At 59.9% G+C, this 57,089-nt stretch carries 54 protein-coding genes and 1 tRNA gene (1 of these 55 running past the window's edge); 40 read left to right on the plus strand and 15 right to left on the minus strand.

Going from position 1 to position 57,089, the window contains the following annotated elements; all coding sequences use genetic code 11:
• Positions 1-313 precede the first annotated feature (313 nt).
• The 9 genes from QZ268_RS03890 to QZ268_RS03930 form a co-directional block, all read right to left on the minus strand.
• Positions 314-388 (minus strand) — tRNA-Phe (locus tag QZ268_RS03890).
• 82 nt (positions 389-470) lie between these two features.
• Positions 471-674 (minus strand): DNA gyrase inhibitor YacG, encoded by a 204-nt coding sequence (gene yacG, locus QZ268_RS03895; protein ID WP_295448282.1) that lies wholly within the window; start codon positions 672-674, stop codon positions 471-473.
• Positions 671-1,693, minus strand: a complete 1,023-nt coding sequence (locus QZ268_RS03900) for a ribonuclease E/G (protein WP_295448285.1) — start codon at positions 1,691-1,693, stop codon at positions 671-673. Before QZ268_RS03900 ends, yacG begins: the two co-directional genes overlap by 4 nt.
• Positions 1,690-2,271, minus strand: coding sequence for a Maf family protein (locus tag QZ268_RS03905; protein WP_295448288.1), 582 nt, complete (start codon positions 2,269-2,271; stop codon positions 1,690-1,692). Before QZ268_RS03905 ends, QZ268_RS03900 begins: the two co-directional genes overlap by 4 nt.
• A 177-nt stretch (positions 2,272-2,448) precedes the next feature.
• Positions 2,449-2,667 (minus strand): translation initiation factor IF-1, encoded by a 219-nt coding sequence (gene infA / locus QZ268_RS03910; protein ID WP_005620785.1) that lies wholly within the window; start codon positions 2,665-2,667, stop codon positions 2,449-2,451.
• Positions 2,668-2,751: 84 nt separating this feature from the next.
• Positions 2,752-3,630 carry a carbon-nitrogen hydrolase family protein gene (locus QZ268_RS03915; protein ID WP_295448322.1) on the minus strand — a complete coding sequence of 293 codons (879 nt, stop codon included), beginning with the start codon at positions 3,628-3,630 and terminating at the stop codon, positions 2,752-2,754.
• Positions 3,631-4,153: 523 nt separating this feature from the next.
• Positions 4,154-4,612, minus strand: coding sequence for a low molecular weight phosphatase family protein (locus QZ268_RS03920; protein WP_295448325.1), 459 nt, complete (start codon positions 4,610-4,612; stop codon positions 4,154-4,156).
• A 3-nt stretch (positions 4,613-4,615) separates the two neighbouring features.
• A complete protein-coding gene (locus QZ268_RS03925) occupies positions 4,616-5,095 on the minus strand; it encodes a UPF0262 family protein (RefSeq protein WP_295448327.1) in 480 nt (159 codons plus the stop codon).
• A 224-nt stretch (positions 5,096-5,319) separates the two neighbouring features.
• Entirely contained in the window at positions 5,320-6,192 is an 873-nt protein-coding gene (locus QZ268_RS03930; RefSeq protein ID WP_295448331.1) for a LysR substrate-binding domain-containing protein, read from the minus strand.
• A gap of 105 nt (positions 6,193-6,297) precedes the next feature.
• On the opposite strand from QZ268_RS03930, the gene QZ268_RS03935 reads away from it, so the two are divergent.
• From QZ268_RS03935 to QZ268_RS03965, 7 genes are read left to right on the plus strand one after another with little or no spacing between them, the layout of a single operon-like run.
• On the plus strand, positions 6,298-7,413 hold the full coding sequence (locus QZ268_RS03935) for a spermidine/putrescine ABC transporter substrate-binding protein (protein WP_295448334.1): 1,116 nt from the start codon (positions 6,298-6,300) through the stop codon (positions 7,411-7,413).
• Positions 7,414-7,470: 57 nt separating this feature from the next.
• The gene (locus tag QZ268_RS03940) at positions 7,471-8,352 is read left to right on the plus strand and encodes an ABC transporter permease (RefSeq protein WP_295448337.1); all 882 of its coding nucleotides are present in this window, start codon (positions 7,471-7,473) and stop codon (positions 8,350-8,352) included.
• A 3-nt stretch (positions 8,353-8,355) separates the two neighbouring features.
• On the plus strand, positions 8,356-9,174 hold the full coding sequence (locus QZ268_RS03945) for an ABC transporter permease (RefSeq protein ID WP_295448340.1): 819 nt from the start codon (positions 8,356-8,358) through the stop codon (positions 9,172-9,174).
• Positions 9,174-10,292, plus strand: coding sequence for an ABC transporter ATP-binding protein (locus tag QZ268_RS03950; protein WP_295448343.1), 1,119 nt, complete (start codon positions 9,174-9,176; stop codon positions 10,290-10,292). Before QZ268_RS03945 ends, QZ268_RS03950 begins: the two co-directional genes overlap by 1 nt.
• Positions 10,289-11,551, plus strand: coding sequence for an amidase family protein (locus tag QZ268_RS03955; RefSeq protein WP_295448346.1), 1,263 nt, complete (start codon positions 10,289-10,291; stop codon positions 11,549-11,551). The genes QZ268_RS03950 and QZ268_RS03955 overlap by 4 nt, the downstream gene beginning before the upstream one ends.
• A gap of 1 nt (position 11,552) precedes the next feature.
• Complete coding sequence (locus QZ268_RS03960) at positions 11,553-12,452, plus strand: polysaccharide deacetylase family protein (RefSeq protein WP_295448349.1); 900 nt, start codon at positions 11,553-11,555, stop codon at positions 12,450-12,452.
• Positions 12,449-13,141: an urea carboxylase-associated family protein gene (locus tag QZ268_RS03965; protein WP_295448352.1), complete on the plus strand. Its 693-nt coding sequence runs from the start codon at positions 12,449-12,451 to the stop codon at positions 13,139-13,141. The genes QZ268_RS03960 and QZ268_RS03965 overlap by 4 nt, the downstream gene beginning before the upstream one ends.
• Before the next feature lie 74 nt (positions 13,142-13,215).
• On the opposite strand, the gene QZ268_RS03970 is transcribed toward QZ268_RS03965, so the two are convergent.
• Positions 13,216-13,884, minus strand: a complete 669-nt coding sequence (locus QZ268_RS03970; RefSeq protein WP_295448355.1) for an NAD(P)H-dependent oxidoreductase — start codon at positions 13,882-13,884, stop codon at positions 13,216-13,218.
• A 134-nt stretch (positions 13,885-14,018) separates the two neighbouring features.
• Between QZ268_RS03970 and QZ268_RS03975 the strand changes: the two genes are divergently transcribed.
• Positions 14,019-14,918 carry a LysR substrate-binding domain-containing protein gene (locus tag QZ268_RS03975; RefSeq protein ID WP_295448358.1) on the plus strand — a complete coding sequence of 300 codons (900 nt, stop codon included), beginning with the start codon at positions 14,019-14,021 and terminating at the stop codon, positions 14,916-14,918.
• A gap of 67 nt (positions 14,919-14,985) precedes the next feature.
• Here QZ268_RS03975 and QZ268_RS03980 read toward each other — a convergent pair whose 3' ends face one another.
• Positions 14,986-15,447: an Rrf2 family transcriptional regulator gene (locus QZ268_RS03980; protein WP_295448361.1), complete on the minus strand. Its 462-nt coding sequence runs from the start codon at positions 15,445-15,447 to the stop codon at positions 14,986-14,988.
• A 123-nt stretch (positions 15,448-15,570) separates the two neighbouring features.
• Between QZ268_RS03980 and QZ268_RS03985 the strand changes: the two genes are divergently transcribed.
• The 7 genes from QZ268_RS03985 to QZ268_RS04015 all read left to right on the plus strand — a co-directional run bounded on the left by QZ268_RS03985 (position 15,571) and on the right by QZ268_RS04015 (position 23,220).
• Positions 15,571-17,190, plus strand: a complete 1,620-nt coding sequence (locus QZ268_RS03985; RefSeq protein WP_295448364.1) for an ATP-binding cassette domain-containing protein — start codon at positions 15,571-15,573, stop codon at positions 17,188-17,190.
• Entirely contained in the window at positions 17,187-18,833 is a 1,647-nt protein-coding gene (locus QZ268_RS03990; RefSeq protein ID WP_295448367.1) for an ATP-binding cassette domain-containing protein, read from the plus strand. Before QZ268_RS03985 ends, QZ268_RS03990 begins: the two co-directional genes overlap by 4 nt.
• Before the next feature lie 132 nt (positions 18,834-18,965).
• Entirely contained in the window at positions 18,966-20,579 is a 1,614-nt protein-coding gene (locus tag QZ268_RS03995) for a cytochrome ubiquinol oxidase subunit I (protein WP_295448370.1), read from the plus strand.
• 5 nt (positions 20,580-20,584) lie between these two features.
• Complete coding sequence (gene cydB / locus QZ268_RS04000) at positions 20,585-21,748, plus strand: cytochrome d ubiquinol oxidase subunit II (RefSeq protein ID WP_295448373.1); 1,164 nt, start codon at positions 20,585-20,587, stop codon at positions 21,746-21,748.
• 11 nt (positions 21,749-21,759) lie between these two features.
• The gene (cydX, locus tag QZ268_RS04005) at positions 21,760-21,897 is read left to right on the plus strand and encodes a cytochrome bd-I oxidase subunit CydX (RefSeq protein ID WP_295448377.1); all 138 of its coding nucleotides are present in this window, start codon (positions 21,760-21,762) and stop codon (positions 21,895-21,897) included.
• Positions 21,898-22,002: 105 nt separating this feature from the next.
• Positions 22,003-22,959 (plus strand): SLAC1 anion channel family protein, encoded by a 957-nt coding sequence (locus tag QZ268_RS04010; RefSeq protein WP_295448381.1) that lies wholly within the window; start codon positions 22,003-22,005, stop codon positions 22,957-22,959.
• 75 nt (positions 22,960-23,034) lie between these two features.
• Positions 23,035-23,220 (plus strand): hypothetical protein, encoded by a 186-nt coding sequence (locus QZ268_RS04015; RefSeq protein ID WP_295448384.1) that lies wholly within the window; start codon positions 23,035-23,037, stop codon positions 23,218-23,220.
• A 74-nt stretch (positions 23,221-23,294) separates the two neighbouring features.
• Here the strand turns inward: QZ268_RS04015 and QZ268_RS04020 are convergent, their stop codons facing one another.
• Positions 23,295-23,786: a MarR family transcriptional regulator gene (locus QZ268_RS04020; RefSeq protein WP_295448387.1), complete on the minus strand. Its 492-nt coding sequence runs from the start codon at positions 23,784-23,786 to the stop codon at positions 23,295-23,297.
• A gap of 218 nt (positions 23,787-24,004) precedes the next feature.
• On the opposite strand from QZ268_RS04020, the gene ectA reads away from it, so the two are divergent.
• The 4 genes from ectA to QZ268_RS04040 all read left to right on the plus strand — a co-directional run bounded on the left by ectA (position 24,005) and on the right by QZ268_RS04040 (position 27,043).
• Positions 24,005-24,535, plus strand: coding sequence for a diaminobutyrate acetyltransferase (gene ectA / locus QZ268_RS04025; protein WP_295448390.1), 531 nt, complete (start codon positions 24,005-24,007; stop codon positions 24,533-24,535).
• A gap of 66 nt (positions 24,536-24,601) precedes the next feature.
• Positions 24,602-25,888, plus strand: coding sequence for a diaminobutyrate--2-oxoglutarate transaminase (ectB, locus tag QZ268_RS04030; RefSeq protein WP_295448393.1), 1,287 nt, complete (start codon positions 24,602-24,604; stop codon positions 25,886-25,888).
• 4 nt (positions 25,889-25,892) lie between these two features.
• Positions 25,893-26,291: an ectoine synthase gene (locus tag QZ268_RS04035; protein ID WP_295448397.1), complete on the plus strand. Its 399-nt coding sequence runs from the start codon at positions 25,893-25,895 to the stop codon at positions 26,289-26,291.
• A 146-nt stretch (positions 26,292-26,437) separates the two neighbouring features.
• Positions 26,438-27,043, plus strand: a complete 606-nt coding sequence (locus QZ268_RS04040; protein WP_295448400.1) for a GntR family transcriptional regulator — start codon at positions 26,438-26,440, stop codon at positions 27,041-27,043.
• Positions 27,044-27,138: 95 nt separating this feature from the next.
• Here the strand turns inward: QZ268_RS04040 and QZ268_RS04045 are convergent, their stop codons facing one another.
• On the minus strand, positions 27,139-28,209 hold the full coding sequence (locus tag QZ268_RS04045; protein ID WP_295448403.1) for a helix-turn-helix domain-containing protein: 1,071 nt from the start codon (positions 28,207-28,209) through the stop codon (positions 27,139-27,141).
• A gap of 148 nt (positions 28,210-28,357) precedes the next feature.
• On the opposite strand from QZ268_RS04045, the gene QZ268_RS04050 reads away from it, so the two are divergent.
• From QZ268_RS04050 to QZ268_RS04135, 18 genes are all read left to right on the plus strand, one after another.
• Positions 28,358-29,419 (plus strand): alpha/beta fold hydrolase, encoded by a 1,062-nt coding sequence (locus tag QZ268_RS04050; RefSeq protein ID WP_295448406.1) that lies wholly within the window; start codon positions 28,358-28,360, stop codon positions 29,417-29,419.
• Between the two features lie 235 nt (positions 29,420-29,654).
• Complete coding sequence (locus QZ268_RS04055) at positions 29,655-30,239, plus strand: ANTAR domain-containing protein (protein ID WP_295448409.1); 585 nt, start codon at positions 29,655-29,657, stop codon at positions 30,237-30,239.
• A gap of 2 nt (positions 30,240-30,241) precedes the next feature.
• The gene (locus tag QZ268_RS04060; RefSeq protein ID WP_349387038.1) at positions 30,242-31,414 is read left to right on the plus strand and encodes a CmpA/NrtA family ABC transporter substrate-binding protein; all 1,173 of its coding nucleotides are present in this window, start codon (positions 30,242-30,244) and stop codon (positions 31,412-31,414) included.
• A gap of 233 nt (positions 31,415-31,647) precedes the next feature.
• Complete coding sequence (locus tag QZ268_RS04065) at positions 31,648-33,015, plus strand: CmpA/NrtA family ABC transporter substrate-binding protein (protein WP_295448416.1); 1,368 nt, start codon at positions 31,648-31,650, stop codon at positions 33,013-33,015.
• A gap of 75 nt (positions 33,016-33,090) precedes the next feature.
• The gene (locus QZ268_RS04070; protein ID WP_295448419.1) at positions 33,091-34,164 is read left to right on the plus strand and encodes an ABC transporter permease; all 1,074 of its coding nucleotides are present in this window, start codon (positions 33,091-33,093) and stop codon (positions 34,162-34,164) included.
• Between the two features lie 5 nt (positions 34,165-34,169).
• Positions 34,170-35,846, plus strand: coding sequence for a nitrate ABC transporter ATP-binding protein (locus QZ268_RS04075; protein ID WP_295448422.1), 1,677 nt, complete (start codon positions 34,170-34,172; stop codon positions 35,844-35,846).
• 3 nt (positions 35,847-35,849) lie between these two features.
• Positions 35,850-38,276: a nitrite reductase large subunit NirB gene (gene nirB / locus QZ268_RS04080; RefSeq protein ID WP_295448425.1), complete on the plus strand. Its 2,427-nt coding sequence runs from the start codon at positions 35,850-35,852 to the stop codon at positions 38,274-38,276.
• Complete coding sequence (gene nirD, locus QZ268_RS04085) at positions 38,273-38,608, plus strand: nitrite reductase small subunit NirD (protein ID WP_295448428.1); 336 nt, start codon at positions 38,273-38,275, stop codon at positions 38,606-38,608. Before nirB ends, nirD begins: the two co-directional genes overlap by 4 nt.
• Complete coding sequence (locus tag QZ268_RS04090) at positions 38,605-41,196, plus strand: nitrate reductase (RefSeq protein WP_295448433.1); 2,592 nt, start codon at positions 38,605-38,607, stop codon at positions 41,194-41,196. Before nirD ends, QZ268_RS04090 begins: the two co-directional genes overlap by 4 nt.
• Positions 41,193-42,149 (plus strand): glycosyl transferase family protein, encoded by a 957-nt coding sequence (locus QZ268_RS04095; RefSeq protein WP_295448435.1) that lies wholly within the window; start codon positions 41,193-41,195, stop codon positions 42,147-42,149. Before QZ268_RS04090 ends, QZ268_RS04095 begins: the two co-directional genes overlap by 4 nt.
• 164 nt (positions 42,150-42,313) lie before the next feature.
• A complete protein-coding gene (gene cobA / locus QZ268_RS04100) occupies positions 42,314-43,123 on the plus strand; it encodes a uroporphyrinogen-III C-methyltransferase (RefSeq protein WP_295448438.1) in 810 nt (269 codons plus the stop codon).
• Positions 43,124-43,467: 344 nt separating this feature from the next.
• Positions 43,468-43,827 (plus strand): polyketide synthase, encoded by a 360-nt coding sequence (locus QZ268_RS04105; RefSeq protein WP_295448441.1) that lies wholly within the window; start codon positions 43,468-43,470, stop codon positions 43,825-43,827.
• Between the two features lie 63 nt (positions 43,828-43,890).
• Complete coding sequence (locus QZ268_RS04110) at positions 43,891-44,730, plus strand: MbnP family copper-binding protein (protein WP_295448443.1); 840 nt, start codon at positions 43,891-43,893, stop codon at positions 44,728-44,730.
• Positions 44,730-45,857: a methanobactin export MATE transporter MbnM gene (locus tag QZ268_RS04115; RefSeq protein ID WP_295448446.1), complete on the plus strand. Its 1,128-nt coding sequence runs from the start codon at positions 44,730-44,732 to the stop codon at positions 45,855-45,857. Before QZ268_RS04110 ends, QZ268_RS04115 begins: the two co-directional genes overlap by 1 nt.
• 9 nt (positions 45,858-45,866) lie before the next feature.
• Positions 45,867-46,334 (plus strand): copper chaperone PCu(A)C, encoded by a 468-nt coding sequence (locus QZ268_RS04120; protein ID WP_295448449.1) that lies wholly within the window; start codon positions 45,867-45,869, stop codon positions 46,332-46,334.
• Between the two features lie 454 nt (positions 46,335-46,788).
• Positions 46,789-47,505: a Crp/Fnr family transcriptional regulator gene (locus tag QZ268_RS04125; RefSeq protein WP_295448452.1), complete on the plus strand. Its 717-nt coding sequence runs from the start codon at positions 46,789-46,791 to the stop codon at positions 47,503-47,505.
• 631 nt (positions 47,506-48,136) lie between these two features.
• Positions 48,137-49,792: an AMP-binding protein gene (locus QZ268_RS04130; RefSeq protein ID WP_295448455.1), complete on the plus strand. Its 1,656-nt coding sequence runs from the start codon at positions 48,137-48,139 to the stop codon at positions 49,790-49,792.
• Positions 49,793-49,873: 81 nt separating this feature from the next.
• Positions 49,874-51,049, plus strand: coding sequence for an iron-containing alcohol dehydrogenase (locus QZ268_RS04135; RefSeq protein WP_295448458.1), 1,176 nt, complete (start codon positions 49,874-49,876; stop codon positions 51,047-51,049).
• 85 nt (positions 51,050-51,134) lie between these two features.
• Here QZ268_RS04135 and QZ268_RS04140 read toward each other — a convergent pair whose 3' ends face one another.
• Positions 51,135-51,800 carry a helix-turn-helix domain-containing protein gene (locus QZ268_RS04140; protein WP_295448461.1) on the minus strand — a complete coding sequence of 222 codons (666 nt, stop codon included), beginning with the start codon at positions 51,798-51,800 and terminating at the stop codon, positions 51,135-51,137.
• 87 nt (positions 51,801-51,887) lie between these two features.
• Complete coding sequence (locus QZ268_RS04145; protein ID WP_295448465.1) at positions 51,888-53,801, minus strand: NAD(P)/FAD-dependent oxidoreductase; 1,914 nt, start codon at positions 53,799-53,801, stop codon at positions 51,888-51,890.
• A gap of 196 nt (positions 53,802-53,997) precedes the next feature.
• Here QZ268_RS04145 and QZ268_RS04150 point away from each other — a divergent pair, with 196 nt between their 5' ends.
• The 3 genes from QZ268_RS04150 to QZ268_RS04160 all read left to right on the plus strand — a co-directional run.
• On the plus strand, positions 53,998-55,233 hold the full coding sequence (locus QZ268_RS04150; protein ID WP_295448468.1) for a serine hydrolase domain-containing protein: 1,236 nt from the start codon (positions 53,998-54,000) through the stop codon (positions 55,231-55,233).
• 424 nt (positions 55,234-55,657) lie between these two features.
• Positions 55,658-56,779 carry an extracellular solute-binding protein gene (locus tag QZ268_RS04155; protein WP_295448471.1) on the plus strand — a complete coding sequence of 374 codons (1,122 nt, stop codon included), beginning with the start codon at positions 55,658-55,660 and terminating at the stop codon, positions 56,777-56,779.
• Positions 56,780-56,854: 75 nt separating this feature from the next.
• Positions 56,855-57,089: the start of an ABC transporter ATP-binding protein gene (locus QZ268_RS04160; RefSeq protein ID WP_295448474.1), read on the plus strand. The gene runs 866 nt beyond the window's last position; the window shows 235 of its 1,101 coding nt (coding positions 1-235); the start codon lies at positions 56,855-56,857; the stop codon falls past the right edge of the window.

Below are 57,089 nucleotides of genomic sequence, written 5' to 3' on the forward strand. Positions count from 1 at the left end.
CGTCTTATGACACTCAAAAATCCCATGTCGATCACTCCATGTCTCCCTGAACAAAACCGTCAGGGCAATGTGTTCACATGGGTCAATTCTCAGTGACAATTTATGAGGCTACCGGGTCAGTTCTCAGTGACATTCAACAGGGGCCTGAAAATCATCACGCCACAGTGTCTCAAATGTGTGTATAGACACTTTTTGGTTTATCTTGCACCACTTACTTGGCACGATAACGCAGTCCCGGTGCAGTCCCGGGCAATTAACCAAAGAGGTGCAACAGCGGCCAAGCCGCCAACGCATTGCTTTTACTTGGTAAAAGTGGTGCCCGGGGGCGGAATCGAACCACCGACACGAGGATTTTCAATCCACTGCTCTACCCCTGAGCTACCCGGGCACGGGAAAGGCTTCAAACCTTGGGTGTGGGCCTTCTATGATGTCCACGCGGTGGTGTCCAGAGGGTTTTTGAAAGAAAAATGCTAATGCTGCGTTGGCGGAGTATTTGCCGTATTGAGTTCCGTATCCTCTGCTTCTTTCATTGCGTTTTCAATGTCTTCTGGATCATTGCTCGGAACGGCATAGCTGCCATTCATCCAGTTGGCCAAATCCAGATTAGCGCAGCGCTTTGAGCAAAAGGGGCGATGGGCCTGATTGGTTGCAAGTCCGCAAATCGGGCAGCTCATGACAACAGCTCCGACAGGACAACGCGAGCGCGTTTGCGTTGCAGCTCATAGTTGCCCAGATTGGTCCATCCCACCATGGTCGTTTCTTCGCTATCTGCGCGCAGAGCCGCGCGCAATGCGCTCTCGAAGGTGCTGCGGTCCTTTTTGGGCATGGGGGCAACATCAATCACGATCTGACCCGCAAGGCCACGCAGACGCAGGGCGCGGGGCAGAAGTTTGGCGCAGGCGATATTTGTTTTGGTTCCGGCCGCCAGAGAGGTGTCGCTGCCGGTATTAACATCTACGGCCACCAGGGCGCGTGTTGGTTCGATAAACAGATGGCCACCGCCGGGCAGCGATTCGCGAATGGTGAGCGTAACATCCAGCGCATCAAGAACACCGTGGTGTTCAAAATCGCCAGCTTCCCGGAATACTTCGGCTGGTTGCGACCATTCTCGCCAGGCGCGTAGGTGGGGGCCGTCTCCTTCGGTCAGGACCTCCATCTCGCCCTCTGCATCCGCAAGCACCTGGGAGGCCAGATCCGCCATGGCGGCGATGTCTTCAGCCACCTCATCCGCATCCGCCCCTGCACAGGCTGACCGCAGGATCATGCCATAGTCCGCCCCCTCCAGGGCACCATGGGCAATTTCCAACAGCCTGTCGCGTTCCTCTTCATCCCGAATGGCGCGGGAAATATTGATCCCCGGCGCCCCGGGAGTGGCAATGGCATAGCGGCTTTTGAACAGTAGCTTTTGGGTCACGGGGATGGCTTTGCCAGGCTCCGCATAGCCGGACACCTGCACCAACAGCATCTGACCAGGCGCCAACCCTTTGACCTGTCGCAAAAATGCAGGGCCGTCCGGGGTGGAGAGGAACATACCCCCCTGGCCTTTGACCGGGCGATCGGCCCTGGCCCGGTAGATGGTGCCCGGCAGCGGTGCATCGCCATCGATCAGAAAGTCATCAAGTTTTCCGTCCACCATAAGAGCAGCGGCTTCGCGGCCTTGGATATGGTCCAGAATGATTGAGCGACCCTTCATGCGGCGGCCTCCTTGTAAAGCTTGCAGCCAGCGGCTTGCAGCATATTTGCGGTCTCTGCCAAGGGCAGGCCAACGATTCCGGTAAAAGACCCGCTGATCCAGGGAATAAAGGCCCCAGCCGGGCCTTGAATACCATACCCTCCGGCCTTGCCCAGCCAGTCATTACTCGCGAGGTAGGCGTTCAATTCGGCGTCGGACAGGCGCTTCATTTTGACCTGGCTCACCACCGAACGCTGCCAAAGCTGGTCGCCGCGACGCAGGGCGACTGCAGTGATCACCTGGTGGCGGCGTCCCGCAAGGGCCAGCAGAAACTCAGCGGCCTGTCCGGCATCAGCGGGCTTTCCCAATATGCGACGTCCCAAGGCAACCGTAGTATCCGCACATAGCACAACGTCATCGGCCTCTGCCGGGACAGCGCTGACTTTTTCGCGGGTGACCCGGGTGCAATAGGCGCGAGGGAGCTCTCGTGCCAGAGGTGTTTCATCGATATCCGGCGGCCGCACAGCATCGGGTACAACACCCAGCTGCGCCAAAAGCTCTAGCCGCCGCGGACTGCCTGATCCCAGAATAAATGCCATTGCTTTGGCCCCTTTTCCATTTCACCCCGTCATAAAGCGGAATAGTCAAACAAGAAAGAGCAGCCCCTGGCTTCATCTTTCCGCAAATATTCCTGCCGGAGGCTGCGACCTGCAGGGCCGCACATACAAAAGCCCGGCACAATGGCCGGGCTTTGGTTCAATTGGCGGATCAACAGCTTACTTAAAGCGGTAGTTGATCCGGCCCTTGGTCAGGTCATAGGGGGTCATTTCCACCTGTACCCTGTCGCCAGCCAGAACACGGATGCGGTTCTTGCGCATCTTGCCCGCCGTATGTGCGATGATCTCATGGCCGTTTTCCAGCTCGACCCGAAACGTCGCATTAGGCAGGAGTTCCTTCACGACACCGGGAAATTCGAGCGTATCTTCCTTGGCCATGTTGTCTCCATATTCATATTACCCCGCCCAGCTGCGGGAACTGGGACTAAATGAGCCTATTCTCCCAATATTTCAAGGGCGCAATCACGGCTTGAGAAGGATTCTAGAGGTTTTTATCCTCTGCTCCTGTTCTGGCCAATGGCTGCGATTGCGCACCACCCCTGCGGCACGCACATCTGCAATGGTTTTCAGGTCAACCTCCGCCAGAGTCCAGCCTGGCTGCCCAAGGGTTCCTTCGGCGATGACACCGGTTGCAGGAAAGCCGGTATCAGGTGGCCCAAAGACCCCCCCCATGCCGAGATTGACCTCCACCGACGTCGACCAGGGCGCGGTGCCAACAACCGAGGCATGCGCCGTAACACATTGCCCTTCAAGTGCCCGTGACATGGCGCCAATGCGGACCCGCCAATACCCAGCCAGGGCCTCGGTGCAGGAAGGCACCAGGATGATATCCGCCTCCGTCAAAGCCCGCCCCAAAAGCGGAAACTCGCTGTCATAGCAGATCAAAACACCAATCTTGCCGAGGGCGGTATCAAACAGTTTCAATGGCCCGCCCGCGCCGATCTGCCAGGGATCACGCTCAAACATGGTCATGATCTGCTTATCCTGATGGTCCCGGGCGCCACAGGGGCTGTAAAACTCAGCCCGGTTCACCGGCAGATCAAAACCAGCCTTTACCGGGGCAGAAGCCCCTAGAATATATACATTATATTCGGCAGAGAGCTTTTGATGCAGTGCCGCCACATCGTCCATGCGGTCGGATACGGCGGTGATAGACCCTTGCAAATCCGCAGCCACACCTGGGCCATCCAGGGTGGACAGCTCCATCGCGCCGTATTCGGGGAAAACCAAAAGATCAGCGCCCTGACCTGCGGCATCTGCCACCCAGGCTGCAAGCTTGTCTTCATACTGTGCCCAGCTGTCGAGCCAATCAAGCGGGTAGGCAGCGGTTGCGATTTTCATAAGCTCAGATCCTTACTTATTTTGGCTTGCCACAACAGGCCAGACCAATAGAGAAATGGCAACTCTTCCTTTGGCCTATCTGAACCTCAAGCCCTTGCCGTCAGAGCGCGCGCCCAGAATTATAGCGTCTTATCTGGGACACCCGATTTGCGAAATCCCTGCACGCAAACCGCGTCATAGCCCTGGCAATCGGCGCATGGCCTTGCAGGCCCTATACGCGTTCCAGCGGCCTGTGTGGTGGTTTGGCCTCAGGCTGTGTGCTGAGGGGGTAAAGGCTGCAAAAGGCCAAAACTGAATGGCAGCGCGCCAGCATGGAAGGCGCGCGGATGAAAAAAAGCCATCCCCAGGGGCCTCCTCCGGTCGCGAAGCGACAAAACCGATTCGGCGCGGGCGACAACCTGGCCCGGATCAAAGCCACTGCAGGATGTGTAGCATGGTAATGAGACAGGGTTTCGCACAGCCCCACCCGGCAGGTTGATGGTTTCACCTGCAGTACCGCAATTACGGCGGGCACAGGGCCCGGTTATATGATTTCGCTTGCTTCGCCCCAGCGCGCCGTCAGCTGCTGGATAATCTGGTCACGCGTTTGCCGATAGCTGTCCAGCTTGGCTTCACGTGTCTCGCCCAGGCCGGTGGGATCCATGATTGGCCAGTATTCAACATCCAGGTGAAAGACCCGCGTCAATTCCAAGGCTCGGCGCTGGCTGGCAGGCGACAGGGCGATGACCAGATCAAAGGATGACAGATCATCGCCCCATTGCTCCATCTCGTCAAAAGAGCGCGACCGATGGCGCGACAGTTCCACATCAATCTCTTGGCAGACCGCGACGCAAAACCCGTCGATCTCAAGATCATTTTTGACGCCGACAGACTGCACATAGGTGCCAGTGCCATAGAACTTCTTCATGATCCCCTCAGCCATAGGCGAGCGGACCGCATTATGATCACAGCAGAACAATACGGACTGCGGTAACGCGCTCACCCATCACCCCCCAAAATGCAGCACACAAATAAGCGTAAAGAGGCGGCGGGCAGTATCGGTATCGACCTCTGCCTTACCTTCCAGGCGTTCTTGCAGCACCCGGCTGCCCTCGTTGTGAATGCCGCGCCGCGCCATATCAATGGTCTCGATTTGGCTGGGAGGAAGCGTTTTTACAGCGGAAAAGTAGCTCTCGCAGATCTGATAATAATCTTTCACCACCTGCCGGAAAGGGGAGAGCGACAGGTGAAATTCTGCAGCCTTTTCCCCAGTTTCGGTTTGCAGGTCAAACACGAGACGTTTTTCACGAATGGCAAGACCCAGATGGTAGGGGCCATCCACAACTGGTCGGTCCCCACGCGAAGGGAGTGTGAAAGAGTTTTCCTCGATTAGATCAAAAATCGCAACTTTTCGTTCCTGCTCGATCTCCGCTGTCGGCGGTGGCAGATTGCGGTCATCCAACTCGATTTGACTGATGCGGCTCATGGGCTTTGGTCTCTGTCGGGAAAGCGGTTCAACATTCTCTCTAATCCATGGTGCAGCCCGGAGCAAATGCACAGTTGCCCCAATAGGTGCCTGGACAACAAAATCGACCTATAATGACTACAAAAAACAGCAGCAATAAAGTCTCTGTGCCTTGGGCGAGGGTATTTTGGGCCAAATGAAGCTGGAACAAACACAGGCGCAAGATGCTGACAGAGGCTTGGTATTCACGCCTGTTGGGCGGCGTGCATGATCCAATCGGCGAATATCTTAACGCCTCTCTTGTTGCGCGACAGTGGGTTGAGCACGATGCTATAGGCAAAGCCGCTCAGCTCGGGACCGGGTATCTGCCGGTAGCGGCCTGAGCTCAGACCGTCCGCGACAAGCGCGCTGCTGGACAGAAGCGACCCCAACCCCTGATCCAGCGCATTGAAAGCGGCACTTTCATCACTGAAACGGGTGATCTGGTCCGTTGGGAATGCCTCCCCGGCTTCCTTGAACCATTCCTCCCAGGTCGGGCCGCCCATCTCCGGATTACGCCAGCGAAACCCCAGCAAGCGAGTATCTTGCAAACCGGTGTCCGGGCACTCGGCCAGGCTGACGGGGAGATAGCGGTCTGAAAGCAAAACCTCGGCTTGCTCACTCACAGCGGTGTGCGGGCCATACCGGATCGCCAGGTCCAGCCGGTCAGCTCGCAGGTCCAGCACATCGTCATCGGTCTCGACCTCGACCCTGATGTCGCCGTGCTGGTCGAAAAAGTCCCCGAGGCGCGGCACCAGCCAGCGTTCTGCAAAAGCATAGGTGGTTGTGACCCGGACCAGCGATTGTTCGACATCCTTGTCGAGCATTGCGAAGGCCTCGCCCAAGGTATCAAAGGCCGTCTGCAGTTTGGGAAACAGCTCCTGCCCGGCCGGCGTGAGGGCGATCTGGCGGGGGCGGCGTTCGACCAGCTGGAACCCGAGATAGGCTTCCAAATGCCTGATCTGGTGACTGATAGCCGTCGCGGTGACGCCGAGTTCACCCCCCGCATCAGCAAAACTGAGCCTTCGGGCGACCGCTTCGAAGGCACGAATTGCGTTTAACGGCGGGAGCTTACGCATGGCGTCCATCCCTGGTGAAAAGAAAACTCAGCATGGCCTGAAGAATGGTCATTTGTTTTTAAGCCTCCTCTTTCTGAAGCTTGTGGAATGAAAAGGGAGGACAAAATGACACGCAACATTATTACCACTCGGCGCCAATTGATCAAGGGGGGGCTCGCGGCTACCGCCGTCCTCGCCTCCCCGGCCGTTCTGCGAGCGCAGGGCCGCCGCGACCTGTCAATGCTCACCTGGGCAGGCCATGCCGACCCCGACGCGATCGGTGCATTCGAGGAAACGCACAACGTGCGGATCCGCGCCAAGGAGTACGTCGGTGGCGACCAGATGCTGGCGCAAATCGCCCAGTCTCCGGCCGGAACTTACGATGTGATCCTGTCGGACGCGGAATACGTGGTGCAATTGCAGCAGGCCGGCTTCATCGCCCCCCTGGCACCAGAAGACTATCCGTTTGACGACTTTTTTCCGGAGTTTCAGAATTTCCGTGGCCACTGGTTTGACGGTGATCCCTATGCGGTCTTTCTGCGGTTCGGGTTCCTCGGGCTGTCCCATAATCGCGCCGCGATGAGCGAGGCCGAAGCCCGCAGCTATCGCAGCATGTGGGACGCTCAGCATGAGGGGCGGATTGGCCATTTTGACTGGCATCTGCCCAACCTTGGAACGTTGAGCCTGGTGAACGGAAATGAGACGCCTTTCGACCTTGATGAGAGCCGCTGGTCAAAACTGACCGAAACGATGATGTCGCTCCGGCCTCAGGTGCGCGGTTTTTATGACTACGGCGGGATGTTGTCGGCGCTGCGCTCCGGCGAGGTCGCTGCGATCCCCGGTATCGGCGACTGGATCACCGGCGTACTGGCCCGCGATGGCGCTGATGTCACCACCACCATCCCCGAGGAAGGTGGTCTGCAATGGACCGAGTCCCTGTCAATTGGTGCCGGGTCCAAAAATCAGGATCTGGCCCGGACATTTATCCAATACATGCTGTCACCCGAAGGCCAGGTCAAAACCGCCACGCTCAAGGCCTATCCAGCGATGATCCCGACGCGGTCGGGCTGGGCCCGGCTGAATGATGAACTGCCAGGTGAGGCACAGCGTCAAAACATGGTGCTGAACGGTCCAAATGCGCTCGATGAGATCCGCGCCGGACGTATCCGCCTGCGGGAGCTTCCAGTGCAACAACCATTGGAAACCTGGAACGACGCCTGGACCCGCTACAAGAACGCCTGATGCCCGGTCCGGTCCCGGCACTGCAGCCGGGACCGCAACCCGATGGGAGATACCGACATGACTGCCCCCGCTATACCGGCCCGCACCTCGTTGCGCCGGTTCCTTTTTAACCGCGCCTGGCAGGCGCTCTGGGTCCTGCCGCTGCCCGTCTGGCTGCTGCTGTTCTTTGCCGTGCCGCTTGGCTTGCTGGTAGCGATTTCCTTCTGGTCGGTGGTGAACTACCGGCTGACACCGGACGCGACATTGTCGGCCTGGCGCTATGTTCTGGGCCTTGATTTTCTCTGGGCCAGTTTCTGGCGCAGCTACAGCCTGTCGATGGCCAGCGCTGTCGCGATTTCGCTCCTGGCCTTTCCGGCGTCCTACGCGATGGCCTTTGTTGCTGCGCCACGTCAGCGGCTGATCCTTCTGGGGCTCGCGATCGCGCCGTTTTTCACAAGCTATCTTGTCCGCATCTATTCCTGGCAGGTTTTCCTGACAGAGGGCGGTGTGATCTCTTCGGTTGTTCAGGCATTAGGTGGCAAAGGCGAAAGCCTTCTCAACACCTATTTCGCGCTGTTTCTCGGTCATGCAACCCTGGCGTTGCCGGTCGTGCTGATCCTGCAGACCATCGCCCTTGCCAATGTGGACAGAACGGGGATTTCGGCAGCCGCCAACCTTGGGGCGCGGCCCGCAGCAATCCTGTTCCGTGTGATCCTGCCCGCGGCCCGCCCCGGTCTTGCACTGGGGCTGCTGTTTGCCTTTCTGCTGTCCTACGCCGAGTTCGTCAGCGCCGCATATCTTGGTGGTGGCGCCTTCCAGACCCTGCCGATCCTGGTGACGGATCTTGTTCGGGCGGGTCAGCAATGGCCGCGCGCCGCCGTGGTGGCGCTGCTGATGATCGCAAGCCTGCTGGTCACCGCCTTCCTAACCGTCCTCTGGGCTTATCGTGAGAAAGGATAAGACATGCCTCCGCATCTGAAACACTCCTTGCCCAAAGCCTTCTGGATCGCCGGGCTGGCATTGGTTTTCCTGCTGCTCTATGCGCCGATTCTGTCGGCAGTGCTGTTTTCCTTTAGCGCTGACCGATTCCCGAGCCTTGATATGTCCGGGTTCAGCACCCAATGGTATGCCCAGGTCCTGACCGACCGCGCGATGCTGGAGGCCCTTGGCAACAGCCTGACGGTTGCTGCGATCACCGCACTGATCGCCACCGCGCTGGGATTTGCCGCCGCCTATGCAGACTATCGATTTCGGTTCTTTGGCCAGAAGGCCGTGCTGGCGCTGGCCTTGCTGCCGCCAACGGTGCCACTGGTCATCCTTGGCCTCGCCATGCTGGCCTTTTTCTCCCGCATCGGTATCGCCGGTACGCTGATGGCTGTGGTTGCCGCCCATGTGGTGATTGCCGCGCCCTTTGCGATGGCGATATGCCGGTTGCGGCTGGCCCAGCTGGACGAGACACTGGAAACAGCTGCGCAGAACCTCGGCGCCCAGCCGCATTCCGCGCTCGCCCGGATCGTGCTGCCGCACACGCTGCCGGCCATTCTCGCAGCCTTCCTCATCACCTTTGCTGTGTCGTTCGACGAATACGTAATCGCCTGGTTCACCGGCGGGTTGAACGAAACCATTCCCGTTGCGGTTCTGACCACGCTTCAGGGACAGGTCGACCCGACGATCCATGTCATCGGCACAATGAGTTTTTCCGTCACGCTCACACTGGTTCTGATCGCGCTAGCCGTGGTTCTGAGCCAGAGCGGCGGCGCCATGTCCAAGGAGGAGACATAATGACCAACGCGCATTTGAAAATGGACGGGCTTGCCAAGTCCTATGGCAGCTTCATCGCCGTCGAAGAGTTTTCGCTTGATATTGCCCAGGGGGAGTTCATTGCGATCATGGGGCCGTCTGGCTGCGGCAAGACCACCACCCTGCGCATGCTTGCCGGTCTTGAAACTGCCGACCGTGGCCAGATCACGCTTGCAGGCAACCGGATCGACCAACTGCCGGTCTGGGAGCGGGAAACCCCCATGGTCTGGCAAAGCCTGGCCTTGTTTCCCTTCATGACCGTGCGGGAAAACGTCGAGTTCGGGCTGAAGATGCGCGGCATTTCCGGGCCAGAGCGCAAGCGTCGCGTCGATGACTGGCTGGAGCGTTTGGGCATTTCCACCTACGCAGAGCGCAATGTCGCGCGTCTGTCAGGCGGTCAGCGCCAGCGCGTCGCCCTGGCCCGCAGCCTCGTGCTGAAGCCCAAAGTTCTACTTTTGGACGAACCGCTTTCGGCCCTGGACGCCCATATGGCGATCAAAATGCAGGGCGAGTTGAAGACGCTCCAGCGCGAGCTCGGCATCACCTTTGTCTATGTCACCCACAGCCATTCCGAAGCCTTTTCGCTGGCTGACCGGGTTGTCATCATGAACGGCGGCCGGGTGGAACAAATTGGCAGCCCGCAGGACATCTTTTTGCGTCCCCGCAGCAAATTTGTCGCTCAGTTTGTTGGCGGCATCAGCCTGCTGGAAGGAAAGGTCCGGGGCAAAGAGGACGGCAATCGCTTTCTGGAAACACGCGACGGCAAAGTCCGGCTGGCCAACTGCACCGGGCTCTCCCAAGGCGAGACTGTGGATCTGGCTATACGGGCTGACAGAATATCCGTGACCGTCACCCCGGGTTGGGGCGAAAACGAAATCGCCTGCACACTGATATCAGAGGAGTTTGCCGGTGCGGTTGTCAATCTGCATCTGGAAACCACATCTGGCCATAGCCTGGTGGCACAGGTTCAGCAACGCGAGCTTGATCAGCTGGACGCACGCACCGGGGCGCGGGTCTATGCCTCCTGGCATCCAGACGACGGTTTTGTTTTGGAAGAGGCGCGACAAACACGGGGAGCCCCCAAGGTGAGGGCTGCATGAGCTCAGCTCTCGACACAACCATGGACGCCCTGCGACGGGCCGGGCAGGAAGGCGAGGTTTTTCTCTCTCTGCTGCCCGACCGTGCCCAAGCCCAAGCCCGCCAGAGCGACGGCCGCAGCAACAAACTGGGCCCGCTTGATGGGGCAACAGTGTCCTGGAAAGACATGATCGCGGTAAAGGGCGTCACAGCGACCGCCGGATCCTTGCTGAGACGGCAGGCCGCGCCCGCCAAGGCAGATGCGGAGGTGGTCCAGCGTGCCAGCCAGGCTGGGCTGGTCAGCATCGGCATGACCAATCTATCGGAACTGGCGTTTTCCGGGATCGGATATAATCCGCATTTCGGGACGCCGATGTCAGAGGGGCGTGTTCCGGGCGGCTCTTCCTCGGGGGCTGCGGTGTCTGTCGCGCGGGGGATCACCCGGCTGGCTGTTGGCACTGATACGGCAGGCTCCTGCCGGGTGCCTGCGGCGTTTCAGGGCGTGGTGGGTTTTCGGCCAACGCGCGGGCGGTATCCCATGGGCGGTGTGATGCCACTGGCGCCCAGTTTTGACACGGTTGGCAGCTTTGCCCGCACGGTTACCGATATCATCGAATTGGATGCCATTTTATCCGGCGACACAACCAGCCCGGACGCGGCCAACCGCCTCGCGGTTGCCATTGACCTGCTCGACGGTGACGGGGTGGCCGCGCCGGTCTCCCAGCGCTGCAAACAGGCGGTAACGGCCCTGGAACAGGCCGGTGTGCGAGCGGAGTATAGCAGACAGTCGGTGCTGGATGAGGCGCTGACACTAATCGACGCGGGCGGCTGGCCGGGAGCCTTCGAGGCGGCGCAGACCCATCAAAACCTTATTGAGACGGCAGAATTCTGTCGTCTCGACCCGTTTGTCGCGGCGCGGTTGCGTGCCTCAGCCAAACTGGATCCAGGCAAGATCGCCGAGGTCGTGCATGGAGCCAAAGCGCTGCGCGAAACCATCCGCAGGGCCGATACCATTTACCTTCTGCCCACCGCCGCAATCGAGGCGCCCTTGCTCGCGCCGCTGCTGGCAAACCCCAAAACCTTTGCCGCAACTAATGCTGCGGCTCTGCGCCTGACCATGCCCGCCAGCCTGCTGGATCTGCCCGCTATTTCCCTGCCCGTCGGACAAACCGACACGGGTTGCTGGGTGGGCCTGCAGCTGGTCGGCCCACCGGACAGCGACCGCACCCTGCTCGCCACGGCAGCAATGGTCGAAACGCTGCTGATGAAAAAGGAAACCTGACATGATCCGAAACCCGATAAAATGGCCAAACGGCGCCCGCTGTGCCTGTGCGATCACCTTTGACGTTGATGCCGACAGCCTGATCCACATCGCCCGTCCCGACGACGGGCACCGCCGCCTCTACCCAATCAGCATGGGCCGCTATGGGCCGAATTCCGGTGTGCCGCGCATTCTTGATACCTACCGACGGCTAGGGCTCAAACAGTCCTTTTTCATGCCCGGCTGGGTGATGGAACAATACCCCGAAACCGTCGAGGCGATCCTCGCGGGCGGGCATGAGATCGGCCACCATGGGCATCTGCACGAAGACCCTGCCGAACAAAGCGCCGAGGAACAAACCTATTGGTTCGAGCGCGCACTTGAAGTTCACCGCCGCCTGACCGGCAGCACCCCGCGCGGCTATCGCGCTCCGGTCTATAATGTCACCCCCGAGGTGCTGTCGCTCACAGTGCAGCACGGGTTCACCTATGACAGCTCGATGATGGCGGACGATCTGCCCTATCGCATCGACACTACATCCGGGTCTCTCTACGAGCTGCCGGTGCATTGGGGCAGTGATGACTGGCCGCCTTTCGCGCATTTTGATGAGATCGGCTACAAGATGCCGGTGATGTCGCCGCGCCGCGGGCTGGAAGCCTCCTTTGAGGAGTTCGAGGCACAATACGAGGCCGGTGGGCTCTGGATCGGTATCTGGCATCCGTTCCTGACCGGGCGGCTGGCCCGCTGGCGGGTGGTAGAGCACTGGCTCGAAGAGGTTCTGTCACGCGGTGACGTCTGGTTCGCACCGCTGGAAGAGATCGCCGCCTACGCCGCAAGCCAGGAAGCCGAAGGCACCTGGCAGCCGCACCGTGAACCCGCAGCCCCCTATACTCATCCCGTCCTGATGGAGAAAAAACGATGAACACCCCCTTTGAGCCTGCACGGCCCGACGGTGAAAACCCGAGCGCGCATCACACACTTGCAGAGAATGGCCGCCTGAGCCCCGAAACCACATATACCATTCCTGCCCGCCAGGGCCGGGCGATGCGGCTGAAACAGGGCGAGCTGCTGTCGGTTATGAACCGCGACGGCAACCAGATCGGCGATTTCTGGGCCTTTGCCGAGGGCGACTGCAACGAATACCTGTCGATGGAGCACCTGCGGCCGACGCTGCGGCGGGTCTCGCCACGCCCTGGTGATGCGCTGGTGACCAACCGGCGGCACCCGATCCTGACGATGGTTGAGGACACTTCACCCGGTGTTCACGACACGCTGGTCGCCTCCTGCGATATTCACCGCTATGCCCAATTGGGCCATGAGGGCTATCACGACAATTGCACCGACAACCTGCGCATGGCGCTGGCGGCCATCGGCCTGCGTCCCACATCGGTGCCTTGCCCGCTGAACCTCTGGATGAATACCCCAGTGGTCGAAGACGGCGCGATGGAGTGGCGCCCCCCTGTCTCGAGCAAAGGCGACCACGTGCTGCTGCGCGCTGAAATGGACGCTGTGGTGGTGATTTCCTGCTGTCCGATGGATCTTCTGCCGATCAATGGCGAAGAGGCGGAGCCAAGCGCGCTGGAAGTCAAGCTGCACCGCCCCTCCGCGTGAGCCTGGCCACACAACAAATTGGGGGCGCGGAGCAAAACCCGCGCCCCCGGATGTTACCGTCTCAGACGGGTATCTCAGGCGGCCTGCGCCGCCGCACCCGCCAATTTTGCGGCCAGCGCACGGGTACGGGTCTCTGCCGTGTCAACCGACGCCTCGTGACGCGCGTCCTTGAACTCCTGATATTCGATCGCGATGGTCTCGATATCTGCCTGCGCGACGCCAAAGTAATGGGCGCAAGCCGCCAGCGCCGGGTCAAGCGCGTTGAGATGTGCCCGCACACCGCCCGGAGCAAAACCGAACTCGCCGCGCGAGGACAGCACAACCAGCCGTTTGCCCGACAGGATCGGCTCGATCGGAGTGTCGCCACGGGCCAGATCAAAAGAAAAGGTCCGACCAATTCGCGCGATGTGGTCGATCCAGCCTTTCAGGGCGGTCGGCATGCCATAGTTATACATCGGCGCCCCGAGAACGACGATATCCGCCGCGATCACCTCATCGACCAGCGCGTCGGACAGTGCCAGACGCTCGGCCATCCACGGCTCGTGCTCCTCAGGCGGGGTGAACGCCGCGTGAATGAATTTATGATCGATCGCGGGGATCGGGTTCAAACCGACATCCCGGGTGATCACTTTCGTATCTGGCGCCTGTTCCAGAAAGTTCCGGGTGAACAGCCCGGTCAGGTGACGCGTGAGAGAGCGTTCTTCAAGCTGGGCGCTTGCATCAATTCGCAACAGAGTGGGCATGGGAAATCTCCTGTGTCTATGCACTACTCCCCCTGCCTACCAAGCGGCCAAGCCTCTGGCGAAAGCGAATTTCTCATGGCCTGGGTGAATGAAATTCATCCAGGGTTCCCCCCCGAACAAAAAGGATAAAACCCATGCGGCGCCTGCCCCCGCTCCACGCGCTTCGCGCCTTTGAAGCCGCCGCCCGGCATCTGCATTTTGCCCGCGCCGCAGCCGAATTACACCTGACGCCCACGGCGATCAGCCATCAGATCCGCCAGCTCGAAGAGATCCTGGAGGTGAAACTCTTTCACCGCTACCCGCGTCCGATCCGCCTGTCGACAGAAGGAGAGGCCTTGTACCCGGTCCTGCGGGAGAGTTTTGACCGCATGGCCGATGCCATCTCGGGGATTTCAGAGTTGCAGACGGACCGCCCCCTGACGGTTTCCGTCACCGTGGCCTTCGCCAGCCTCTGGCTTATGCGGCGGCTGCCCGCATTGCGCAGCGAAGCCGGGCTAAATCTGAAGGTCGAGGCCGACAACCAACCGGTGGATCTGTCCGGCAGCGCTGTCGACTTTGCGGTGCGCTATGCCGTCCAGCCGGAGCCGGAAGGTGAATGGTTGCCACTGTTCCAAGACCGTCTGATCCCGCTCTGCGCGCCGGACCTGCTGGGTCGGAACCCGGTCCGCGACGACGCCGCTATTCTGCGCCTGCCGCTGATCGAATACCGCTGGAGCGGCGGCGCGGAGGCCTCGCCGAGCTGGCAGCGCTGGTCGCGCACCGCCGGGCTTGGGAAGGCGGTGCCAAAGGTCACACAACATTTTTCCGAGGAAATAAACGCCATGGACTCAGCGCTTGCAGGTCAGGGCGTGGTGCTCGCCTCCAGCGTGTTGGCCGGTGCCGCTATTGCCGCCGGGCAGTTGGTCCGCCTGTCAGAGACCGAATTGCCCGGCAGAACGTTCTGGGCGGTGAGCCGCAGCGACCATCCGCGTCTTGCCGAAATGGAGCGCTTTGCGTCATGGGCGCGTGCCTGTCACACCAAGCTTCACCATTGAACACCGCGCCGATCAGTGCGTTGTTGGGCCGTCGGAGGTCAGACCTCGGTGCAGCACGGCGACGGGCTCATGGTGCGCAAGAAGCAGGCAACTCGGGCCTCAGCGTCAACAGGGCGCTCAGACCGCAATTGCCCTGCACCAGGTCCCGCAGGGTCACCAGGTCAAGTTCGTGATAAAAGGCGTCCAGCGCGCGTTCGATATAGCGTTGCAGACGACAGCTGCCGCGCAGCGGGCAGGTATTGGTGGTCTCGTCAAAACATTCCGCAAATGGAATGTCAGCCTCGAACAGGCGAAAGATGTCCCCCATTGAGACGTCCTCGGCCCGGCGCGAGAGTGAAAAACCACCAGAGCGGCCCCGCAGCGTGGACACATAGCCTTCGGCCTGAAGGCGCTGAACCACATGGGCTGCGTGATTGGTGGAGCAATTGCACAGCGCCGCGACCTCCGCGGTCTTGAGCAGGAGCTCAGGGTTTTCGGCGCAGACCATCAGGATCCGCGCGGCAAGGTTCGTCCTGATGGTTAGTCGCATGGTGATCCCCTGGATGTTTGCTTATCTTACAGCAAAAATGTGAAATAGACCTTGCGCCAGATCAAGTCGCCCGGATGGCAATGCCCATAATATGCATCCAAGATACCAAATAAATGGCGCGCCATGACGATTCTCACCCCCCGCCCCCTGGACAGGGAAACCCTTGGCGGCCTGCTGTCGGTGGCCTCCAGCCTCGTTTGGTTGGCTGTTGCCGCCGTTATCGCCGGGGTCTTCGGCAGGCTCATGGCGGGGGAGCCCGTCTCCCCCCTGCGTACCGGCGTCGCGATCCTGCTGCTGTGGGGGCTGCGCGCCCTGATCGACATGGCAGCACAGGCGCTGCTGGGCCTGGCGGCGGAGGCAAAGATTGGCGCGCTCAGGGAGGAGATCGTGGCGGCGGAGGCGAGAGCGGCCACACCATCTGGGCTTGGCGGAGCAGGTGCCCTGGCAGCGCTGACCGCCGAGAAGCCGGAAGCCATGCGCCTTGCCCTGCTGCGGTATCGTCCTGCCAGGATGCGGGTGATGGTGCTGCCGCCGGTGATCCTGTGCATCGCGCTTTGGCACAGTTGGGCGGTGGCGCTGGTGCTGCTGCTGGCCGGGCCGTTGATTCCGCTTTTCATGGCATTGGTGGGCTGGGCAGCCAAGGAGGCCAGCGCACGCCAAATGAAGGACGTCGGGCAAATGAACGACGTGCTGGTCGATCGGCTTGCGGCTCTGTCCGATTTGAGGCTGATCGGCGCCGGACCTGCAACGGTTGAAAACTTCACCCGTGCGAGCGAAGACCTGCGCGAGCGGACCATGGCGGTGCTGCGCATTGCCTTCCTATCGTCGACGGTACTGGAGCTGTTCTCGGCTCTCGGCGTGGCCATGGTTGCGATCTGGGTGGGGTTCTCGCTGCTGGGCGAGCTGAGTTGGGGCGGCTGGGGCACGCCGCTGACCCCGACGGCAGGTCTGTACCTGCTGCTGCTCGCGCCAGAGTTTTTCCAACCTCTGCGCGACCTGGCCGCCGCTTGGCATGACCGGTCCGGGGCCGATGCGGTGATGGATGAAATCACCGCCTGGCGAGATGAGCCGCGATCGCAGCGGCTGGGGCACGGAGGGCTGGCAGCTCCCCTGGCCAAGATGCCGCGGCTCGCGACCTGTGATCTGCAACATCACGGCATTGCCTATCCGGATTTCCGGCTGGAACCAGGTGACAGCCTCGCCGTCATAGGGGCCAGCGGTGCGGGCAAGACCACGCTATTGCGCCTGATCGCGGGGCTGGAACGGCCTGACAGCGGCGTCATCCTGATTGATGGCCTGCCGTTGTCGGACGACAATGCTGATGCCTGGCGGGCCTCTATCGGGTGGATGCCGCAAGCGCCCCATTTCCTGAACGGATCCCTGCGCTCCAACATCGGTTTTGGCGATGCGATCTCGGACGACACCCTGCGCGCCGCTGGATTGGACAGTGTGATCAATGCCTTGCCACGTGGAGACCTAACCCGTCTGGGCGCGCGGGGGGCGGGCCTGTCCGGTGGTGAGGGCCGGCGCGTGACGCTGGCCCGTGCTTTGCATGGGGGGCCGGGGCTGGTCATCGCGGACGAACCCACAGCGGATCTTGATATGGAAACGGCGCGTTTGGTGGGCGACAGCCTGGTGCGCTTTGCCCAGGCCGGCGGGACGCTGCTGGTCGCCACCCATGACATGTCTTTAGCCGAGCGGATGGCGCAGCGCCTTACCCTCTCGGGGAGGGCGGCACCATGAGCGATCTGATCGCCATCGTCCTTGGCATCCTGCGCGCCGAACGCGTCGCCCTGGCCCGTGGTTTTGCTCTTGCCGTTACCGTGTTAGTCATGGGCGTTGCCCTATTGGCCCTGTCGGGCTGGTTCATCATGGCCACCGCCGCAGCCGGGATCGCGGGACTTGGCATCGTTTTCAACGTCTTCGCCCCCTCGGCCATGGTGAGGTTTCTCGCACTGGGGCGCACGGCGGCCCGGTATGGCGAGCGGGTCTTGACCCATGACGCCACTTTGCGGGCGATTGCGCAGCTACGGGTCGCACTGCTGCGCGGGCTGCTGACCCGCCCCCACAGGGCCTTGGAACAGTTGCGCGCCACTTCAGAACTCAACCGGATCGCCGCCGATACCGAAGCCTTGGATGGCGCGCTATTGCGGCTGGTCATCCCGGCGATAGCGGGGGCTATAACCATCCTTGCCGTGTCGCTGCTGCTGGCGTGGCTGGTTCATCCCAGCGTGGCGGGTATCCTTGCCGGGGGGTATCTTTTGTTGCCGACAACCGTGTTCATCATCGGGCAGCGTGTCGCAAGACGGCCCGCACGTTTGGCCGAAGCAGGGCTTCAGGCCGGGCGCAGTCGCATGATTGACCTTGTGGCCGGGCGCGATGATTTGGCCGTCTATGGGCAATTGCCACATGTGGCGGTCCAGACCTGTGGCGCCTTTGACAGAGCAGCACAGGCGCGCCGCCAATTGGACCAGATCGAGCGGCTGATGGGGCTTCTGCTGGACATGGTGGGGGGGCTTGTGACGGCTGGCTGTCTCATATCCGGGATTGTTTTGGTGCAGGGCGGCACGATTGATGTGGCCACCGCTGCCATCGGCGTTTTTGCAGCCCTTGCACTGGGCGAAGCCGTCGCTCCGGTACGGCGTGCCCTGTCCGAGATCGGACGGATGACCCATGCCGCCCGCCGGGTGCGCTCGGCGATAGAGGCCGCAGAGCCCACATCCGAGGCAGCGAGACCGGTTGCAACTGGGACCGGGCTTCTGATGCAAGATGTGACATTTGATGTGGCGAATAACAGCCTTTTTGCGCCGGTTTCACTGTTGGTCGCACCAGGTGAGACTGTTGTGCTCGAAGGCATCAGCGGCAGTGGTAAAAGCACGGTTTTGTTGCTGGCCATCGGCGCGCTAAAGCCCGCGCAGGGCCGTGTTCGATTTGCCGGGCGTGATCCGGCACTTTTACCACCCCATGCCATGATGGAGGCTGCTGTTTTGGTGACGCAGCGGTCTGCCCTTGTTGCTGACACCGTAGCGGCGAATCTGCGGCTGGCCGCGCCCGAAGCAAGTGATGCAGACCTGTGGTCTGCGCTGGAGGCCGTTTGCCTTGCGGATACCCTGCGCCCGCGTGGTGGGTTGAGCTTGCCCATCGGCCCCCGTGCTGCGGGGCTGTCGGGGGGCGAAGCTCGCCGACTGGTTTTGGCCCGCGCGATCCTGCGCCGCCCTGCGCTCATGCTGTTGGACGAACCCACCGAGGGGCTGGACTATGACACGGCCTGCGCGGTGATGCGTGGCCTGCGGCAGGCTTGCCCCCAGGCAGCTATTTTGATCGCGGCCCATCGCCAGGCTGAACGGGATCAGGCGGATCGGATCGTGCCGATCACCAAAGAGTAACGCCATGACGCAAATAAAATCCGTATCTACGATATGAATTTGATCCAGATCATAATCATATATGAAAATGGGAATATTAAGGTCTAAAATTCGCAAATCAGATGTGAATTATCAACCGAAGGAACCACGCTAATGGAGATCGGACTGGTCGAGATGTCACGCCTGCAATTTGCGATGACGGCCATGTATCACTTTCTCTTCGTGCCGCTGACGCTGGGTCTGTCGATTCTCGTCGCGATCATGGAGACCGTCTACGTCATGACAAATCGCCCCATCTGGCGCCAGATGACCAAGTTTTGGGGCACGTTGTTTGGCATCAACTTTGTCCTTGGGGTGGCAACCGGCATCACCATGGAATTCCAGTTTGGCATGAACTGGTCGTATTATTCGCACTATGTTGGCGACATCTTTGGCGCGCCGCTGGCGATCGAAGGGCTTATGGCCTTCTTCTTGGAGGCAACATTCGTCGGGCTGTTCTTCTTTGGCTGGGACAAGCTGTCCAAGGTGCAACACATGGTTGTCGCTTGGCTGGTGGCCATTGGGTCCAACTTTTCCGCCCTGTGGATCTTGATCGCCAACGGCTGGATGCAAAACCCCGTGGGTGCGGAATTCAACCCAGACACCATGCGGATGGAGATGACCTCGTTTTTCGACGTAGTGTTCAATCAGGTGGCGCAGGCGAAGTTCGTTCATACAGTTTCGGCCGGCTATGTTACGGCTGCGGTTTTTGTGTTGGGCGTTTCAGCCCTGTACCTGATCCAGGACCGGCACAAAGACCTGGCGCAGCGCTCCATCGCCGTGGCCTCGTCTTTCGGCCTGGCGGCGGCGCTGTCCGTCGTCGTGCTGGGCGATGAGTCTGGCTATTCCGCCAGCCATACGCAAAAGATGAAGCTCGCCGCTATCGAGGCGATGTGGGAAACCGAGCCGGCACCGGCCTCTTTCACGCTCATCGGCCTACCTGACCAAGAGGCGCGCGAGACCCATTACGCGGTCCATGTACCTTGGGCCATGGGCCTGATCGGGACCCGAAGCCTGACGCAAGAGATCCCCGGCATCAATGATCTGGTGGCCGAAGCCGAAGACAAGATCCGTCGCGGTATCATTGCCTATGACGCGCTGATGACGATCCGCGAAAACCGGGGCAACGTTCCGTCCGAGGCGCGCTTTGTCTTCGAACAGAACTCTGATGATCTGGGCTTTGCCTTCCTGCTGAAGCGTTACGTCGAAGATCCGCGTGACGCGACCGAAGCGCAAATCGCACAAGCCGCCGAAGACACCGTGCCCGGCGTCTTTCCCCTGTTCTGGGCCTTCCGCCTGATGGTCGGTCTTGGGTTCAGCTTCATCGCGGTGATGGCCTATTTTTTCTACCGCGCCTCGTTCAAGAACATGCAGTTCCCACGCTGGTCGCTTTATGCCGCTGTGGCGATCATTCCGACGCCTTGGATCGCAGCCGAGCTGGGCTGGTTTGTTGCCGAGTTTGGCCGCCAGCCCTGGACCGTGGACGGGGTGCTGCCAACTGCAATGTCGGCCTCGCACCTGTCCATCGCCGACCTGCTGATCACACTGGCGGGCTTTGTCCTCTTCTACACGGTGCTTTTTGTGATCGAGATCAGACTGATGGTGAAATACATCCGCAAAGGCCCGTTCCAGGACGTCGAAGAAACCAATCAATGGCAGGCCCGCCACGAAGCGCGGCTGCGCGGGTTCCCGAATGAGCCCCCTGCGTCTACCACCCCTGCGGAGTAACGGACATGATCCTTTATGAACTGATCGACTACGACACACTGCGTGTCATCTGGTGGGCGCTGTTGGGCGTGCTGCTGATCGGGTTTGCCCTGACGGACGGGTTCGACATGGGCGTGGGCGCTCTGCTGCCCTTTGTCGCCAAGACCGATGTGGAGCGCCGGGTTGTTATCAACACCGTCGGCCCGGTCTGGGAGGGCAACCAAGTCTGGTTCATCCTCGGCGGTGGCGCAATTTTTGCAGCTTGGCCACCACTCTATGCGGTGTCTTTCAGCGGCTTCTACCTGGCGATGTTTGTGGTCTTGGCGGCCTTTATCGTGCGCCCGGTGGCGTTCAAGTACCGCTCCAAGCGCGAAGGCGCCGCTTGGCGCGCGCGCTGGGACTGGGCCCTGTTCGCCGGGGGAGCGGTGCCCGCACTGTTGTTTGGCGTGGCGGTTGGCAATGTCCTGCTGGGTGTTCCGTTCTATCTGACCGAAGACCTGATGCCGATGTATGACGGCAGCTTCTACGGTAAGTTCCTTGGCCTGCTGCGCCCCTTCGCAATCCTGGTGGGCATCGTATCTTTCTCCATGCTGCTGATGCACGGCGCGGCCTGGCTGACGCTGAAGACCGAAGGCGTGATCGCCGAGCGCGCCCGCCGCATCGGCAGCACTGCCGGGATGATCGCCGCCGGGGGCTATGCGCTGGCAGGTCTGTGGCTGGCGGTCGGCATTGACGGTTTTGCGCTGGCAAACGAAGTGGCGCCGAGTGGCCCGTCCAATCCGCTCTATTCCGAGGTCATTCGGGAAGGATCGTGGCTCGCCGCCTATGTGGCACGTCCCTGGATCATTGTTGCCCCGATGATGGGCTTCCTCGGGATTGCGCTGGCGGTCAGGGGGCTGCGGGCCGGGCACGAGGTCTCGACCCTGCTGTGGTCGAAGATGGCGATTATCGGCATCATCGCCTCGGTTGGGCTGACGATGTTCCCCTTCATCCTGCCGTCGACGGTTGATCCGAACAGCTCGCTCACCGTCTGGGACGCCTCAAGCTCGCACCAGACCCTCTTCATCATGTTGGTCTGCGCGGTGATCTTTATGCCGCTGATCCTTGCTTACACCGCCTGGGTCTACAAAGTACTGTGGGGCAAGGTCACCGAAGCCGATGTCACCAATAACACCGACACTGTTTACTAAGGAGAACCGCGATGTGGTATTTTGCCTGGCTTCTTGGCCTGCCGCTTGCCGCCCTGTTTGCCGTTCTGAACGCCATGTGGCTGGAACTGCGTACCGATGCCTGCTTTGCCGAAGAAGGTGACTGCCCAATGGGAGAGCACAAGCATTGACAATATGGCCGGGGCTGTACGTCCTTTCCACCCCGGCTCTCTCGGACCCGGCCCCATGTGTCGGGTCCGCTCCTTTTATTTTCCCCTCATTTCGCGGATCATCCCATGTCTGAAACTACTGGTTCCGAACCCCGGCTGGTACATTTTCCCGTGCCGTTCTTTGCCTCCGTCATGGGGCTGTCCGGCCTGACCACGGCGCTGCATGCCGCCAATTGGGAGGCCGCGAGCCTCACCGCTTTGGCCCTGACCATCGCGGTTTTCTTGGCGCTTGTCGCGACCTATGCCCTGAAAGCCCTACGCCATCCACAAGCGGTCGCGGCAGAATGGCAGCATCCGGTGAAACTGGCCTTCTTTCCCGCCTTCTCCATTTCCCTCTTGCTGATTGCCACGGCCCTGGCACCTACCCTGCCGGAGGTGGCCAGCACCGTGTGGCTGGTGGGGGCCTGCGGCCAGGGCGGCCTGACGCTGGCCGTGCTGTCAAACTGGATTGGCCACCGGGCATTTCAGACCATCCACATCTCGCCCGCGTGGTTCATTCCGGCTGTGGGCAACGTGGTGGCGCCGATCGCGGGGGTCGGCCTTGGTTTCCCCGAGACCCCTTGGGTATTCTTTTCTGCCGGGATGATCTTTTGGATCGTGCTGCTGGTGCTGGTGATGAACCGGCTGATTTTTCATGATCCGTTGCCGGGGCGCATGGTGCCAACACTGGCCATCCTGATCGCGCCGCCCGCCGTGGGCTTCCTGGCCTGGCTGCAGTTGAATGGCGGCGTGCTGGATGGGTTTGCCCGCTTCCTGTATGGCGCGACACTGGTTTTCCTCGCTCTTGCGCTGACGCAAGTGGGCAAGCTGCGCCGCTTGCCGTTCGGCCTGTCCCACTGGGCGCTGAGCTTTCCCGTCGCAGCGCTGACCCTTGCCACACTGCGCTTTGCTGCGCTGACGGGTAGCACCGCGCATTTCTGGGCCGGGCAGACCGCATTGATCGCCCTCTGCCTTATCATTGCGACACTGGTCGTTGCCACCCTGCGCGCCATGATGCGTGGCGAGATCTGCCGCCCGGAGTGACCAGTGCCGCCAATGCCGCAAAGCAGGGCGTCGCACAGCACATCATGCTCTGCGGCCCCGCAGCCGCCACGCGACATGAGCCCGCAAGGCTTGATGCGCAAAATCATGGCCGACCCGAACAACCTCGTTGAGGTCTGCGCGATTTACCTGCCGGGCAAAGGCGCGGACCAATCGGTGCTGATCGAGGGCGTGGGCCCCGCCAATCCGCAGTCCATGGCCGCTGCCATGGTCGCCGCCAATGCGCGGATCACATCCTACTGATAGACACCCGAATCCCCCGCGCGGCCTTCACCGCGTGGGGGATTTCGCAATCAGATATACATCTGTTGATGGGTTCACGGCGCGCCTGCTGGACGAATCTCACCCGTCGCCAGAACAGGAGACGCGTCTAGATCTTCAGCGTCCAACATGGCGGCGACCCGTTCCAAGCTGGCAACCAGCATGGCCTGTTCCCAATCATTCAGCGCCGAGAACTTACGCACAAACCGCTGCTGCAATGGGTCGGGCGCATCCGCAAGCGTTTCACGACCTGCATCCGTCAGTGTGATATGAATTTGCCGCCGGTCTTCACGGGATTTTTCACGCAAGGCCAGCCCATCTCGAACCAGCTTGTCGACGAGTGAGGTCACCGTGCCTTGCGAGACCTGCATACGAAGCGAGATTGCCTTTGCCGTGGCAAAGCCATGTTCAGAAATGATCTGAAGCACTCTAAACTGGGCGGGGGTAACGCCGGTCGCTTGACGAATTTCGCGTCCAAACAACTCGGTTGTACGAATGATGCGCCGAAGCGCGATCAGGCTGCTGTCAATGCGGTCCGTGCGGTCCATGAAATCTCCGGTACTTCAGACATCAAAGTTTACAGCCTAGACCAGCAGCATTCAATTCCCAAATCCCTTCTATAGATGAAGCAAATAAGGGCCTGTTTGCGACATATTTAGAATATATTTGCCATTTATTGCCAAAACCCAAGCTAATTTACTTTGACAGTTGAAGTTTTGGCCATTGCCTGATACTTCGACATCCAAAGCGATAGGAGAAGTTCAGAATGCAACATCCCATTGACCCACGGCGTATAGACCTCCCCGCGGTCCGCAAACCCGTAGCCGAAGACGGTGCCAAGGTTTGGGAGCTGGTCCAGGCCTGCAAGCCGCTTGATGAAAATTCCATGTACTGCAACCTCTTGCAGAGCGACCATTTTGCCGACACCTGTTGCCTGGCGGAATTGTCTCACGAGACGGTCGGCTGGGTATCTGCCTATGTCTTGCCAAATGATCCTAAGACACTGTTTGTCTGGCAGGTCGCAGTGGCAGAAAAGGCGCGCGGTCGCGGCTTGGGCTCGATGATGCTGCAAGCCATTCTGCGCCGCCGCCAGTGTGAGGACGTAAATCGCCTGCAAACCACAATCACCGCTGACAATAACGCGTCTTGGTCATTGTTCCGCAGGTTCGCAAGTTTTCAAGACAGCCAGATGGACATTCAGCCCTACTACACCCAAGCGCTACATTTTCAGGAACGGCACAAGACTGAAAACCTCGTGACCATTCCTTTGGCCAGGCAACAGGCGCTTGCCGCCTGAGCAATGCGCATGCCCTTTTTTGCCAGCCAATTTTTCCTGCCTCCTCTTAAATCTGAAAGAAACCCCATGTCCAAACAGCTTACCAACAAAGCCATTTTCGGGCGTCGAGAATCTGAAGCCCGCAGCTATTGTCGCGGGTTTGATACGGTCTTTGCCTCTGCCAAAGGGGCTGAGATGATCGACCAGAGCGGAAAGCGGTACATCGACTTTCTCGCCGGATGTTCATCTTTGAACTACGGACACAATGATCCGGATATGAAACAAGCCCTGATCGCACATATCGACACCGACGGTGTGGCCCATGGCCTGGATATGCACACGGCTGTGAAGGCCCGGTTCCTGGAAACTTTTGAGCAGCATATCCTGCAGCCACGCGACATGAACCACAGGGTGATGTTTACCGGGCCGACAGGTGCAAATGCTGTCGAAGCGGCGATGAAAATTGCCCGCAAGGTCACCGGTCGCAGCAATGTCATCTGCTTCACCAACGGCTTTCACGGCGTCACCCAGGGTGCCCTGGCCGCAACCGGCAACAGCTACCATCGAGGTGGCGCGGGTGTGACGCTCAACAATGTGACGCGGATGCCGTATGATGGGTATTTAGGTCAATCCTGTGACACCACAGATTTTCTCGAAGCCATGCTCAGGGATCGGTCTTCAGGCATGGATGCGCCTGCCGCCATTTTGCTGGAAACCGTTCAAGGTGAAGGCGGGCTGAATGCAGCGAGCACAAGCTGGTTAAAGCGGGTAGCGGAGCTGGCGCAGGAGGCCGGCGCGCTGTTGATCATCGATGACATTCAGGCGGGCTGTGGACGCACCGGTAGCTTCTTTTCCTTTGAAGAAGCCGGCATTAGCCCCGACATCGTGACCCTGGCCAAATCGATCTCCGGCTTTGGGTTGCCGATGGGTTTGGTGCTGGTGAAGCCAGAACATGACATCATGGGGCCGGCAGAGCACAATGGGACCTTTCGGGGCAATACCCATGCCTTTGTGACTGCCACTGTTGCCATTGAAAAATTTTGGTCTGACGACAGTTTGCAGCAGGATATTTTGCGGCGCTCCAACATCATTTCCCAGGGCTTGCAATCCCTCGCGGCGATGGTTCCAGAGGCGCGCCTGAAGGGCCGTGGCATGATGCAAGGCGTGGACGTGGGATGTGGCGACCTGGCCGGCAAAATCTGCGCCAGAGCATTTGAGCAGGGCCTCATTATTGAGACCTCGGGCTCCGAAGATCAGGTGGTCAAGATCCTTGCACCGCTGACAACGACGGACAGCATGCTTCAGCGCGGGCTTTCTATTCTCATCAACGCCGCACAGGATGTGATCGGCGGCCATAAATTTGCAGCGGAGTAAGTACATGATTGTACGGGATTTTAACGAGATCGTCAAAAGCAAACGGGATCGCGTGGTATCTGATGCCAAATGGAGCAGCGTGCGCATGCTTCTGGCAGAAGACAAAATGGGCTTCTCGTTCCATATCACCTTTCTCGAGGCCGGGTCCGAGCACACTTTTGAGTACAAAAACCACTTTGAGAGTGTCTATTGCATGCAGGGAACCGGATCGATCACCGATCTTGCGACAGGTGAAACCCACATGATCCGCCCGGGCGTTATGTATGCTTTGGACAAACACGACCGCCATACGCTTGTTGCTGACGAAGAACTGGTTATGGCCTGCTGTTTCAATCCGCCCGTAACCGGTAATGAAACGCACCAAGAAGACGGATCCTACGCCTTAGAGCTTGAAACCGCCTAACCTATTACAAGTGGGGCAGAGGGTGTTTTTTGCACCCCCTGCCCCCGCCACGTGGCAACAGGCGAACCATCGCCAGAGGGCTGGGCATGAATAAGCTGGTCAAAGCACTTGAGGCTGCGGAGGGTGTTCAAGACCGATTGAGCATCATGTACGATACTCTTCGGCATCGCATTTGCACCCTGCACTACCCACCAGGAATGCGCCTGTCGGAAACGGATCTGGCAAAGGAATTCGCCTGTAGCCGCACGCCTCTGCGTCGCGTTTTGGCCTGGTTAGAGCGCGAAGAGCTCATCACATCGCGCCAGGGGGTTGGGACCTTTGTGACGACGCTGAACGCCGCCTCTCTTGCGCAAAACTTTGTTGTGCGCGCAACATTGGAACGCGCGATTGTTGAAATTGATCCGACAACCGAACTGGTCGCAGCCTCACGGCGCTTTGAAGCCTTGAATGAGCGTTGTGCTGAGTTGAAAGCAAAACCAAACGTGGTCGGCTTTGCACAGCTTGATATGGAGGCATTTGATGCCTTTGTAGAGATCACCGAAAACGCCGCCCTGCGGGACAGCGGCAAGAGCTACTACGGCCGAACCACGCGCCATCAGCTGCACAGTCTGGCAAAAGACACCGAGTGGTGCAGTGCTGCTTGTGAAAATCTTGACGCCCATGTCACCAATATTCACTCAGCCCTAGCGGTGCAGAATTTGGAAGCTGCAGCACATTACCAAATCGCCTACACCAGAATGCTGGCCCCCTAATACAGGCGCCCTAAGCCCTAGGCCTCATCCGGTCTCATCCGGGTATCCGAAGTTTCAGGGGGCTTTGCTGGGCTGCGACTGTCAGAGAGCAGATGTCACGCCCCCTGCCCCGCACAGAGTTGCGTCCGAAAGGCTGCCGGCGTCATACCTGTGCGCCGCTTGAACTGCGTATAGAAGTTGGATTTGGATCCAAATCCTGCGGCGTACATGACATCCAACAGCGAACAGTCCGGATCTTCCTCCATGAGGCGTGTGGCCAGAGCGATCCTTCTGTCGTTGAGCAAATCAGAAAAACTCTGCCCGGTAATCCTGTTCACGGCAACGCTGACCGCGCGCGCGGGGACGCCCAGCCGTTTGCTCAAGCGGCTGAGCGTCAAGCGATCGTCTGCCAGGATCGCGGGGTCTTCGAGGAAGGCGTTGATGCGCTGGAGAAGCGCATAGTCGGCAGGCTCGGCGGTCACGCTATCTTCTGTCTCCGTCGGCAGCGTCGCCCGATCAACCACCAGGCCATAGACATGCTCAAAAAGAGAAGGACGCCCCATTGCCCCAAGCAAGGCATAAGAAACGAGGCCGAAGAAGAGCATCGTGGAGAGCAGGAGAGGCCGCGACGTCTCGATTGCCCCACCCCAAAGCAGTTCGGAAAAGATTGCCACCTCAAGCGCCAAGCTGGCACAAAGCACCCCAATCACGATGCGCAACCAAAGAAGCGTCGTTGCCACCTCGGGGCCGAGACTGCAAAAATGCTGTGCTCCGCGACCATGCAGACGCACCAAGGCCCAGAGATAGCCGCCATAAGTGACAAGCAAAATCGGGTCAATTGCCCAGAATGCGTTGAGCAGAAGGCCGGCGACGACAGCCACCATCGGGGCTAGGTGAAAAATTTCTGCCGCACCCGGACGACGGTCGGGGGCGGAACCGAAGGCAAAATGCAAATACAGCGCTGGCAGTGCCGCGGCGCCAAGAACAGCGCGCCATTGTCGCAGTGAGGTATCCGGCCAAAGAAGCGTTGCCAGAAGAAGGCCCGCAGAGAGTGTTGTGAGCCCAAAAAAGACACTGAGCGCCGCCGAGGAGGCACCGTAGCGCCCCGCCACGGCAATGCGGGCCAGGAAAAGGCTCATCACCGCACTGAGTGACATTGTCGCCGCAAGAATAGCGATGTGCAGCACCAGAGGCCTCCTTTGGGCTAGCCCAGTCCCGCTGCGTCCCGGATCGCAAAACAGAACCACGATGTGCCGTCCTTGATCGCGTTTCAGGACGCCGGGTGATCGCTGTTCCTCATAGGCTACCTGTGTTGCAAATAAAAGGACGCCACCCATGAAACGCCTCTGTTCACTTACCATTCTGGCCCTTGGCCTCACGGCTTTGACCGTGCAAGCACAAGAGACTGCTCCAGTCGCCGCCCATACATATGAGGCCGGATTAAGCACTCTCGTTGTCCTAGACGAGCGCAGCGACCGGGAGCTCGAAGGGCTGATTTGGTATCCGACCGACTCAGCAGAGCCGACGCAGCCGGATTTCAAGAGTGCGGTTTGGGTCGGTGCCCAGGTCATCCGGGATGCAAAGGCGGCACCGGGCGCCTTTCCGTTGATTGTGCTGTCCCATGGCATGTTCGGCAACGCGCGAAACCAGGCTTGGCTCGCGGCAGAGATGGCCCGCAGAGGCTTTGTTGTCGCCGCAGTTGATCATCCGGGAACATCAACCTGGCAACGCGACCCGGACCAGCGGCGGGCGCTTTGGCGGCGCCCGGGCGACATCACCCGACTGATAGATTTTGCGGTTTTGCCGGGGACATTGCCGGTGCAAGTCGATCCCGATCGCGTCTTTATGGCGGGGCATTCACTTGGTGGTTTTACCGCGCTGGCGCTGGCCGGGGCCCGCTACGACGCAGAGCGCCTTGAACGGTTTTGTGAAACAATGCCAAGCGAGTTGGCCTGCGGCATCTTTGCGGATTGGCAGATCGCACAAACACCCGAAGATCGGGTGCGGATGCAGGCCGATCTGGCGGACAAGCGAATTCGCGCATTTGCGGTCTTTGATCTCGGCGGAACCCAGAGCTTTTCGGACGCAAGCCTGACCAGGATTGACAGGCCCTTGCTGGTATTCGGCGCCCCGATCATGAACTCTGGTTTGACGCTGGATATCGAGTCCCGCGCGCTGATCAAGGCGCTGCCCTCAGGGAGCTTTCGGTACATTGAGCCAGCCACGTTAAGCCATTTTGATTTCTTCAATCTGTGCAAACCAGCTGGCTACGAAATTCTGGCCAAGGAACTGCCGGGAGACGAAGTTATCTGCGAAGATGGCGGCACCCACCGGGCGGCGATGCATGATCTGATCCTTGATGAGGTGACGGCATTCTTTGCGCAGGGCCTGGACTGATTTTGTCATGAGACAACGGGCACGTCCCGCGAACGCAGCCTTTCATCGACGCATTTGGCCATTGATGCGCCCAGGTGGACAGGGCTACTGGACAGGGCTGCGCACGCTTTCAAAGCGCCTGTTTTTTGCGCACCCTTGCGGCCAAATGCCCACCTGGCAGGCACAGTTCTGAGCCCAGCCCAATACGTCCCTTTGTGGCTGGTCTTTAGATGGCGATGGTCACTATCCAGCTCATATGCAGACGGATCTAACCATACTTGTGGTCGAGCGGGACAAAACCACAGCGCATGAAATTATTGGCGCTCTCAAGGAGGGCGGCTGGACCGACGTAACCGTCATTTCGTCCCCCACCGCACTTGAACACGCAGTGCAGCAGCACGACCCCGACATCATCTTGATCGACCTCGCCGACCCAGATCGCGATACGCTTGAACACCTCAGCCTTGTCTCCAACGCACGCAACCGGCCAGTTGCCATGTTTGTGGATCATTCGGATGAAAAAATGACCCAGGCGGCGATCTCGGCCGGATTAAGTGCCTATGTGGTAAATGGTCTGCAAAAGGACCGTATCAAACCAGTGCTTGAAACGGCAATTGCCCGGTTTCGGATGATTGCAAAAATGCAGACGGAATTGGACGCCGCAAAACAGGCGCTGTCGGATCGCAAGATGATCGAGCGCGCCAAGGGCTTGCTCATCCAGGCGCGCAATATTTCCGAGGAAGAGGCCTATGTGCTGCTGCGAAAAACAGCGATGGGCCAGGGCCGCAAAGTCATTGATGTCGCGACCTCTCTCGTGACGGCGGCGGAGCTTTTGAGATGAAGATGACAGAAGTACGCTGCGGTTATCTTCCGCTTGTGGATTGTGCGCCGCTGGTTGTTGCCAAAGAGCTGAAATTCGCCGCCCAGGAGGGGCTTGATCTCACCTTGGTCAAACAACCCTCGTGGTCGGCTCTGCGGGATATGCTGGCGTTTGGGCAGCTTGATTTTGCGCATATGCTGTCGCCCATGCCGGTTGCAATGTCATTGGGTTTGGGTGGCTTCGCCTGCGATATCGACGTTCTGATGGTGCTGTCCGTCAACGGCACCATAATAGGTGTCTCCGATTCTTTGGATCGCGAGATGCAGCAAACAGGATGGACCAACAGCTTCGACGATCCCCTGGGCAGCGCAGAGGCGATTTTTTCGGCAAGCTCCAAGCGGCTTCGCATTGGTGTGCCCTTTCCGTTTTCCATGCACCGGATGTTGCTGGAGGCCTGGCTGTCGCAAGCTACTGGCTTCGCAGCCGATCGCATAGAAATCGTGACCGTTCCTCCGCCCAAAATGGCCGATGCCGTGCGCGGGGGCAGATTGGATATGTTTTGTGTGGGTGAGCCCTGGGGATCTGTCGCAGTGCAGCAAAGCAATGCAACGCTGATCCTGCCCGGCGCTAAGCTCTGGGGGTTCTCGCCGGAAAAGGTGCTGGGGGTGCAACGCAAATGGGCTTCTGAACATCCTGCCCCCTGCCGTGCAATGATCCGGGCCATCTACAAGGCTGCTTGGTGGCTGGACCAACCGGAAAACACGCCACTCGCTGTCGAAATTCTGACGCGAAGCCAGCATTTGGACCTTCCTGACCAGGCAATTGATCCGGCCCTCAGTGGGCGGTTCATCACCAAACATGGACAACGGCCCAAACAGACAGATCAGTTTATGAGTTTTCACAAAGGATCCGCCAATTTCCCATGGCGTCCCCAGGCCCACTGGATCGCGGATGTATTATCGCGCTGGCATCACCTTGATGAAGCCCGGTCACGCCGGATTGCCCAGGCCTGTTTTCGCAGCGACATCTATCGTGAAGCCCTGACACCGTTTGGCGAGGATGTGGCCCAACCTCCTGCACCTAGCGAAGGCAAAAACCCGAATGCAACACCTCTCCCATCCTCCCAGGAGCAGGTGATTCCAGCCCCGGATCGCTTTTTTAACGGCGCAATTTTCGACTTTGCCGGATCAAATTAGCCCGATTAATAGGCAAATGCTGCATTGCAGAAAAAATCGCGCTCTTCACCAAACCATAGGATGGCAAAAATTGGTCTAAAGCATCATGATCAATCCCAAGGCAACGATGCCTGTACCGGCTGACAACGTTGCCAGCTAAAAAATTCAAGAGCAAAGCCGCTCGATTGTGCATGCACCTCCTCCCGCATGTATCAGTCGTGCGGTTTTTTGCGTTTTTGACAGGGACCAAAACAATGAACACATTAAAATGGCTACTCGCGTCGACAGCTTTTTGCGCCAGTCCCGTTATGGCTGATATTCTGGATCTCGAAAAAGACGAACTGACGCTTGGGTTTATCAAACTCACCGATATGGCACCTTTGGCCGTGGCCTATGAAAACGGCTACTTTGAAGATGAAGGCCTGTTTGTCACGCTGGAGGCGCAGGCGAACTGGAAGGTCCTTCTCGACGGGGTGATCGACGGACAGCTGGACGGCGCCCATATGCTGGCAGGCCAACCGCTGGCGGCAACCATCGGATATGGCACCCAAGCCCATATTATCACCCCTTTCTCCATGGATCTCAACGGCAACGGCATCACCGTTTCCAACGAAATTTGGGAGCAGATGAAGCCGCATATTCCGCTGATGGAGGATGGTCGCCCACAGCATCCGATCAGCGCCAGCGCCCTTGCGCCCGTTGTGGAAGACTACAAAGACCAGGGCGTGCCCTTCAAAATGGGCATGGTGTTCCCGGTTTCCACCCATAACTACGAGCTGCGTTACTGGCTTGCCGCCGGTGGCTTGGAGCCCGGCTTCTACTCTCCCGAAGACGTCAGCGGCCAGATTGGCGCCGATGTTTTCCTCAGCGTCACCCCGCCGCCGCAGATGCCGTCCACCATGGAAGCCGGCACCATCTTTGGCTACTGCGTTGGCGAACCCTGGAACCAGCAGGCCGTGTTCAAGGGGATCGGTGTGCCCGTGATCACCGATTATGAGCTGTGGAAGAACAACCCTGAAAAGGTCTTTGGCATCTCGGCGGAGTTCGCCGCAGAAAACCCCAATACCACCATCGCCCTGACCAAGGCCCTGATCCGCGCCGCGATCTGGCTGGACGCAGACAATAACGCCAACCGCCCCGCAGCGGTCGATATGCTGTCGCGGTCCGAATATGTGGGCGCAGACGCAGCCGTTATCGCCAATTCGATGACGGGCACCTTTGAATATGAAGAAGGCGACATCCGCGAGGTCCCCGATTTCAACGTCTTCTTCCGCTACAACGCCACCTACCCCTTCTATTCCGATGCAATCTGGTACCTGAGCCAGATGCGGCGCTGGGGTCAGATCGCCGAAGCAAAGACCGATGAGTGGTTCTTTGACACCGCTAAATCGGTCTACCGCCCCGACATCTATCTGCAGGCCGCCCGCATGCTGGTGGATGAAGACCTGGCCAATGAGGCCGATTTCCCCTGGGACAGCGATGGCTTCAAAGCACCAACCCCGGCAGCAGATATCATCGACGGCATTGCCTACGACGGGCGCACGCCCAATGCCTATCTCGAAAGCCTGCCGATCGGGCTCAAAGGCAGCCAGACAGTCTCAGGATCCGAAATCCTGGATTAACGCCACAGCCCGCCGCATCACGCGCTGCGGCGGGCCTCTCTTTTGCACATTCCTCCATATCATAGGCCCCCTGTTATGACCGCCATTGACCCAGATACACTCGCCGCAGAAGCCCGCCGCGCCCGCCTTTTTACGCGGATCAACAAGGCAGACGCCTGGTTCCAAGTGCTGGGGCTCGCCTGGCTGACACCGGTTCTGAAAGCCGCCGCAGGGGACAACCCGCGAGCGCAGATCACCGAGATCTGGCGCCTGCTGGGGGTTCCGCTACTGGCCATTGCCATCTTTATCGGCGCCTGGGCTACCCTGGCCCCTAAGGTGCAAACCTCGCTTGGCGCTATTCCCGGCCCGGCGCAGGTCTGGGAACAGGTGGGCAACCTGCATGCGGATGCCCTGCGCGAAGGTGAAAAGGCCGAGGCTTTTTATGACCGCCAGGATGCCCGCAACGCCAAACTGATCGCTGCGGGGAAATCCGACAAGGTGCGCCAGCGCAGCTATACCGGCAAACCCACCTATTACCAGCAGATCTGGACCTCGATCAAAACCGTGTTTTTTGGCTTTCTGATCGGATCCGTGATTGCCATTCCACTGGGGATCATGGCCGGGCTGTCGCCCACCGCCAATGCCGCCATCAACCCGATCATCCAGATTTTTAAACCCGTCAGCCCGCTGGCCTGGCTGCCGATTGTCACCATGGTGGTCTCTGCCGTCTACGCCACCAATGACGGTATGTTTTCAAAATCCTTCCTGGTTTCGGCGATCACCGTGACGCTCTGTTCGCTCTGGCCCACCCTGATCAACACTGCCCTTGGGGTGGCCTCTATCGACAAAGATCTGATCAGCGTCTCCAAAGTGCTGAAGATGAGCACCTATGCCAAGATCACCAAACTGGTACTCCCCTCGGCGCTGCCGCTGATCTTCACCGGGCTGCGCCTGTCTTTGGGCGTGGGTTGGATGGTGCTGATCGCCGCTGAAATGCTGGCGCAGAACCCTGGCCTTGGCAAATTTGTCTGGGATGAATTCCAGAACGGCTCGTCGCAGTCGCTGGCCAAGATCATGGTCGCTGTCTTTACCATCGGCATCATCGGCTTCCTGCTCGATCGCGTCATGTTCGCGCTGCAGTCCATGTTCACCTTTACAGAAAACCGGTGAGATCCATGAGTATTCTCAAGTTCGAAAACGTTTCCAAAGGCTTTGGCCAAGGAACCGATCGCATCGAAGTGTTGAAAGACATCAACCTCGACATCAGTGAGGGCGAGTTTGTCGCCATCCTCGGGTTTTCCGGCACCGGGAAATCTACCCTGATGAACCTGGTTGCAGGTCTGGAGATGCCCGATAACGGCAACGTCACCTTCAAAGGCGCGCCAATCACCGCCCCCGGTCCCGAACGCGGGCTGGTGTTCCAAAGCTACTCGCTGATGCCCTGGCTCACGGTGGGTGGCAATATCGGCCTGGCGGTGGATGCTGTCTTCCCCAAGCTGTCGGCCTCTGAACGTCAGGCCAAGATCGACCACTATGTCGCCATGGTTGGCCTGTCCCATGCCATCGCCCGCCGCCCGGCCGAGCTGTCCGGCGGCATGCGCCAACGGGTTTCGGTGGCCCGCGCCCTGGCGATGAACCCGGAAATGTTGCTGCTGGACGAACCCCTCAGCGCGCTGGACGCGCTGACCCGTGCCAATCTGGCGGATGAGATCCTGGAAATCTGGGAGCAGGAGAAAAAGACCTGCATCCTGATCACCAATGACGTCGACGAGGCCATCCTACTGGCCGACCGGATCATCCCGTTGAACCCGGATGGCACCCTGGCCGATCCGGTCACCGTCAACATCCCACGCCCCCGTGATCGTGGTGCGATGAATGACGACGAGATGTTCAAAGCCCTGCGCGCCCAGGTCACCAAATACCTGATGGATGTGGGCATCGCCGCAAAGATTGAAGAAACCCGGCAACTGCCCGATGCAACCCCCATCCATAGTGTTCCTGCCGCCCTGTCCAAAGCGCAAAAAACCATGCTGGAAGAGCGCTATCTGGTCTTCTCCCAACTGCACAAAGTCTACCCAACCCCCAAGGGGCCGCTGACTGTGGTGGAGGATTTTGACCTCAAGGTGAAGAAGGGCGAATTCATCAGTCTGATCGGCCATTCGGGCTGCGGTAAATCCACGGTTTTGACCATGGCGGCGGGGCTTAACCCGATCTCCAAGGGCGGCATCCGGCTGGATGGCAAACATATCGAAGGCGCCAATCCAGAACGCGCAGTAGTGTTTCAATCGCCCAATCTGTTTCCCTGGCTCACCGCCAAAGAAAACGTCTCTATTGGGGTAGATAGGGTCTATCCCAATGCCAGCCAGGCGGAGCGTCAGGATGTGGTGGAATACTATCTCGAACGGGTTGGTCTGGCTGACAGCATGGACAAACAGGCCTCAGGCCTGTCCAACGGCATGCGTCAGCGGGTTGGCATTGCACGGGCCTTTGCCCTGTCGCCAAAACTTTTGTTGCTGGATGAACCCTTTGGCATGCTCGACAGCCTGACCCGCTGGGAGCTGCAAGAGGTGCTGATGGAGGTCTGGTCGCGGACCAAAGTAACCGCGATCTGCGTCACCCATGATGTGGATGAGGCCATCCTGCTGGCTGACCGGGTGGTGATGATGACCAATGGCCCCCAGGCCACCATCGGCAAGATCACCGATGTGAAACTGCCGCGCCCGCGCACCCGTAAGGCGCTGCTGGAACATCCTGATTACTACAGCTACCGGGCCGAGGTTCTCGACTTTTTGGAAGAATACGAGCACGGCGCCAAACCCAAACCGAAACCCACACATATTGCGGCGGAGTAAGACATGACACAGAAACTTGTTGTTATCGGTGCGGGCATGGCATCTGGCCGCGTGTTGGAACATCTTTTCGATGCAGAGGCTGATTTTGACGTCACCCTGTTCAACGCCGAAGAGCGCGGCAACTACAATCGCATCATGCTGTCGCCAGTGCTGTCGGGTGACAAAACCTATGAGGATATCGTCACCCATGACGCGGACTGGTACGCGGCCAACGCTGTGACCTGCCACTTTGGTACTCATGTCACCGCCATTGACCGTCAGGCCAAAACCGTGACCAGCAGCAAGGGCACGACCTCCTATGACAAGCTGCTGATCGCCACCGGCTCGGCGCCCTTTATCATCCCGGTGCAGGGCAAGGATCTGCCCGGCGTCATCACCTACCGCGATCTCGATGATACCAATGCCATGATCGAAGCCTCAAAATCAGGCGGCAAGGCCGTGGTCATCGGTGGCGGGCTGCTGGGGCTAGAGGCCGCAGCCGGTCTGGCGGAACGCGGCATGGATGTGACCGTGTTGCACCTGATGGGCCACCTGATGGAGCGCCAGCTGGATGAGGCCGCAGGGTTTCTGCTGCGCCGCGATCTGGAAAAACGCGGTATCACGGTGAAATGCCGTGCCTCCACCACCGCGATCCTGGGCACCGACAAGGTCGAAGCTGTGCTGCTGGAAGGGGAGGAGAGACTAGAGGCTGATCTGGTGGTCATGGCCGTGGGCATCCGCCCCGAAACCCGTCTGGCCACCGACGCCGGGCTGGAGGTCGCGCGCGGTATCGAGGTGGGCGCCCAGCTGCAGACCTCGGACCCGGATATTTTTGCGGTTGGCGAATGTGTTGAATTTGACGGTCAGCTTTTTGGTCTGGTGGCGCCGCTGTATGATCAGGCCAAGGTTCTGGCCAATAGCCTGATGGATGAACCCGCCGTTTTCACCCCCAAGGAACTCTCGACCAAGCTGAAAGTCACCGGCTGCGATCTGTTCAGCGCCGGCGATTTTGCCGAAGGTGAGGGCCGCGAAGACATCGTTTTCCGTGATCCCGCCCGGGGCGTCTACCGCCGTCTGGTGATCGAAGACGACTGCATCATCGGCGCGGTGATGTATGGTGACACCGCAGATGGCAACTGGTTCTTTGGCCTGATCCGCGACAAGACCGATATCTCGGATATGCGCGACACGGTGATCTTTGGCCCCGCCTATCAGGGAGGCGCCCCCTCGGACCCGCTCTCAGCCGTTGCAGCCTTACCGCGTGACGCGGAAATCTGTGGCTGCAACGGCATTTGCAAAGGTCAGATCGAAGATGCCATAGCCGCCGGGGCCACAGATATCGCAGCCCTGCGCAGCCAGACCAAGGCCTCGGCCTCTTGCGGGACCTGCACCGGGCTGGTGGAGCAGGTTCTTGCGGTCACATTGGGCGATGATTTTGTCCTGCCAACTGCGCAGCCCGTCTGTGGCTGCACCGATATGACCCACGAAGATCTGCGGCGCATGATCAAAGCCCAGGAGTTGAAATCCCTGCCTGCGGTCTGGCAGGCCTGCAATTGGAAAACCCCCTGCGGCTGTCATACCTGCCGCCCAGCGCTGAACTTCTACCTGCTGGCCGACTGGCCGCTGGACTACGAGGACGATCCCCAATCGCGGTTTGTCAACGAACGCAAACACGCCAATATCCAGAAAGACGGCACCTTTAGCGTGGTACCGCGCATGTGGGGGGGGATCACCACCCCGGATGAGCTGCGTGCCATTGCCGATGCGGCGGATAAATACGCGGTACCCACGGTCAAGGTCACCGGCGGGCAGCGCATTGATCTCTTGGGGGTCAAAAACGAAGATCTGCCTGCAATCTGGGATGATCTGAACCAGGCGGGAATGGTCTCGGGGCATGCCTATTCCAAGGGGCTACGCACGGTGAAAACCTGCGTTGGCACCGATCATTGCCGCTTTGGCACCCAGGACAGCACTGGCCTGGGCATCCAGCTGGAAAAGGCGCTCTGGGGCTCCTGGACGCCGCATAAGCTGAAACTCGGTGTCTCTGGTTGCCCGCGCAACTGCGCCGAAGCCACCTGCAAAGACATTGGCATTGTCTGCGTCGACAGTGGCTATCAGATCAGCATCGGCGGCGCTGCCGGCATGGATGTTCGCGAAACATCACTGCTCTGTCAGGTGGCAACCGAAGAAGAGGTCATGGATGTGGTCAAGGCCGTCACGCAGAGCTACCGCGAGAACGCCAAATATCTGGATCGCATCTACAAATGGATGGACAAAGTGGGTCTTGAGTGGATCCAGGCGCAGATCGGTGACCTGGACACCCGCGCGGCGCTGGTCGCCCGGTTCGACCTGTCCCAAACCATCTACCGCAAGGATCCCTGGGCTCAGCATGTGGCCAAGCCAGCCCCCTACGAGCCCCTCGCCACTCTCACCCTGGAGGCCGCCGAATGAGCAACTGGATTGATATCGCCGCCCTTGAGGCCGTGCCCCAGCGCGGCGCCCGGCTGATCAAAACCCGACATGGCTGCGTCGCAGTGTTTCGTACCGCCGTGGATGAGGTCTTTGCGCTCGACAATGCCTGCCCCCACAAAAACGGCCCGCTGGCCGATGGCATCGTGCACGGCAAGGCGGTGACCTGCCCGCTGCACAACTGGGTTATTTCCCTGGAAACGGGGCAAGCTCAGGGCGCTGACGAGGGAAAGGTTGCAACCTACCCGGCCAAGGTCAGTGAGGGCCGCATCCTGCTGGACGCCGATTTCCTGCAACAAAGAGCCGTCGCATGAGCGCGCCCCAGACCTTGACACGCACCACCTGTCCCTATTGCGGCGTCGGCTGTGGCCTGCTGGCGGGCGCAGATGGCTCCATCAAGGGCGATCCTGACCATCCCGCCAACTACGGGCGGCTGTGCTCCAAGGGGGCGGCCCTGGGGCAGACCCTTGATTTGGCGGGGCGCCTGTTGGCGCCGCAGATCAACGGCCAGGAGGCCAGTTGGGATGAGACGCTTGGTTTAATGGCAGAGAAGTTCAGTACTGCCATTCGTGACCACGGACCGGATAGCGTCGCCTTTTACATCTCCGGGCAGCTGCTAACGGAAGACTACTATGTCGCCAACAAACTGATGAAGGGCTTTATCGGTTCCGCCAATATCGACACCAATTCGCGGCTCTGCATGGCCTCCTCTGTGGCCGGGCACAAACGCGCCTTTGGCAGCGACACGGTGCCCGGCACCTATGCCGATCTGGAAGAGGCCGATCTGATCGTGCTGGTGGGATCAAACCTGGCCTGGTGCCATCCGGTGCTGCACCAGCGCATTGCCGCAGCCAAAACTGCAAATCCGAACATGAAGGTGGTCAACATCGACCCGCGTAAAACCGCGACCACGGATCTGGCGGATCACCACCTGCGGATTGTCCCAGATGGCGATACGGCGCTGTTTAACGGATTGCTGGCGCATCTGGCCGACACTGGGCAGCTTGATGATGATTACCTGAAAAAGCACGTCACCGGTCGCCGCCCCGCGATCACCCAGGCACGTCTGGGGGATCCACTGGAAAGCGGACTCACCGAGGCAGAACTGGCGCAGTTCTACCAGCTTTGGGCTGGTACAGAAAAGGTGGTGACGGTCTATTCCCAGGGCGTCAATCAATCCAAATGCGGCACCGACAAGGTCAACGCGATTCTGAATTGCCACCTTGCCACCGGACGCATCGGCAAGCAGGGCTGCGGCCCGTTTTCGGTGACTGGCCAGCCCAATGCCATGGGCGGGCGCGAGGTTGGCGGATTGTCCAATATGCTGGCCAATCATCTGGATATCGAGAACCCGGATCACCGCGCCAGCGTTCAGGGTTTCTGGCAAAGCCCGACCATCTGCACCCAGCCGGGCCTAAAGGCCGTTGATCTGTTTGAGGCCTGCGCCGATGGCAAGATCAAGGCGCTTTGGGTGATGTCGACGAACCCGGCGGTAAGCCTGCCGGATGCCGATGGCGTGGCCGCCGCGATTGCCAAGGTGCCCTTTGTGGCGGTGTCTGACATCATGGCGCGCACAGATACTGGTGATTTGGCCGATGTGCTGCTGCCTGCCACGGGGTGGGGCGAAAAGGACGGCACCGTCACCAATTCAGAACGCCGGATCTCGCGCCAGCGCGCCTTTCTTTCGGCCCCCGGTGCCAGCCGCCCGGATTGGAAAATCATCTGCGATCTTGCCGCCCGCATGGGCTGGGCAGAGTCTTTTGATTTTTCCGCCCCGGCAGAGGTTTTTGCCGAATATGTCGCCCTGTCCGGTGCAACTCAGGATTTTCACCGCGACCTGGATCTCAGCATTTTTGCCGATGTGGACTACGCCAAGCTGCTGCCAACCCAATGGCCGCAGAACGGGACACGGTTTTTCGCCGATGGCGGCTTTTTTCATGGCAACGGCAAGGCCCGGATGCTTCCGGTCACTGCCCCCGCGCCCATCCAGCGCGACGCATTTACGCTCAATACCGGACGCAACCGGGATCAGTGGCACACCATGAGCCGCAGCGGCAAAGCCCCGCGCCTGGGCGCACATCTGGCGGAACCCTATGTGGAAATCCACCCGGTGGACGCAACTTCCCTGGGTCTGTCGGCTGGCGATCTCCTTGCCCTGCGAAACCGGTACGGCCAGGCGGTTCTGCGCGCCCTGATCACCGATCGCAGCGCCCCAGGCCAGTTGTTTGCCCCTATGCACTGGACCCGCCAACAAAGTACCTCTGGCTGTATCAACACCCTGACCGCACCGGTGGTTGACCCGGTCTCTGGGCAACCCGCCTCCAAATGCAGCCCGGTCGCCGCCCAAAAGTTCAATGCCGCCTGGTTTGGCTTTGCCGCCGCGCTGTCCCCGTTGCGAGCCGCTGGGGCCTATGGCGCTGTCGCCCGTTCGCTGACGGGCTGGCAGGGCGAATACGCCGGAACCGAAACGCCAGAGAACTGGCAAGAGTTTGCAGCTGACCTGCTGGGGCTGGACAACTGCCAGATCACCGAACTGACCGATCTAAACCAACGCCTTACCCGGCTTGCCTTTTATCAGGGCGACAGGCTTGTTGGTCTGTTCTTTGCCAGTCCAGAACCGGTCTCACTGGCGCGCAGCTTTGCAGTCTCGCTGATTGGAACCACCACCCCGCCGCTACAGGCGCTGGCGGGCCGCAGTGGCGCAGATCAACCCGACCCTGGCGCCACCGTCTGCGCCTGTCTCAATGTCGGGATCAATACGTTGCGGGCCGCCATCACCGCTGGTGCCACCACTGTAGAAAGCCTGGGCGAGGCCACCTGTGCCGGGACAAGTTGCGGCTCCTGCAAGCCGGAGCTCGCCAGTCTTATCACGCAGCATCACATAGGGATGGCGGCGGAATGACACTCGCGCCTTTTGTCCGCATTGTTGCGCAAGGCAAGGGCCGTGCCCGCCCGCTGACCCAAGGCGAAGCGCAGGAAGCCATGACCCTGATGCTGGCAGGTGACGCCGCCGCAGAGGCGCAGGGAGCCCTGTTGATGGTGCTGCGGTTGCGCGGGGAGACCGATGCAGAAATTGCCGGCTTTACCGCCGCCTTGCGCGCCGCGACGCCAGCTGGCCCCAGCGGCATTGGCGACAGGGTTGACCTTGATTGGCCCTGCTACGCGGCAGGACGTACACGCGGCGCCCCGCTGTTTGCACTGGCTGCCAAACTGGTCGCACAGGCGGGTTACAGGGTCGCTCTGCATGGCTGGAATTCCCATCAGGGTACTGCCGCTGATCTGCGCGGCGCGCTCCATGCAGCCGATCTCATCGGCAATGGCTTGTCCTACAGCCCATTGGAAACTCTCAATCCCATGGCCTTTGGACTGTTAAAACTGCGCGACACCCTGGGGCTCAGGAGCTGTATCAACACGGTGCTGCGCATGTGGAACCCGCATGGGGCGCGGGCCTCGGTGCAGGGGGTTTTTCATCCCTCATATCGCGGCCTGCAATCGCGCGCAGCCGCTTTGCTGGGGGATCGAAACCTCACTGTGATCAAAGGTGGCGGCGGTGAGTTTGAACGCCATCCGGCGAAGGACACAGCGATCTTTGGCCTGCAAAACGGCACTGAGATCAACACCCAGGCCTCTGCGCTCCTGTCCGACACACGGCGCCTGCATGAGCCCGATCACCCCATCGAGATTGCAGCGCTCTGGCACGGCACCCAAGACGATCCATTTGCCAGCGCCACAGTGATCGGCACCGCAGCTTTGGCGCTTTGGACTGTTCAGGCTGAACGCTCGATCACGCATTGCACAGCCCTGGCAACCGAGCTTTGGGACAATCGCCATAACCAGGACCGGAGAACCCAATGAAGACCTTCCCCCTTTTGCAGCCCCTGACAGGTCGTTCCCTTACTGGAGCCGAAACCCCAAGATCAGCAGCTCCCCTGCGGGGGCTTCGACGGTTTGCCGCGCGCCTGGCAGAGTCTACACCTGCTGTTGTGGAGCTTTCTGTCCTCGCCCGCAGGAGCGCGAGCTTGCGCCAATTACGCCAGATGGCATCTGGGCTGTGGCACGCCACTGACAGATCCATTCCCAGAAATCAGCAGGTGGGGTCTGTGGCGCTGGTCGGTGCCGGACCCGGTTGCAAAGATCTGATCACCCTGCGCGGGGCACAGCGCCTGCAAGAGGCTGATGTGATCTTTTTTGACCGCTTGATTGACCCCGAAGTGCTGGATTTGGCTCCTGCAAATGCAAAACGCATATATGTGGGCAAGGCCCCAGGCTGCCACCACTGGCCACAAGAAAAGATCTCGCAGGCGCTGGTGGCCATTGCCGGTCAGGGGCAACGGGTCGTGCGGCTGAAATGCGGCGACCCTGGCGTCTTTGCCCGGGGTGCCGAAGAGATTGATGCCCTGGATGCGGCAGATATTCCCTATGAAATCATCCCCGGCGTCACCGCAGCCAGCGCAGCCTCAGCTGCATTGGGTGGGTTCCTGACAGAACGCGGCACCTGTGACACCCTGGTTCTGGCCACCGGCCAGACAGCAAAGGATGCGGGCAATGCCAATTGGATTGCTCAGCTGCAACCTGGAACCCGTATGGCGATCTACATGGGGGTTGGGGCCGCCGCAAATACCGCCAAGGCCCTGATTGAGGCCGGTCTGGAAAAACAGGTCTCCATCGACATCGTTTCCCGTGCCCAGCAAAGTGATCAGGTAACCGCCAAGTGTCGCGCCTCGACCCTGCTCGAGACAATCGAAACCTCTGGGATCTCAAATCCGGCGATCATGTTCCTGACTTGGCCCCAGTCCGCGACAAAAGTTAACTCCCCACAGCGAGGCTAAAGGTCAGGCCGCATACCAGGCGAAACGCCTGCTTCAGAAACGACCTGCGGAATGGACCATGAACCGAAACAGGTTGCCTGGGCGACTGGGAACCCCAAGAGAACGGTAGCGAACTTGATGTGTGGACCACTTTCAAAACCGGCACCCAAGAGTTTTTCTAATCAAACAGCGCTTTGATGTTGCGAACAAAGGCAACCAAGAGCGCGTCGGTCCAAATATCAACCATAGGGCCGCCCTACTGATTGCAGACAAACAGGCTGCAAAGGAACATCGCGCTGGACCACAGGGGATGCGACCCTATGAACGCTTGCGGATCCGGCAGTGTGTGCTAGCCAGCTGTGGCGATGAAGATTTGGCAAATCATATTCCCTCTGCGCGCGCTGGTCGTGCTGCTGACCGTTGCTTTGGCAACCACCGGATTTGCACATCGTGCGCCATCGCAAACAGACCAAGCAGTGCTGGACTATGCGGCGCTCTTTGGCATTGACGCCGCTTCGATCTGTGGTGGCTCGGATGACCCGGGCGCCACGCAGGAGTGTGAAGCCTGCCGCTTGCAGGCGGCCATGGCTCTGCCAGAGCCGCCGCTGGTTGCCTCCGTTGCCGAACTGTCCTTCTCCCCGTCCCACTGGGTGCCACAATCCCACGTTCTAGAAACCCTCTCCGCCGAGGCGACCCGTCCGGCGCGTGCCCCTCCTATCGTCTGAACTTTGCGAATCTATTTGTGAAACACCCGGCCCGCGCGCCGGATCAGACCTCTGGAGACTTCCATGAAACTCGCTCTTCAAGCGGCCCTTGCCGCCCTGCTTCCCGCGACCGCTGCCTTTGCAGATCAGGACGTTAAGATCAATTTTTCCGCCGAAATCGGCGGGCACCCCTTTGCCTGCGACGCGACCTTCACCGGCATCGGAAGCACGGGTGCTGCGGTGCGCGGCACGGATTTCCGCCTCTATGTCAGCGATGTGGCGATGATCGCGGCTGACGGCACACGCAGCCCTGTAACTTTGACCGAAAGCGCCTTTCAGCATGACGGTGTCGCCCTGCTGGATTTTGAAGATGGCAGTGCCGCTTGCGACAATGGCACCGCGCCCCTGAACACCCAGCTGGCTGGCACTGTTGCGGAGGGCAGCTATACTGGTGTGGCTTTCAACGTCGGTGTGCCGTTTGAGATGAACCACGGCGACCCCACCACCGCCCCCACGCCGCTCAACCTGACCTCGATGTTCTGGAACTGGCGCGGCGGCTACAAGTTCGTGCGTATCGACATGGTGCCAAAGGACAAGGCAGAAAGCGGGCCAAAAGGCTGGTTCCTGCACCGTGGCTCGACCATGTGCAAATCCGGTGGCAAGACAGACGCCCCCGCCGCCCCCTGCAAGAACCCCAACCTGATGGCGGTCAGCTTTGATGGGTTTGATCCGGCGAAACAAACGCTGGTCATCGATCCGGCGCCAGTGGTTGCAGAGGCTGACATGCGCTCCAACACGCCCCAGACTTCGCCCGGCTGCATGTCCTTCCTGAACGATCCCGACTGCGACACGGTCATGACCAAGCTTGGCTTGCCGTTTAAAGACATCGCAGCGGGTGAACAGCAGTTGATCGCGGTTCGGTGATGCGTAGCGCCGCGCGTAGTGCGGCGGTGAGCGTGATCCTGTCAGGTTTACTATCCGGGGCGGGTTTCGCCCTGGATACGGCAGAGGCCTATGACTGGCTCCTGCCGGACTGGATGCCGCGCCCCTCCGTACCAGAAGACAACCCCATGAGCGCCGCCAAGGTCGAGCTTGGCCGCCATCTGTTCTACGATGCCCGCCTGTCCGGCGATGGTACAGTGGCCTGCGCCTCGTGCCACGACCAGGGCCGTGCCTTTACGGATGGGCGCCAGGTGGCTGTGGGCATCCACGGCACCCATGGCAAGCTGAACGCGCCCAGCCTTGCCAACGTGGCCTACCTGCCGGTGAATTCCTGGGCCAACCCGCATATGACCTCGCTCGAGTTTCAAGCGCTTGTGCCTTTGTTTGGCGAAGCACCCGATGAAATGGGCGCAACCGGGCAGGAGGCGCGTATCTTTGCGACGCTGGCCGAGGATCCCTATTACGTGCGGGCTTTTGAACAGGCATTCCCGCAGCAGCCCAGGCCAGAGCTGTTCACAGTGACCCGCGCGCTGGGGGCCTTTCAGCGCAGCCTGATGTCCTTTGACAGTGCCTATGACCGTTTCAAATACGGCGGCGAACTGGATGCGCTTTCGGATACCGCCAAACGGGGTGAGCAGCTGTTCTTTGACCACCGGTTCGAATGCTATCACTGTCATCAGGGCGTGTTGTTCACCGACAATTTCAAACGCGAGGGCAGCCCCTGGGTGGAGACCGGATTTCACAACACCGGGCTATACGCTGACGACCCCGTCAGTGCGCCGGGCCGGATCGAATTCACCGCAGAGCCGGGCGACGCGGGCCTGTTCCGCACCCCATCCCTGCGCAATGTGGCTGTGACAGCGCCCTATATGCATGACGGATCAATCCCCGATCTGCGCGGCGTGCTGGCCCATTACGCCAAGGGTGGCCGCGAAGGCCACAGCAATCAGGACGGCATGATCGTGGGGTTCACCGCCACCGAAGCGGAAATTGCCGATCTCATCGCCTTTCTCGAAAGCCTCACCGACAAGCGCTTACTGACGAACCCGGATCACGCTGACCCGTGGCCAAAAGATCATCCCGCCCGCCTCAAACGGGCCGAACCCTAGGAGACAAAAATGAAACGCGCGATACTTGCCCTGCTGCTGCTGGCTGCGCCCGCTGTGGCCCACGACCAGATGACTGGCGATTTGCATATCATCCACCCGTCGATCCCGGCGCCCAACGCCACGGCCAAGTCGGCTGCGGGGTATATCACCATCTCAAACGAAGGTGAGACCCCCGAAGAGCTTCTTGGTGTGCGCTCGCCCTTTGCGGCCTCGACAACCTTGCACACCACAATTTTTGAGGACGGGATCGCCAAGATGCGGCCGCTGATCGGTGTTCCCCTTGCGCCAGGTGACGTCGTCAACCTGGAACCGGGCGGGATGCATGTGATGTTCATGGGGCTGACGGGCACCGCAAAAGAGGGCGACATGATCCCGGCCACGCTGATTTTCCGCAAGGCTGGCGAGGTCGAGGTGGAATTCATGGTCGACCCGGCCGACGGGGCGGATCATTCCCAGATGGACCATTCGGGCCACTAGTCCTTGTTCCTCCCGGGCCTCATAACACGCGCGCTGCTTTTGCTGGCGCTGATCGGGTCGGCCACCGTGCCGGACGGGTTTATGCGTGCATCTGGCCCCCAAGGTCTGCGGCTGGTTCTGTGCACGAGCGCAGGCAAGCAAGAGGTTTGGCTGACTGACACAGGCGATATCATCCCTGTTGAAGACACCACGCCCAGCCATGACGCCCCCGTGTCTCACCACGATGCGTCCTGCGTTCAGGTCAGCGTTGCAGGCACCGATGCCCCGCCCTACGTCGGGGAGTGGATCCGCTTGCGGTTGATCGCAACGACGACGCTGCGCAGCGCCGCACCCCTGCCGACCTCTTCCCATTCTCCCAGACGTCATCGAACACGCGCACCTCCCCTCCCGGCTTGACCCTTTCGCCGGGGGCGACCTGCCCCTTGTCCACCCTTTCACGACAAGGACGTTCAAGATGAACGCGATGAACCACGACTGGGCAGAGGCCTCCCTCCGTCCAAACAACACTTGCCCTGCACTCCTGCGGGGGCTGAACGCCGATGAAATGAGCCGGGTTTGGAACCGGTTCGAGGAAGACTGTCTCGCCGATGGTGAGGTACTGCTGCGTGACAGGGCAGAACCGCTGCACATCGGGTTGGTGCTGAAAGGCGCCCTGCGCGAAGACGTATCGGTGCCACAGGGTGGCACGCGCTTGTTTGCCCTGACCTTTGCCGGTGAGGCGCTTTCGCCACTTGGCCCGCGCCAAAAAGGCGGACGTCTCAGCGCCATCGGAGACACCCGTCTGCTGACCTGCGACCACGAGGCGTTTGCGGATCTCAGCAGAGAAATCCCACGCCTGCAACTCAACCTGTTTGGTGTATTGCAGGACCAGATCGAAGACGCGCACCGCTGGCAGCTGCTGCTCGGACGCAAGACCGCAGCCGAACGCGTGGCCTCCATTCTGGCCTGGTTTCATATGCGTCAGGGCACGCCCGAAGAAATGGACTTGCCAGTGACCAGAGCCGAACTTGGTGAGATGTCCAGCCTAACGCTGGAAACCGTCTCTCGCCAGGTCCGCGCCCTGGAAAAGGTCGGCGTGATCAGCCTTCCAAAGCCGAGCCAGGTGCGCGTTCTTGACAGCAAAGCGTTGCTGGAACGCTCCTGTAATTCACCGATACTCCGTGCTGCCTGAATAGGCTCTACAACGGGGAAATATCGCGTATTCCTGCATGACATGGCCTGTGCTCAACAGGCCATGTCCGCACGACGTCGCGTGTCCTATATGGTAAATCCATATGGGATCGCAGGCTTTGAAAAGGCTTACCGTTGTCGCAACAGCCCTGGGGTCACGGCTCATTCTCCCAGCTTGTTCAGTCTAACCAGTTTTTAGCTGCAGCGGCAGGTCTGCGTAAAATAGCCACTCTAATTCAATCGGATATAACGCCATCAGCGGGCACTACTCTCAAACCCCAGGGGCGCCGTTTTCACACAGCACCGCTCCAGGCATCGCACTGCAAATCCTGTGAAAGTTCGCGACCGACTTGCTCAGCTTGCAGGCGTTATCACGGCTGAGGCCTACGGCCCTTGTGGTCTCCATCCCAATGGCCCATCTCAAAGGCATGGGCCGCGTCCTCGATTTGGGGTCTCCTCCCTCCGTAACGCCATCACCCCTCCTGATTTAAGCCGAACGATTAAAGCTATTGACTTACACACCTCTTTGGTGATCCACTCTGCGAAACGCTGAAGGTGTGCTGTCCGGTCTGGTTGGAGGGGGCCGCACCCTTTGGAGAAGCGGACCGGACAGGTTTGCAAGGGAGGAAATCATGTTCAAGACAAAGGACAGCCCGCTGTCCCTGGAGACGCGCGACTCGCGGATGCCCGCACGATCAAAACTGGTCACGCGCTACCTCATCGACCGGTGGGCCGAGGAGCGGCCCGAAAAGGTGTTTGCCAAATTCGACGACACCGGCGAGGAATGGTCCTATGCGACCTTCCGGGAGCTCATTCTGCAGACCGCTGTGGGGCTGCAGTCACGGGGGGTGAAGCAGGGCGATCACGTGCTCGTCTGGATGCCGAATTGCCGCGAACAGATCCGCATATTCTTTGCCCTGAACTATCTTGGCGCCGCCTACGTGCCGATCAATACGGCCTACAAAGGCGGACTACTGGAACATGTCATCGCCGTTTCGGATGCCTCTTTGGCGCTGATCGAGGCCAGTCTGGTGGAGCGGCTGTTGGGTGTTGATCTTGGGAAACTGGACCGTCTGATCGTTACCGGCGGACTGGTCGATAATGCCCCGCTACCGATGGAGACCTACGAAGACGCGCTGCTGCCACACAGTGGGACGCTGGAGCCGCTGGAGCGCACCATCGAGCCCTGGGACCCGATGTCGGTGGTCTTTACCTCGGGGACGACCGGCCCCTCCAAGGGGGTGCTGATGTCCTATATGCATCTCTATTCAAATGCCGGCCCGGAAACCTGGACCTTCGTCACCGAAGACGACCGTTACATGATCAACGCGCCGATGTTTCATATCGGCGGCTGTGGTCCGATGTTCTGCATGCTGGCGCGCGGGGCCTCTATTGCGATGGTCGACCGGTTCGACACGGCCACCTATTGGGACTCCGTGCGCCGGACCAAAAGCACCGTCGCTTTCCTGCTTGGGATAATGGCCAGTTTTCTGGAAAAACAGCCCGCCCGCCCCGACGACACAGACAACCCATTGCGCCTGGTGGTGATGGTGCCGCTTGCCTCCAACTCCAAAAGTTTCTCCGACCGCTTCGGGCTTGATGTCTTCACGATCTTCAACATGACCGAGGTCTCGACCCCGCTGATTTCGGATCCAAACCCAGAGGTGCGCGGGACCTGTGGCAAACCGCGCGATGGTGTCGAAGTGCGCCTGGTGGATGAGCACGACTGCGAGGTGCCGCAGGGCGAAATGGGTGAGATGGTCATCCGCACCGACCGCCCCTGGGCGATGAACAGCGGCTACTACAAAATGCCCGAGGCCACGGCAGAAGCATGGCGCAACGGCTGGTTCCATACTGGCGATGCCTTCATTCAGGACGCGGACGGCAACTTCTTTTTTGCTGACCGGGTCAAAGATGCAATCCGGCGCCGCGGTGAGAATATTTCCTCGTTCGAGGTGGAGAGCGAAGTTCTGGCACACCCCGACGTGGCCGAGGCCGCAGCAGTCGCCGTGCCCAGCGAGCACAGCGAAGACGATGTGCTGATCTGTGTCGCCCCGGTCGAAGGCCGGGAACTGGATCCCGCCCAGCTGATTGAATTCCTGAAGGACCGCCTCGCCTATTTCATGATCCCGCGCTACGTGCGGATCCTGAACAACGGCCTGCCCAAGACCCCAACCGCCAAGGTTCTCAAACACAGGCTTCGTACCGAAGGCAAAACCCCAGACACATGGGACCGGGAGGCCGAGGGGCTACGCATCAAGGGAGAAAGGTTCAGCACCACGGCCTGATTGGCTGTGGCGCGAAAACGGCACCCTGCACCAGCTTTGGGGCGGGGCACGATAGTTTTGCGTTGCATTAGGGAGGAATATATGACGCTCACAGCTGGTATGGTCGGGATGACCTCAACAGAACGGGTTCGCTTTGGGGAACCCGCAGCAGATGCTCTCAGGGCCGAGGCAGAAATGCTTGGCGCCGAACGGGTGGTATTGATCGCCAGCAAATCGCTGGTCGAAAACACGGACGAAATCACCAAGATCGAAACCGCACTGGGGGCGCGTCATGCCGCTACTTTTTCCGGTGTCGAACCGCATGTGCCGCGCGACAATGTGATGGAAGCGACCGAGGTGGCCCGCAAGGCCAACGCCGACCTGATCGTGTCGGTTGGCGGCGGATCGGTGACCGACTGCGCCAAGATCGTGCCGGTGATGCTGAAACACAACGTGCGCACCACCAAAGACATGGATGCCTATCACATCACAGTGGACGACGCCGGGGCCATGGTGATCCCGCAGTTCGAAAGCCAGGATATCCGCACCCTCTGCGTGCCAACAACCCTGTCGGGCGGCGAGTTCAACCCACTCTCCGGGGCGACGGACCCGGAGACCAAGCACAAACAAGGCTATCAGGAACGGATGATGGCGCCGGTCACGGTGATCCTTGACCCTGCCCTGACCGTGCACACTCCCGAATGGCTCTGGCTGTCGACCGGGGTTCGGGGTGTTGATCACGCCATTGAAACCCTGCAATCGTTCCAGTCCAACGACTTCTGCGACGGTCTGGCGCAAAGCGCCCTGCGTCTTCTGGTCGAGGGCCTGCCGCGCAGCAAGGCCGACCCGGCCGATCTTGAGGCCCGCATGAAGTGTCAGATTGGCGTCTGGCAGTCCATGCTGCCGATCATTGCCGGTGTCCCAATGGGGGCGAGCCACTCGATCGGCCACGTTCTGGGCGGGCTATGCGACGTGCCGCATGGCTATACCTCCTGCGTGATGTCGCCTTTCGTTCTGCAATGGAACGAAACAATCAATGGCGACCGTCAGGCTCCGATCCGGGCCATCTTTGGCGAGGGCGGCACCGCAGCCTCCAAGCAGGTCGATCAGTTCATCGCGGATCTTGGCATGCCGCGCAGCCTGACGGCGGTGGGTGTGAAAGCCGAACAGCTGCAAAAGATCGCGGAATACACCATGGATGACATCTGGGGCAAAACCAATCCGCGCCAGATCAGCGAACCCTCTGATGTGATGCAGATCCTCGAACTGGCCCGCTGATCCCAGCCCAACGCCAGACCCAAGCCACGAAAAACGCCGCCCTGTCCGGGGCGGCGTTTCCTGTTTTTGCCGCATCAAAACCCGCTCAGGCCAGGTGGCCAGGGCAAATCAGGCCTGCCGTGAGGCTATCAATTAGATTTTCCAGAGCGTTCGGATCGCCCCACAGCTTGCCGCCATCCTTTGTCTGCACAAAAGCCGCCTCGCGCGCCGACAAAGAAGCCTGCGCGAACTGATAGAAAAAGACGATACGCTGGTTCAGCACCGCGCGCGGCACCTCGGTCAAGGCCTTGGCGATATGCGCGATGCAGCGTTCAAAACTGTCGTCCCCTTCGGCCTCAACCGCCTGGGTGAACTTGTCGCGGTGGTTCAGCTGCATCACCGAGATGAACCGCATATGACCAAACCCGATGGGCAAATCGGCCCGCGCTTCGGGATCGTTGGTTTCTGTGGTTTCCACCTTGCAGATCAGATTAACAACGTCGCGAACGGAAATCGGTGCCCCCGAGGCCTCAAGCGCATCAAGGGCAGCGTTGCGGGCGCGCCGCGTCCGTGTCAGAGCATCCGATACCAGCTCTCCAATCAGGACGTCCTTGGTGCGAAAATAGTAATGGATGCCCGCCGAGTTCTTGACGTCGGCCGCCGTGAGGATCGCCCGCACCGACACTCCATCAATACCCTGCCGCGCAAACAACCGGATCGCCGCGCGTTTGATGCGTTCGCGGGTGTCGTCATCAGCGGTATCCAGGGTCATGCGAACATCCTACTATTTTCAGTATTGGGTCCGTCGATAGCTTAGACAATGCCCCAAGGTCAAAGCCATTCCGGCCAAACCTGCGGATCAGGTTTCGAATGTGAAAGCACCCGGATCGACATCCCGGGTCAGCGACCAGAAGTAATCGTTGCGCCAGGGCGAAATCGCCACCACCCGCCCGCGACTGTTGCGATACCAGTTTTCGGTGCCCTGATGGGTCCAGACCATTTTGTTATGTGCCGCGTCGATACGAGCATTGTAGCTTTCATGGGCCTGCGCGGTCACCGCGACGGTCTGCGCATTCCGCTCGAACATCCGGCTGATGATCGACAAAATGAACGAGGTTTGCAGCTCGATTGCCTTAATCATGCTGCCGCCATGTCCCAGCCCGACATTCGGCCCAAGGATGGTGAAAAAGTTCGGAAATCCCGGCACCATCGAGCCGATATAAGCGGAGGGATTGTCCGTCTCCCAGGCGTCCTTCAGATGCTGGCCGCCCTGTCCGATGATCTCATAGGAGGACTGCATCTCGGCCGCCTTAAAGCCCGTGGCATAGACCAAAACATCCGCCTCTGAGGTTGACCCGTCTGCTGCGATCAGCGTACTGCCCTCGATCCGTGACAGACGCGCGGGCACCAGTTCGGCGTTTGGCTTGGTCAGGGTCCGGTACCAGCCATTGTCCAAAAGGATGCGCTTTCCGTAGGGCGGGAAATCGGGAAGCATCTCCTGCAGAAGATCCTGGCGGTCCCCCAACTCTGCCTTCACATACGCGGTAAAGATCTGACGGTGCCGGTCATTTGTTGCGTTCAAGGCCCTGTCGGGTTCGGGCCAGGTTGGATCCTTTTGCAATGATTCATGGATACGGTCGTTGAATGTCCAGAATTGCCGGATGCGATACCACTGCTGATACAGCGGCACCGTCATCAAGAGATAGCGCACCGGGTCAGGCACCTTTTTCTGAAACTGCGGAAACGGCGCGGCCCATTGCTTGGAACGGGCAAAAACCGTCAGCTTTTCGACCTTGTCGATAATGGCCGGGGCGACCTGCATGCCCGAGGCGCCATTGCCCACCAAAGCGACACGCTTGCCCGTAACATCCAGATGCTCGGGCCATTGAGCCGTGTGGGTCGCGACGCCCGCAAAGGTCTCTGCCCCCGGGATGTCCGGTATCTGGGGCGTGTTCAGAACGCCGACGGCGCTCATCAGAATGTCGCAGGTTTCGGTACGCGTGCCATCGGGCCCGGTCATGGTGACCTGCCATTTTCTGGTCTCGTCATTCCAGCGCGCCTCATCGACGCGCGTTTCAAACCGCGTTGCCTGTCGCAGGTCAAACCGGTCCGCGACGGATTGGAAATAGGTCAGCAGCTCACCCTGAAGGGCAAAGTAGCGCGACCAGTCATTCGGCGCAAAGGAGAAGGAATAGATGTGGTTTGGAGTATCCACCCCGGCGCCGGGGTATCGGTTTTCCCACCAGGTGCCACCAAAGTCCTCGTTCTTTTCGATGATCTCAAAATCAACCCCCATCTGCTGGAGGTTCACCCCGGCACATATTCCCGACACCCCGGCACCGATGACAAGCGCGCGTGTCCCCGCAGGCCAGGTCACCTGTGGGCTGAGCCTATGTTCGCTCAGCCCCAAATCGGATGCGATGACCTCGCCATAGCTATCGGGCACCGGTTCGTGCATCGACACGGACAGCATGTTCGCCAGCGTCTGATGATCGGGGGCCGGGATCGCCAGCTGAACCCCATCCAGCCAGGCAAAAATCGCCTGCTGCGCTGCATCCCGGATCTCGTCCTGGATTTCCGGCGGCAGTCCACCGTCATCGTTGTCATCAAGACCACGCGCACGACCGGGGGTGTAGGGTGGACGTAACCAACGGGCATCACCAGACATTTGATAGAGAACCGCAAGCAGCGTCGGAATGTTGCCCTGTCTGATCCCCACTCGCAAAAGATCGCGGTCCACGTCTGTCTTTAGCGCTTTGTTCTGAATGGTCATTGGTATGCTCCTCCCTTCCCGATTGACGGGCTTGAAATCATTGTCTATTCCATGAAGTCAGATGGCTCAAGCAAATGACTTAAACGCTCTGAGCAGAGCTGGCAACCGCCTTTCGGTGCGCTCAGGACCGAAACTGGCGCTTGGCGGTCGCGCCACGCCGCGCAAGGCGCAGCGGCATTGCGAGGAGGAGGAAACAATGGACACCAATCAGAAGCGCTGGTCGAGCGCTGTCGAAACGCCTGTGGGCAGCACTCGGATCTGTGGCAGGGTGGCCCCCGGTTTTGAGCCCCTTGCCGAGGCATTTTGTGACAACTTCATGGCCCGAGGCGAGGTCGCCGCCTCTGTCCACCTAGAGTGGCGCGGCAAGGAGGTGCTGAGCCTTTGGGGCGGCCGGGTCAGCGATACCCAAGACTGGCACGAAGACACGCTCAGCGTGGTTTTTTCCGCGACAAAGCCCGCAACGGCCCTGTGTATTCACCTGCTTGCCCAGCGTGGCATGATCGCACTGGATGCGCCCGTCGCCGATTACTGGCCTGCCTTCGCAAGCCACGGCAAGGACGACATATCCGTGGACATGGTTCTTGACCATTCCGCAGGGGTGCCCGCTCTGACAGAGCCGCTGAAACCCGATTGCCTGACGGACCACCCCTATATGGCACAAGCCCTTGAACAGGCGCACCCGATGTTCGTGCCGGGAACACGGACCGCCTATCATCCGGTGACCGGGGGCTTCATCCTTGCCGAGATCATCCGGCGCACCGATGGGCGCACATTGGGCCAGTTCTTTGCCGAAGAAATCGCAGCCCCCCTGGGCATTGAGTTCTGGATCGGCCTGCCCGAAGATCAGGACCACCGCGTCGCTCCGATCCGACATTTTGTGCCACAAAAAGGGGGCGCGCCGACTGCCTTTGGCATGGCGCTGCGCGACAAGACCTCCCCCCAGGCCCTGTTCTTTTTCAACCACGGCGACTGGATGGCCAAGGGGGTCAACACCCGCGCCGGTCGTGCCGCCGAAATCGGGGCCGCCTCAGGGGTCACCAATGCCCGCGGCCTGGCCCGCCTGCATGGCGCCATGCGCCCGGAGGGCCGCCTTGGCCTCACCCAGGACACATGCGATCGCTTTACCCGGACCACATCAGCTACCCATTGCGATGGCATGTTGCTGCAGCCGACGCGGTTCGGTGGTGGTTTCATGCATCGAATGGACAATCGCAGCAGCGCTGAACGGCCGGCTCGCGGCGACAGCTTCCTGATCCCAGACCAGGCTTTTGGCCATGTCGGCGCCGGCGGCAGCTTTGCCTTTTGCGACCCCTCCCGTGATCTCGCCATCGGTTACACGATGACGCAGATGGGCGAGGGTTTTCTGGTCAACGACCGTGGGGCGGCTCTGATTGCTGCTCTCAATGCGTGTGATCTGGGAGCGCCCACCTGACCGGAGCCGCCCCGCCTCTGCTTATCCGGATCGAGACTGCGCTTGGCCATGGGCAAACCGAAGAGTATCGGCCGAAGCCTCCGTGACCGTTGAACACAGAACAGCACTTGCGGCGATGGCCGCAGCAAACTTGGTTTTCATTTCTTCCTCCCTCTTCAAACCGGCAGAAGATCGGCCCGCAATGACCTGGAAACGGGCCTTTGCACCGCCCCATTGGCGCAAAGCCGAGGGCGGATGTTGGATCCTGCAACTGCGTTCTGGGGTGGCGCACCCGGACCTTTCTTCCATGGCGTGCGGCGGTGATCAGCTGCGGCGCCATCAGGATCACAGGAATGCAACAAAAGCGTCACCGGGCTGTTTCACTCGCACGGTAGCGACGCGCAGAGCCCGCGCCGGGTGAAATATATGACATGAGGGTGCTTTTATGAAAACGACTCGCCGTTCCGCGATTAAGTTGGGGGCCGCCGCTGTTGCGGCGCCGCTGGTCCTGCGCGCCACCGATGCGCTTGCCTCTTCGGGCAGCGTCAAGGTGCTGGCATGGCAGGACTATATCCAGCCCAATATCAGAGAAAAATTCGAAGCCGACACCGGCATCAAACTGGAATTGACCACATTCGGCTCGAATGACGAAGCCGAGTCGACCATCCGCGCCAATGGCGGCAAGGGGTTTGACATCGTCTTCCCGTCGATCACCAACGCATCGGGCTATATCGACGACAACGGCGACAGTTTCTTCGCAGAAGTCCCCGCCGACGTTAAAATCGACAACGTGATCCCGTCGTTCCTGCGCGACAGCGCCAGCTTGGGCGGCATGCAGGCCGGCAAACAAGTCCTGTTGCCATTCGACTGGGGCACCGAAGGTTTGACCCTGAACCGTGGTAAGCTCGACATCTCGGATGCCGATCTCAGCTTTGGGGACCTGTGGCGTCCCGAGGCCAAAGGCGCTGCGGCCTTCCGTCAAAAGTCGGTCATCATGGGCACCGGCCTCTACCTTGATGCCATTGGCGAAGTTCCGTCCAACCGCATGCTTGACGTTTACAAATCCGAAGAGGATGCACGCCGGGTTTGGGGCGCTATTGCTGGCTGGATCATCGAACGCAAAGGCAACTTTGGCGCCTTCTGGAACAATGCAACCGAAGCCACCGCCGCCTTCAAGGACGCGGGCTGCGTCATCGGCCAGACCTGGGACACCACTGGCCTTCTGCTGAACCGCGAAGACGAGAACTTTGTCTACCGCGCGCCAAAAGAAGGCATCATCACCTGGCTCGACAGCTTCGGCATGCTGAAACAGGCGATGAACCCCGAACAGGCTGTGGCCTTCATGAACTTCATGCTGCAGCCAGAAGTGGGTGGCATGTTCGCCAACAACACGGGCTACAACTCGGCTGTGATGGGGGCGGCAGACCATGCCTCCGAGAACTTCAAGCGCCAGTTCAACGACGTCTACACTGCGGACGTTCTGGGCAACATGTGGTGGTGGCAGGCGGATACGCCGTTCTTTGCCCCAATCCGCAACGAGTTTGTGGAAATCATCACCAACGCCTGATCGGCAGGGTGGGTTTTCGAAACAACTTGGGGGGAGGCGTCCGCGCCTCTCCCACTCTTTTTTCCGGGGGCAATCATGCGCGGCAAGGACGTCACACTCGACAATATGTCGATCACCTATCCCAATGGATTCAGGGCGGTGCAGCCCACCAACCTGACCATTCAGGCGGGTGAGTTTTTTTCGATCCTCGGGCCGTCGGGCTGTGGCAAGACGACGATTTTGCGCGCCGTCTCCGGGTTTATTGAGCCTTCCGAGGGGGAGGTGCGGATCGGCGGTCAGAACATGGCCGGGATCGGCCCGAACACCCGCC

Origin of the sequence: uncultured Pseudophaeobacter sp. (assembly GCA_905479575.1) — a bacterium.
Lineage (GTDB): Bacteria > Pseudomonadota > Alphaproteobacteria > Rhodobacterales > Rhodobacteraceae > Pseudophaeobacter.

Bases quoted from the DNA above. Each gene is read 5' to 3' on its own strand.
- yacG (WP_295448282.1), bottom strand. From the start codon at position 674: ATGAGCTGCCCGATTTGCGGACTTGCAACCAATCAGGCCCATCGCCCC.
- QZ268_RS03900 (WP_295448285.1), bottom strand. From the start codon at position 1,693: ATGAAGGGTCGCTCAATCATTCTGGACCATATCCAAGGCCGCGAAGCC.
- QZ268_RS03905 (WP_295448288.1), bottom strand. From the start codon at position 2,271: ATGGCATTTATTCTGGGATCAGGCAGTCCGCGGCGGCTAGAGCTTTTG.
- infA (WP_005620785.1), bottom strand. From the start codon at position 2,667: ATGGCCAAGGAAGATACGCTCGAATTTCCCGGTGTCGTGAAGGAACTC.
- QZ268_RS03915 (WP_295448322.1), bottom strand. From the start codon at position 3,630: ATGAAAATCGCAACCGCTGCCTACCCGCTTGATTGGCTCGACAGCTGG.
- QZ268_RS03925 (WP_295448327.1), bottom strand. From the start codon at position 5,095: ATGAGCCGCATCAGTCAAATCGAGTTGGATGACCGCAATCTGCCACCG.
- QZ268_RS03930 (WP_295448331.1), bottom strand. From the start codon at position 6,192: ATGCGTAAGCTCCCGCCGTTAAACGCAATTCGTGCCTTCGAAGCGGTC.
- QZ268_RS03935 (WP_295448334.1), top strand. From the start codon at position 6,298: ATGACACGCAACATTATTACCACTCGGCGCCAATTGATCAAGGGGGGG.
- QZ268_RS03940 (WP_295448337.1), top strand. From the start codon at position 7,471: ATGACTGCCCCCGCTATACCGGCCCGCACCTCGTTGCGCCGGTTCCTT.
- QZ268_RS03945 (WP_295448340.1), top strand. From the start codon at position 8,356: ATGCCTCCGCATCTGAAACACTCCTTGCCCAAAGCCTTCTGGATCGCC.
- QZ268_RS03950 (WP_295448343.1), top strand. From the start codon at position 9,174: ATGACCAACGCGCATTTGAAAATGGACGGGCTTGCCAAGTCCTATGGC.
- QZ268_RS03955 (WP_295448346.1), top strand. From the start codon at position 10,289: ATGAGCTCAGCTCTCGACACAACCATGGACGCCCTGCGACGGGCCGGG.
- QZ268_RS03960 (WP_295448349.1), top strand. From the start codon at position 11,553: ATGATCCGAAACCCGATAAAATGGCCAAACGGCGCCCGCTGTGCCTGT.
- QZ268_RS03965 (WP_295448352.1), top strand. From the start codon at position 12,449: ATGAACACCCCCTTTGAGCCTGCACGGCCCGACGGTGAAAACCCGAGC.
- QZ268_RS03970 (WP_295448355.1), bottom strand. From the start codon at position 13,884: ATGCCCACTCTGTTGCGAATTGATGCAAGCGCCCAGCTTGAAGAACGC.
- QZ268_RS03975 (WP_295448358.1), top strand. From the start codon at position 14,019: ATGCGGCGCCTGCCCCCGCTCCACGCGCTTCGCGCCTTTGAAGCCGCC.
- QZ268_RS03980 (WP_295448361.1), bottom strand. From the start codon at position 15,447: ATGCGACTAACCATCAGGACGAACCTTGCCGCGCGGATCCTGATGGTC.
- QZ268_RS03985 (WP_295448364.1), top strand. From the start codon at position 15,571: ATGACGATTCTCACCCCCCGCCCCCTGGACAGGGAAACCCTTGGCGGC.
- QZ268_RS03990 (WP_295448367.1), top strand. From the start codon at position 17,187: ATGAGCGATCTGATCGCCATCGTCCTTGGCATCCTGCGCGCCGAACGC.
- QZ268_RS03995 (WP_295448370.1), top strand. From the start codon at position 18,966: ATGGAGATCGGACTGGTCGAGATGTCACGCCTGCAATTTGCGATGACG.
- cydB (WP_295448373.1), top strand. From the start codon at position 20,585: ATGATCCTTTATGAACTGATCGACTACGACACACTGCGTGTCATCTGG.
- cydX (WP_295448377.1), top strand. From the start codon at position 21,760: ATGTGGTATTTTGCCTGGCTTCTTGGCCTGCCGCTTGCCGCCCTGTTT.
- QZ268_RS04010 (WP_295448381.1), top strand. From the start codon at position 22,003: ATGTCTGAAACTACTGGTTCCGAACCCCGGCTGGTACATTTTCCCGTG.
- QZ268_RS04015 (WP_295448384.1), top strand. From the start codon at position 23,035: ATGAGCCCGCAAGGCTTGATGCGCAAAATCATGGCCGACCCGAACAAC.
- QZ268_RS04020 (WP_295448387.1), bottom strand. From the start codon at position 23,786: ATGGACCGCACGGACCGCATTGACAGCAGCCTGATCGCGCTTCGGCGC.
- ectA (WP_295448390.1), top strand. From the start codon at position 24,005: ATGCAACATCCCATTGACCCACGGCGTATAGACCTCCCCGCGGTCCGC.
- ectB (WP_295448393.1), top strand. From the start codon at position 24,602: ATGTCCAAACAGCTTACCAACAAAGCCATTTTCGGGCGTCGAGAATCT.
- QZ268_RS04035 (WP_295448397.1), top strand. From the start codon at position 25,893: ATGATTGTACGGGATTTTAACGAGATCGTCAAAAGCAAACGGGATCGC.
- QZ268_RS04040 (WP_295448400.1), top strand. From the start codon at position 26,438: ATGTACGATACTCTTCGGCATCGCATTTGCACCCTGCACTACCCACCA.
- QZ268_RS04050 (WP_295448406.1), top strand. From the start codon at position 28,358: ATGAAACGCCTCTGTTCACTTACCATTCTGGCCCTTGGCCTCACGGCT.
- QZ268_RS04055 (WP_295448409.1), top strand. From the start codon at position 29,655: ATGCAGACGGATCTAACCATACTTGTGGTCGAGCGGGACAAAACCACA.
- QZ268_RS04060 (WP_349387038.1), top strand. From the start codon at position 30,242: ATGACAGAAGTACGCTGCGGTTATCTTCCGCTTGTGGATTGTGCGCCG.
- QZ268_RS04065 (WP_295448416.1), top strand. From the start codon at position 31,648: ATGAACACATTAAAATGGCTACTCGCGTCGACAGCTTTTTGCGCCAGT.
- QZ268_RS04070 (WP_295448419.1), top strand. From the start codon at position 33,091: ATGACCGCCATTGACCCAGATACACTCGCCGCAGAAGCCCGCCGCGCC.
- QZ268_RS04075 (WP_295448422.1), top strand. From the start codon at position 34,170: ATGAGTATTCTCAAGTTCGAAAACGTTTCCAAAGGCTTTGGCCAAGGA.
- nirB (WP_295448425.1), top strand. From the start codon at position 35,850: ATGACACAGAAACTTGTTGTTATCGGTGCGGGCATGGCATCTGGCCGC.
- nirD (WP_295448428.1), top strand. From the start codon at position 38,273: ATGAGCAACTGGATTGATATCGCCGCCCTTGAGGCCGTGCCCCAGCGC.
- QZ268_RS04090 (WP_295448433.1), top strand. From the start codon at position 38,605: ATGAGCGCGCCCCAGACCTTGACACGCACCACCTGTCCCTATTGCGGC.
- QZ268_RS04095 (WP_295448435.1), top strand. From the start codon at position 41,193: ATGACACTCGCGCCTTTTGTCCGCATTGTTGCGCAAGGCAAGGGCCGT.
- QZ268_RS04105 (WP_295448441.1), top strand. From the start codon at position 43,468: ATGAAGATTTGGCAAATCATATTCCCTCTGCGCGCGCTGGTCGTGCTG.
- QZ268_RS04110 (WP_295448443.1), top strand. From the start codon at position 43,891: ATGAAACTCGCTCTTCAAGCGGCCCTTGCCGCCCTGCTTCCCGCGACC.
- QZ268_RS04115 (WP_295448446.1), top strand. From the start codon at position 44,730: ATGCGTAGCGCCGCGCGTAGTGCGGCGGTGAGCGTGATCCTGTCAGGT.
- QZ268_RS04120 (WP_295448449.1), top strand. From the start codon at position 45,867: ATGAAACGCGCGATACTTGCCCTGCTGCTGCTGGCTGCGCCCGCTGTG.
- QZ268_RS04125 (WP_295448452.1), top strand. From the start codon at position 46,789: ATGAACGCGATGAACCACGACTGGGCAGAGGCCTCCCTCCGTCCAAAC.
- QZ268_RS04130 (WP_295448455.1), top strand. From the start codon at position 48,137: ATGTTCAAGACAAAGGACAGCCCGCTGTCCCTGGAGACGCGCGACTCG.
- QZ268_RS04135 (WP_295448458.1), top strand. From the start codon at position 49,874: ATGACGCTCACAGCTGGTATGGTCGGGATGACCTCAACAGAACGGGTT.
- QZ268_RS04140 (WP_295448461.1), bottom strand. From the start codon at position 51,800: ATGACCCTGGATACCGCTGATGACGACACCCGCGAACGCATCAAACGC.
- QZ268_RS04145 (WP_295448465.1), bottom strand. From the start codon at position 53,801: ATGACCATTCAGAACAAAGCGCTAAAGACAGACGTGGACCGCGATCTT.
- QZ268_RS04150 (WP_295448468.1), top strand. From the start codon at position 53,998: ATGGACACCAATCAGAAGCGCTGGTCGAGCGCTGTCGAAACGCCTGTG.
- QZ268_RS04155 (WP_295448471.1), top strand. From the start codon at position 55,658: ATGAAAACGACTCGCCGTTCCGCGATTAAGTTGGGGGCCGCCGCTGTT.